Origin of the sequence: Candidatus Hydrogenedens sp. (genome assembly GCA_035361075.1) — a bacterium.
Lineage (GTDB): Bacteria > Hydrogenedentota > Hydrogenedentia > Hydrogenedentales > Hydrogenedentaceae > Hydrogenedens.
The window spans coordinates 1-57,671 of the sequence record DAOSBX010000008.1 but is presented as its reverse complement, the minus strand read 5'-3'; the positions used below and the strand labels follow the sequence as shown (position 1 = coordinate 57,671).

The 57,671-nt window shown below is 35.9% G+C and carries 49 protein-coding genes (1 of these 49 running past the window's edge); 18 read left to right on the top strand and 31 right to left on the bottom strand.

The features are described 5' to 3' along the window. From PLJ10_04065 to PLJ10_04055, 3 genes are all read right to left on the bottom strand, one after another. Positions 1–36, bottom strand: the 5' portion of a protein-coding gene (locus PLJ10_04065) for a haloacid dehalogenase-like hydrolase (protein HOK08820.1). The gene continues 921 nt to the left of window position 1, outside the view; the window shows 36 of its 957 coding nt (coding positions 1–36); it begins with the start codon at positions 34–36; its stop codon lies off the left edge, out of view. Positions 37–52: 16 nt separating this feature from the next. Continuing rightward, on the bottom strand, positions 53–2,626 hold the full coding sequence (locus tag PLJ10_04060; GenBank protein ID HOK08819.1) for a beta-galactosidase: 2,574 nt from the start codon (positions 2,624–2,626) through the stop codon (positions 53–55). 100 nt (positions 2,627–2,726) lie between these two features. Beyond that, positions 2,727–3,020: a hypothetical protein gene (locus PLJ10_04055; protein HOK08818.1), complete on the bottom strand. Its 294-nt coding sequence runs from the start codon at positions 3,018–3,020 to the stop codon at positions 2,727–2,729. Positions 3,021–3,231: 211 nt separating this feature from the next. On the opposite strand from PLJ10_04055, the gene PLJ10_04050 reads away from it, so the two are divergent. The 7 genes from PLJ10_04050 (at position 3,232) to PLJ10_04020 (ending at position 11,674) form a co-directional block, all read left to right on the top strand. After that, positions 3,232–3,636, top strand: a complete 405-nt coding sequence (locus PLJ10_04050) for a hypothetical protein (GenBank protein ID HOK08817.1) — start codon at positions 3,232–3,234, stop codon at positions 3,634–3,636. 69 nt (positions 3,637–3,705) lie between these two features. Continuing rightward, positions 3,706–4,701: an FxLYD domain-containing protein gene (locus PLJ10_04045; protein ID HOK08816.1), complete on the top strand. Its 996-nt coding sequence runs from the start codon at positions 3,706–3,708 to the stop codon at positions 4,699–4,701. A 1-nt stretch (position 4,702) separates the two neighbouring features. Beyond that, entirely contained in the window at positions 4,703–5,863 is a 1,161-nt protein-coding gene (locus PLJ10_04040) for a hypothetical protein (GenBank protein ID HOK08815.1), read from the top strand. Continuing rightward, a complete protein-coding gene (locus PLJ10_04035) occupies positions 5,860–7,056 on the top strand; it encodes a type II and III secretion system protein (GenBank protein HOK08814.1) in 1,197 nt (398 codons plus the stop codon). The genes PLJ10_04040 and PLJ10_04035 overlap by 4 nt, the downstream gene beginning before the upstream one ends. An 87-nt stretch (positions 7,057–7,143) precedes the next feature. Next, the gene (gene lnt, locus PLJ10_04030; GenBank protein HOK08813.1) at positions 7,144–8,742 is read left to right on the top strand and encodes an apolipoprotein N-acyltransferase; all 1,599 of its coding nucleotides are present in this window, start codon (positions 7,144–7,146) and stop codon (positions 8,740–8,742) included. Beyond that, entirely contained in the window at positions 8,732–10,321 is a 1,590-nt protein-coding gene (gene murJ, locus PLJ10_04025; protein HOK08812.1) for a murein biosynthesis integral membrane protein MurJ, read from the top strand. Before lnt ends, murJ begins: the two co-directional genes overlap by 11 nt. Before the next feature lie 90 nt (positions 10,322–10,411). Next, positions 10,412–11,674 carry a citrate synthase gene (locus PLJ10_04020; GenBank protein ID HOK08811.1) on the top strand — a complete coding sequence of 421 codons (1,263 nt, stop codon included), beginning with the start codon at positions 10,412–10,414 and terminating at the stop codon, positions 11,672–11,674. Positions 11,675–11,688: 14 nt separating this feature from the next. On the opposite strand, the gene PLJ10_04015 is transcribed toward PLJ10_04020, so the two are convergent. From PLJ10_04015 to PLJ10_04000, 4 genes are all read right to left on the bottom strand, one after another. Next, positions 11,689–13,677, bottom strand: a complete 1,989-nt coding sequence (locus tag PLJ10_04015) for a hypothetical protein (protein ID HOK08810.1) — start codon at positions 13,675–13,677, stop codon at positions 11,689–11,691. Continuing rightward, positions 13,652–14,293 carry a sigma-70 family RNA polymerase sigma factor gene (locus PLJ10_04010; GenBank protein HOK08809.1) on the bottom strand — a complete coding sequence of 214 codons (642 nt, stop codon included), beginning with the start codon at positions 14,291–14,293 and terminating at the stop codon, positions 13,652–13,654. Before PLJ10_04010 ends, PLJ10_04015 begins: the two co-directional genes overlap by 26 nt. Before the next feature lie 76 nt (positions 14,294–14,369). Further along, a complete protein-coding gene (locus PLJ10_04005) occupies positions 14,370–14,921 on the bottom strand; it encodes a hypothetical protein (protein ID HOK08808.1) in 552 nt (183 codons plus the stop codon). A gap of 1 nt (position 14,922) precedes the next feature. After that, positions 14,923–15,744 carry a SprT-like domain-containing protein gene (locus tag PLJ10_04000; protein HOK08807.1) on the bottom strand — a complete coding sequence of 274 codons (822 nt, stop codon included), beginning with the start codon at positions 15,742–15,744 and terminating at the stop codon, positions 14,923–14,925. 54 nt (positions 15,745–15,798) lie between these two features. On the opposite strand from PLJ10_04000, the gene tadA reads away from it, so the two are divergent. Together tadA and PLJ10_03990 are read left to right on the top strand one after the other, a co-directional pair. Next, on the top strand, positions 15,799–16,275 hold the full coding sequence (gene tadA, locus PLJ10_03995) for a tRNA adenosine(34) deaminase TadA (GenBank protein ID HOK08806.1): 477 nt from the start codon (positions 15,799–15,801) through the stop codon (positions 16,273–16,275). Between the two features lie 105 nt (positions 16,276–16,380). Then, positions 16,381–16,881: a bifunctional nuclease family protein gene (locus PLJ10_03990; protein HOK08805.1), complete on the top strand. Its 501-nt coding sequence runs from the start codon at positions 16,381–16,383 to the stop codon at positions 16,879–16,881. Between the two features lie 136 nt (positions 16,882–17,017). On the opposite strand, the gene gdhA is transcribed toward PLJ10_03990, so the two are convergent. After that, complete coding sequence (gene gdhA, locus PLJ10_03985; protein HOK08804.1) at positions 17,018–18,361, bottom strand: NADP-specific glutamate dehydrogenase; 1,344 nt, start codon at positions 18,359–18,361, stop codon at positions 17,018–17,020. 201 nt (positions 18,362–18,562) lie between these two features. On the opposite strand from gdhA, the gene PLJ10_03980 reads away from it, so the two are divergent. Further along, entirely contained in the window at positions 18,563–19,585 is a 1,023-nt protein-coding gene (locus PLJ10_03980; GenBank protein ID HOK08803.1) for an NrpR regulatory domain-containing protein, read from the top strand. A gap of 28 nt (positions 19,586–19,613) precedes the next feature. On the opposite strand, the gene PLJ10_03975 is transcribed toward PLJ10_03980, so the two are convergent. Further along, entirely contained in the window at positions 19,614–21,896 is a 2,283-nt protein-coding gene (locus PLJ10_03975; protein HOK08802.1) for a hypothetical protein, read from the bottom strand. A gap of 91 nt (positions 21,897–21,987) precedes the next feature. On the opposite strand from PLJ10_03975, the gene PLJ10_03970 reads away from it, so the two are divergent. The 3 genes from PLJ10_03970 to PLJ10_03960 all read left to right on the top strand — a co-directional run bounded on the left by PLJ10_03970 (position 21,988) and on the right by PLJ10_03960 (position 25,684). Beyond that, positions 21,988–22,932, top strand: coding sequence for a prolyl oligopeptidase family serine peptidase (locus tag PLJ10_03970; GenBank protein HOK08801.1), 945 nt, complete (start codon positions 21,988–21,990; stop codon positions 22,930–22,932). Between the two features lie 140 nt (positions 22,933–23,072). Further along, a complete protein-coding gene (locus tag PLJ10_03965) occupies positions 23,073–24,008 on the top strand; it encodes a DUF362 domain-containing protein (protein ID HOK08800.1) in 936 nt (311 codons plus the stop codon). 5 nt (positions 24,009–24,013) lie between these two features. Beyond that, a complete protein-coding gene (locus PLJ10_03960; GenBank protein ID HOK08799.1) occupies positions 24,014–25,684 on the top strand; it encodes a 4Fe-4S binding protein in 1,671 nt (556 codons plus the stop codon). 31 nt (positions 25,685–25,715) lie between these two features. Here the strand turns inward: PLJ10_03960 and PLJ10_03955 are convergent, their stop codons facing one another. The 14 genes from PLJ10_03955 to PLJ10_03890 form a co-directional block, all read right to left on the bottom strand. Continuing rightward, on the bottom strand, positions 25,716–26,414 hold the full coding sequence (locus tag PLJ10_03955; GenBank protein ID HOK08798.1) for a 6-carboxytetrahydropterin synthase: 699 nt from the start codon (positions 26,412–26,414) through the stop codon (positions 25,716–25,718). Positions 26,415–26,431: 17 nt separating this feature from the next. Continuing rightward, a complete protein-coding gene (queA, locus tag PLJ10_03950) occupies positions 26,432–27,457 on the bottom strand; it encodes a tRNA preQ1(34) S-adenosylmethionine ribosyltransferase-isomerase QueA (GenBank protein HOK08797.1) in 1,026 nt (341 codons plus the stop codon). Positions 27,458–27,486: 29 nt separating this feature from the next. Continuing rightward, entirely contained in the window at positions 27,487–28,623 is a 1,137-nt protein-coding gene (locus PLJ10_03945; GenBank protein HOK08796.1) for an FtsW/RodA/SpoVE family cell cycle protein, read from the bottom strand. A 6-nt stretch (positions 28,624–28,629) separates the two neighbouring features. Then, positions 28,630–29,994, bottom strand: coding sequence for a UDP-N-acetylmuramoyl-L-alanine--D-glutamate ligase (gene murD / locus PLJ10_03940; protein HOK08795.1), 1,365 nt, complete (start codon positions 29,992–29,994; stop codon positions 28,630–28,632). Continuing rightward, on the bottom strand, positions 29,991–31,472 hold the full coding sequence (mraY, locus tag PLJ10_03935; GenBank protein ID HOK08794.1) for a phospho-N-acetylmuramoyl-pentapeptide-transferase: 1,482 nt from the start codon (positions 31,470–31,472) through the stop codon (positions 29,991–29,993). The genes murD and mraY overlap by 4 nt, the downstream gene beginning before the upstream one ends. 68 nt (positions 31,473–31,540) lie before the next feature. Continuing rightward, positions 31,541–32,896 (bottom strand): UDP-N-acetylmuramoyl-tripeptide--D-alanyl-D-alanine ligase, encoded by a 1,356-nt coding sequence (gene murF, locus PLJ10_03930; protein HOK08793.1) that lies wholly within the window; start codon positions 32,894–32,896, stop codon positions 31,541–31,543. Then, the gene (locus PLJ10_03925) at positions 32,897–34,381 is read right to left on the bottom strand and encodes a UDP-N-acetylmuramoyl-L-alanyl-D-glutamate--2,6-diaminopimelate ligase (protein HOK08792.1); all 1,485 of its coding nucleotides are present in this window, start codon (positions 34,379–34,381) and stop codon (positions 32,897–32,899) included. A 2-nt stretch (positions 34,382–34,383) separates the two neighbouring features. Continuing rightward, positions 34,384–36,780, bottom strand: coding sequence for a penicillin-binding transpeptidase domain-containing protein (locus tag PLJ10_03920; protein HOK08791.1), 2,397 nt, complete (start codon positions 36,778–36,780; stop codon positions 34,384–34,386). Between the two features lie 3 nt (positions 36,781–36,783). Then, positions 36,784–37,638, bottom strand: coding sequence for a hypothetical protein (locus PLJ10_03915; GenBank protein ID HOK08790.1), 855 nt, complete (start codon positions 37,636–37,638; stop codon positions 36,784–36,786). Then, positions 37,638–38,612 carry a 16S rRNA (cytosine(1402)-N(4))-methyltransferase RsmH gene (rsmH, locus tag PLJ10_03910; protein HOK08789.1) on the bottom strand — a complete coding sequence of 325 codons (975 nt, stop codon included), beginning with the start codon at positions 38,610–38,612 and terminating at the stop codon, positions 37,638–37,640. Before rsmH ends, PLJ10_03915 begins: the two co-directional genes overlap by 1 nt. A 63-nt stretch (positions 38,613–38,675) precedes the next feature. Continuing rightward, positions 38,676–39,020 (bottom strand): anti-sigma factor antagonist, encoded by a 345-nt coding sequence (locus PLJ10_03905; GenBank protein ID HOK08788.1) that lies wholly within the window; start codon positions 39,018–39,020, stop codon positions 38,676–38,678. 13 nt (positions 39,021–39,033) lie between these two features. After that, a complete protein-coding gene (locus PLJ10_03900; protein HOK08787.1) occupies positions 39,034–39,507 on the bottom strand; it encodes a hypothetical protein in 474 nt (157 codons plus the stop codon). Positions 39,508–39,842: 335 nt separating this feature from the next. Beyond that, complete coding sequence (locus tag PLJ10_03895) at positions 39,843–41,054, bottom strand: Gfo/Idh/MocA family oxidoreductase (protein ID HOK08786.1); 1,212 nt, start codon at positions 41,052–41,054, stop codon at positions 39,843–39,845. Positions 41,055–41,084: 30 nt separating this feature from the next. Continuing rightward, positions 41,085–41,948 (bottom strand): sugar phosphate isomerase/epimerase family protein, encoded by an 864-nt coding sequence (locus tag PLJ10_03890; protein ID HOK08785.1) that lies wholly within the window; start codon positions 41,946–41,948, stop codon positions 41,085–41,087. Between the two features lie 128 nt (positions 41,949–42,076). On the opposite strand from PLJ10_03890, the gene PLJ10_03885 reads away from it, so the two are divergent. Then, the gene (locus tag PLJ10_03885; protein ID HOK08784.1) at positions 42,077–42,868 is read left to right on the top strand and encodes a fumarylacetoacetate hydrolase family protein; all 792 of its coding nucleotides are present in this window, start codon (positions 42,077–42,079) and stop codon (positions 42,866–42,868) included. Positions 42,869–42,939: 71 nt separating this feature from the next. On the opposite strand, the gene PLJ10_03880 is transcribed toward PLJ10_03885, so the two are convergent. Beyond that, positions 42,940–43,893: a DUF1559 domain-containing protein gene (locus PLJ10_03880; GenBank protein ID HOK08783.1), complete on the bottom strand. Its 954-nt coding sequence runs from the start codon at positions 43,891–43,893 to the stop codon at positions 42,940–42,942. Positions 43,894–44,002: 109 nt separating this feature from the next. Here PLJ10_03880 and PLJ10_03875 point away from each other — a divergent pair, with 109 nt between their 5' ends. Together PLJ10_03875 and PLJ10_03870 are read left to right on the top strand one after the other, a co-directional pair. Continuing rightward, positions 44,003–44,737 carry a GntR family transcriptional regulator gene (locus PLJ10_03875; GenBank protein HOK08782.1) on the top strand — a complete coding sequence of 245 codons (735 nt, stop codon included), beginning with the start codon at positions 44,003–44,005 and terminating at the stop codon, positions 44,735–44,737. Between the two features lie 33 nt (positions 44,738–44,770). Next, the gene (locus tag PLJ10_03870; GenBank protein ID HOK08781.1) at positions 44,771–47,269 is read left to right on the top strand and encodes a glycoside hydrolase family 38 C-terminal domain-containing protein; all 2,499 of its coding nucleotides are present in this window, start codon (positions 44,771–44,773) and stop codon (positions 47,267–47,269) included. 8 nt (positions 47,270–47,277) lie between these two features. Here PLJ10_03870 and PLJ10_03865 read toward each other — a convergent pair whose 3' ends face one another. Further along, a complete protein-coding gene (locus PLJ10_03865; protein HOK08780.1) occupies positions 47,278–47,814 on the bottom strand; it encodes a nitroreductase family protein in 537 nt (178 codons plus the stop codon). A 106-nt stretch (positions 47,815–47,920) separates the two neighbouring features. Between PLJ10_03865 and PLJ10_03860 the strand changes: the two genes are divergently transcribed. Beyond that, positions 47,921–49,006 (top strand): sialidase family protein, encoded by a 1,086-nt coding sequence (locus PLJ10_03860; protein HOK08779.1) that lies wholly within the window; start codon positions 47,921–47,923, stop codon positions 49,004–49,006. Between the two features lie 69 nt (positions 49,007–49,075). Here PLJ10_03860 and PLJ10_03855 read toward each other — a convergent pair whose 3' ends face one another. The 5 genes from PLJ10_03855 to PLJ10_03835 form a co-directional block, all read right to left on the bottom strand. Then, positions 49,076–49,474, bottom strand: a complete 399-nt coding sequence (locus tag PLJ10_03855; GenBank protein HOK08778.1) for a YraN family protein — start codon at positions 49,472–49,474, stop codon at positions 49,076–49,078. Then, positions 49,467–50,246 (bottom strand): segregation/condensation protein A, encoded by a 780-nt coding sequence (locus PLJ10_03850; protein HOK08777.1) that lies wholly within the window; start codon positions 50,244–50,246, stop codon positions 49,467–49,469. The genes PLJ10_03855 and PLJ10_03850 overlap by 8 nt, the downstream gene beginning before the upstream one ends. A gap of 122 nt (positions 50,247–50,368) precedes the next feature. After that, complete coding sequence (locus PLJ10_03845) at positions 50,369–51,274, bottom strand: hypothetical protein (GenBank protein ID HOK08776.1); 906 nt, start codon at positions 51,272–51,274, stop codon at positions 50,369–50,371. A 38-nt stretch (positions 51,275–51,312) separates the two neighbouring features. After that, complete coding sequence (locus PLJ10_03840) at positions 51,313–53,034, bottom strand: ATPase, T2SS/T4P/T4SS family (protein ID HOK08775.1); 1,722 nt, start codon at positions 53,032–53,034, stop codon at positions 51,313–51,315. Between the two features lie 72 nt (positions 53,035–53,106). Continuing rightward, positions 53,107–55,848 (bottom strand): DnaA/Hda family protein, encoded by a 2,742-nt coding sequence (locus PLJ10_03835; GenBank protein HOK08774.1) that lies wholly within the window; start codon positions 55,846–55,848, stop codon positions 53,107–53,109. 168 nt (positions 55,849–56,016) lie between these two features. On the opposite strand from PLJ10_03835, the gene PLJ10_03830 reads away from it, so the two are divergent. After that, positions 56,017–57,141 (top strand): glycosyltransferase family 1 protein, encoded by a 1,125-nt coding sequence (locus PLJ10_03830; protein ID HOK08773.1) that lies wholly within the window; start codon positions 56,017–56,019, stop codon positions 57,139–57,141. 35 nt (positions 57,142–57,176) lie between these two features. Here PLJ10_03830 and PLJ10_03825 read toward each other — a convergent pair. Beyond that, the coding region (locus PLJ10_03825; protein ID HOK08772.1) for a hypothetical protein at positions 57,177–57,671 on the bottom strand (495 nt) is incomplete at its 5' end.

Genomic DNA, 57,671 nt, shown 5'->3' with positions numbered 1-57,671 from the left:
ATTTTGAGAAAAAGGCAATGATTTTCCACTATCCATTATTGTCAATCTATCCTCACCTTGACTTTTTATCTTTCTTATCTGATTTCGCCTCAGGTACCGGATTCGGTTCCACCACTTTCTCATAATCAGGTGGAATTAATTTCACAAACAACAATTCCAACGGTTGAAGCATTTTTGGAAATTCAACACTTTCATTATGAACTAAATCCACACCCTTTTGAAGATATCCTGTAAGCCGACATAAAACCACTTCCTTCCTCAAATTTAATAGATACAAATAACCACCACCATCAGACGAGTCGATGAACCGCGATTTTACCCCTTCCAAAGGATATCCCACCTTATTCACAGGTCTCGGTATCGGCGGTAATGCCTTATTGGAAATTACAGCATCCATCCCATGCAAATACTCTGTCGGCAAATTCATCCCACGCACCAAAACAGTATTACTCGTAGGTTGCACAACATCACGACGTGATTTACCTTTAGGGTCATACGGAATTTGAGTACCTACTCGTATAATATAATTTCCAGAACGAATATAATCAGTAATCATATTAAATACATCATCTTCTATCGCCAATGTCTGTGGCATAATCAATACCTTTGTATCCTGCAACACACCCGCCTCTATTTCACGCTCCGTTGCAAAACAGACATCATAACCTGCAAAAGAACTCCCCTCAAAAGCAAGCCGTGCCGATTTCAAATGGGGCACACCACCATCAAGAATCTTTGATGAGTCACTAAACAAAATACGTACCAACGGTTTTGAAATCTGCAACCCTCGCAATACTTCCCCATATCGCTTAAATAATCTGTTCGAATCAGCAATCGCCTTCCAAATAGGAACCTCATCTCTGAGATTCCCACCCAAATTTAACGCTATTACCTGTGCTCCAGAAACTACCATATCCCAAAGAAAACCCTGAGTATAATTATATTTCTCAGCACTTGTCATACCTTCCCGATATTGCAAATCAGCACGAGCGATAACCAGCGGTTTCCCTTGAGATACCGAGCGAAGCCATACCAAATCCACCGCCGGATCAGGATACCCCTGAGCATAAATACCATCCTCAGACTTAAAACATGCATTTAATGAAATAAAATCAAGATTTGGAATGACTCGTTCCCTATCAGGTGTAAACTTCGTCTCATCTAATTCAAATACACTCGCAGGAAAAGAAACAGAAAGAGGACATGGATGATCATGATATGAACGAATCCGCTCAAACACCATTTTAAGCATATTTGAAATCATATCCCGATGAAAATTCTGCCAATCATATTGATATGCCCGCTTATTTTGATAACTCCAGGATGGAGCCACCTCATCCCAAATAGTTATCTCATCATAGGTCGTCAAATGTGCATGCCAGATCTGATTTAATGTCTGTCTATCAGGATAATTAACCTTTGTCCATTCTATAAAAGACTGGCGGACAACATCTCCATTAAACTTAAACCGTGGATTAACTAACAAACTCATTCCTAAATAAAATGCATTGCTCCCATATCGGTCTACAATCTTTTTATATCCCTTTTCCAAAATTCCCTGAACTGCAGGAACAGCCAAATTTATAAAACCATCTTGAACACTATCAGGATATTTATCATAAAACCAAGCAGGCATTTGTTCTTGAATAAGCTGAATTAATATATAAACCTTATTTTCTATCAAGGTATCTATCAGCACATAAATCTCTTCAGGTATTTCTAACGTTTCCGTTTCCAATGGAACTAATTTATCTAAAGATATAGGAAAGACAACCAAAGGAATCGAACTATCAATAACCATTTTCACCTTATCAAGACTCGGGTCATCTAAATAAACACCCACAACACTTACAGGCTTATTATTCGCAAAAACACCCTCTGAATTAAGTGTTAACGATTCAAAGGTGTCCCCTTCGACACTACTCTCTACATCCCTTAAAAAAGATACCCTCAATGAAGATATTTGCTCCTCAAGAGTATTCAACGTGTCTGATAAATGCTCCCATTCCTTCTCTGAAAATTCCTTCTGTGCTTGCTCCATCAACTTCTTTGCCAAACTCGGCTCAACAGAAGTAATTTGATGTTCTGACGTCGTTAAATCAGATACATTTGCTAATTCCTTTTCAATCTCTTGTAATTTCATTTCCAGACCATGTGATGATATTTTCTCCATAACAAAATCAACAATTGCAGGTTTCTCCTCCTTTGTATATTTAACTTGGATTTTCCCCTCATACTCTCCATCTTGAAACCCTTCTAATGGAAGCGAAAACGAGCACTTATTAAATCCTTTAACTAATGCGATTTCCTGACTTGAACTTATAGCCAACTTCGAATCTTTTTCAGATAAATTGTAAACATCAAGGCTGACTAATACATAAGAATAATCATGTTTAGCATCCATATCACAAAGAATAGGAACAAATTTCTCTACCTCTTTTTCCAACAAACCACCAATACTAATATCTGCTATAACATTTTTACCTGCAATAGAATTTTTATGCATTATCCGTATTGCGGAGTATTCACTCTCTCCCACCCCAAAAGCATCAAAGATAAAAAAAACAATAACAAATAAAAAACAAATCAATAACCATTGCCTAAAAATAGCATTCCTTCGATACATCGTATAGTCCTTTTAATTTTAATTAAATTTCCATCATTCTACATCAAAACACAATCATTAAACGAATAAACCTAAATGATATTATACAAATTTACAATGTTTAAAGTAATCCCTCTTCACCCCGTCCACCTCGACCGACTTGTCCGCCCCGCCCTCCCCGTCCGACTTGTCCACCCCGCCCTCCCCGTCCGACTTGTCCACCCCGTCCGACTCGTCCGACTCGTCCGATTTGTCCGCCTCGTCCGACTTGTCCGACCCGTCCGCCCCGCCCGACCCGTCCACCTCGACCGCCTTGTCCGCCCCGTCCGCCTCGTCCGACTTGTCCGACCCGTCCACCTCGCCCACCCCATCCGCCTCGTCCGACCCGTCCGACTCGTCCGACTTGTCCGACCAAAAAACATTGACACCCTCTCCCCAAAATGATATATACTACTTATATGCCAATTTTTAACCTACACACAACATATTGTATTTTTCAAAAAAAATTTTAAAAAATATGAAACTTTTTCATACTCTCATAAGATTAATAAAGTATAGATTGTAAAGGCAAAAAATTGATTACGAAACAACAAACTAAAAATAGCACAAAAGGTAAGGAGCACTATATGCGAGCAAGTAAAATATTAATAACTCTCGCCTTTCTGTGCAGTAACCTATGGGCACTGGCAGACCCACTCTCTCTTGCACCAGATAAAGTTGATGAACAAAAAATATTCTGGGGCACAGCGAGCAAGTTCAATAAACCAGGGTTAGTTCGCTTTGAAGAAATCATTCAAGCGACCCCTGAATTTTCAGGAATTAAAACGCGAAAGATAGAAGCCGGAACTGCCAAATACTGGATTATGCTAAGTAAAGCCAGTGAGCGGGCAGTTCGTGTTATCCAAGAAGTTGCACAAGAAAGTCAATTTGACCTTGTAGCTGAATTTAATTACTGGCAAACTGCAGGAGACCAAATACCAGCAGAGGATATTACTGAAAAAGTTCTCGAAAGACTTGCAAAGAATAAATAAACAATACCTACTAATTGTTATTCACTCTTTTAATTTCCTATACTAAAAATAAAAAAGAAAAGGTCGTTCATGAAACATATATGGCGAAAAAACACTGGAATAGCAATACTCTTCTGTCTATTCTGTTTTTCCTGCCTACAGACATGTCAACATGCAAATCCAAAAACACATGATAAACATCCCCTTAATCTACAACACCGAAATATTTACAAAACAAATCCGACATCTTCAGATATTAAGTTAGCTCAACAGCTGATTGAACAAGGTCAGTTCTCACAAGCACTTCCAAAACTACTCTCTGTTTTAGAAAGTGGAGACAATACCAACTCAGCAAATTATTATTTAGGTATCGTCTATCAAGGGTTAGGAAGTCCTCAAAACGCATTGACCCATTACATTAAATACTTGCAAAATGAACCAAAAGGAATATATGCGGAACACGCAAGAAAACAAATAGGTGAGTTATTAGGTACCACCATAAACCATATTGAAAAAATTGATACTATTGAAAACCATATCAAAAACCTTGAAGCAAAACTACAACAGGATAAAGAGAACCCAGAATTAATGTTACAATTAGCAAACTGGTATTGGATAAATCAAGATTATTCAAAAGCGGGCACTTTATACAAAACCCTCGTTACGATGAAACCTGAACTATGGAATGACCCAACCATTACAAGCCGAATTGAAAAAACACCCACTAGCGAAATAGTTGTGTTAACACCAGAAGAAGCACTAAAAAGAGAAGCAGAACGGAATCCCATCGTTTTCTTCAATGTTACCTCATTCCGCAGTGGTCGTCAAAGCGGTTGGTCAAACGATTTTAAACACCATATTTATAATGTTTCTGGACAAATACGAAACCGAAGCACACGAACTATAAAAAATGTTAATATTCAACTGACTATATATGGCTTCAGCGGAATGGTATACGACACCAAAAACATATTTATCGGAAATCTAAATCCAGGGCAACATAAACCTTTCAGTGCACAGTTTGTAAATTTTGATAATATTGAAAACATAGACCATTATGATTATACTGCATACTATGATGAATAAATTGAAAATAAAAAAAGATAGTATTAAAAAGTACAAAATTCCAACACTAATAAGTGTCTTAATTTCAATACTGTCTTTTACCTCACTAACAACCGTAGCCCAGCAACCTGCACCTCAACAGGTAAGTGTTTCAGTTAAAATTATAGAATTTCAAACACACATTGGAAGCGAAACGGGGCTTTCAGGTTATTTCCGCCAAAAAACAGACCCACGCCCTTATGGAAGAGTATCAACAGGGAATCCTGCAATCACTACTGGTGATTTAACCTTTCCCACAACACAATCTTCTGCCATCACGGTATTTTTAGACCGAATGACAAGTAAATGGGGCGATTTTGAAGCAGTCCTACAAGCATTAGTAAACCAAAACCGTGCATTCATATTATCTCGACCCAAAGCATTAGTACCCGTAGGAGCATCTGCTCCTACCGTGATACAAACAGTACAAGAAATACCCTACGAAAACACTATCGTCGTCGGCGTCGTGACTCAACAAGTAACCGAATTTAAACCTACTGGGGTTAACTTAAGTGTCCAGGCAAACCAGGTGATTGATGATGATGGCGACCCAAGAACCACTGAAGATATCTATATCCAGCTTACACTAACAGCAGCCATCACTGAAGAAGGACAACGACTAAGCGTAGCCATAGCTGGCAACACAGCAAATACAATCAGCGTACCTGAATTTATTTCACGTAGTATAACAACTACAATTTGGGTTAGACATGGCCAGGTTCTAATATTAGGCGGGTTATATAGAAATACACGAACAAGAACTTCATCCTCAGTTCCATGGCTAATACAGGGAGAAGAATTAGCCAACGGATTAATACAAAGAGTAACTCCATTCAAAGCACCAGAAATACCCCTAACTCAAGGCCTTGGAAACAAGAAAAAGGAAGAAGGACGACGAGAACTTGTATTCCTATTAAAAGCAGAATTATGGCGTCCCTCCTATACCGTTGCAGACCAATACGGATTCACAACCGAAGAAGAAAAGAAACCAACAAAAGTATCTCCCACTGAAATTATTACTAATGTTTTAGGTGGTCTCAAAGAAATTCCCGAAGGCATCGCCGAAGGCATTACAGGCGTTGAAATCAATAAAAATGAAAATGGGGTTAGTTCTGAGTTAGGTACGGGAGATAAGAAAAAATGACACAACTTTTGATACCATCCTTAAAAAATATAAAAATCAACATCGTGCTAACGATAGTAATCTCTTTATTACTTTTCTTAACTTCTCCTACCTACACTCAGAATGCACAACCTGCACCACCACCTCCCCCTCCAGCCGAACAACAACCACCTCCCCCTCCTCCTCCAGCCGAACAACAACCACCTCCTCCTCCCACTCCACCGCCACCAGTTGACATACGACAGGTTCAAGTTCAGGTCTGGATAAGTGAAACAAACGAAAATGGCTTAAGAAAATTAGGAACAAACTTAAACTTTGTGCGATTTTACCGAGAAGAAGAACATGAACACCTTAAAATACCTCAAATAACAACCAATACAACAGATGTCTCTCAAGACTTCTCATCTGTAACCCTACCCGCCCCATCACCTAATCCTAAACAACCACCTTTCAACGTTCCCTACAAAAATCCAGACTTTGAAAAACCACCTCTACGTAACGACCCAGACACTGCCACTGCTGGAATCCAGACCCCACAAGGGGGTGGTTTAACGTTCAGCATACTTACATGGGATTATGGAACATTGGATGGGGTATTTCGTGCCCTTGAAACAAAGTCTGACGTCGACCTCATTTCAAAACCCGAAATCTTGGTTATGAACGGAACACCAGCAACTATCAAGGCAGGTGGACAGGTGCCATACCAATCTGTAACAAAGGGTGCATCCGTTCCTAACCTAAGCGTTGCATGGAAAGATATCGGAGTTAACCTTGAATTAATCCCGACCATCTTGCCAAACAATATGGTGCAACTTGAAATCAAACAATTAGACGTAACAGATATTACCCGAATAGACCGACTAAGAGGCATTGACCTACCCGTATTCTCAAAGCGGTCTCAAACGGGGTTCGTTATGGTTCCGAACGGTCAAACATTAGTCATAGGTGGATTATCCAGTCGCAATATTCGGAAATCTGAAAATCGAGTACCAGGTATCGGAAAAGTACCTTTACTCGGAATTCCATTCCGTTCAAGACGGTCTCAAGCAGACATTACCCACCTCTTAATATTTGTTCAGCCCACAGTCGTTGACCTTCGCTCTATGTCAGAAGAGGGGTCGAGTGCTTTACGTTTCTGGGAAAAACGCGGGGATAAATGGGAAAATAAGGAACGCATAGAAGAAGAAATCAAAGCTATGCAAGATGATTTATAACACCTCCCGACTGAAAATGTCCAATCCTTTTTGATAATATAGTGATATGTAAGTAACGTTTAAAATTAAAACAGGCAAAACGACTTTATGAATATTAACTTAATAAAAACGTGGGTAAAAAATCCTTTATTTCTTTCAATTTTAACGGGTATACTTGCGTTCCTATCCTTCCCTAACTTTCATTTCTATATTCTAATCTGGGTAGCATTTGTACCTCTATTTATAACCTTCTTTTTAGAAACAAAACCTAAAAAAGTAGCATTGTATTTTTTTATAAGTGGTTGGGTTTTTCACTCACTCACTTTAAACTGGCTCATTGTCAATATGTTCTGGGTAGGTGGACCAGCGTTCATCGGTTACCAATTACTCTCAATGGGACTTTCTGCATTCTGGGCAATTATAGGTTTTTTAGTGAGTAAACATTTTTCCCATCAAAATTCTATTTTCCGTAACTATGTTTTCGGTGCCCTCTGGGTAGGGATGGAATGGGTGCAAGCCCATGCTTTAACGGGGTTTGGCTGGTGTAATTTAGGGTATAGTCAAGGTCCGAATTTGCTTTTTTCTCAGTTAACCTCTTTAGGTAGTGTCCCTTTATTATCCTTTTTCATTATATTAGCAAATATATTTATAGCAGAGGCGATTATCCAAAAAACTCATCGGTTAAAATCCATAATTCATGTTGTATGTGTCATTTTAGTTGTTCATTTTATAGGCTGGCTATTATTACTCAATACATCCATTAAAGAAGGGACTACCCGAGTAGCAATTATTCAGCCTAATTTTCCGCAAGAGATGAAATTTGACCCGATATGGTATCGGGATATGGTGGAATGGGCAGTACAATATTCAAACACATTATTAAAGAATCAGAAGGTAGATATTGTTTTTTGGCCTGAGGCATTAGTAATGACGGACTATTCTACACCTGGGATATTAGATCTATTACAGGACTTTGCACAAAAGCAGTCCGTTCATCTAATAACTGGAACAACACGTTTGGATGAAGAAGGTGGTGATTATAACTCGTGTGTGTGGATAAATCCAGAGGGGAATGTCATGGATTATTATGATAAGGTTCACTTAGCACCTTTTGGTGAGTATTTACCTCTTGCTCAGTTTTTGCCTTTTTTACGAAATATTTTGCCTTATGATGTAAGTTCGGGAAAGGAACAAAAAATATTCTCAATCAATGAGCATAATAAAATTGGGCCTTTGATATGTTTCGAGGTCCTTTTTTCAAATATGGCACATCACTTACGAAAAAATGGGGCAACTGCCTTAGTCGTTTTAACCAATCTATCATGGTTTGGCGGGACAAATGCTTTACCGCAGGAGTTAGAAATATGCCGTATGCGTGCCATCGAAACCCGTCTACCTGTGATTCACTGTACCAACACGGGTATCTCAGGTATATTTGACCCACATGGCAAATTTTATGTGGCTCATATTCTCATCGGTAGGGATAAAACCTATTTATTCGAACCTATATTAAACAACCCAGGAATTAGTGTAAGAGCCCGGTTAGGCGGTATTTTTACACTTCCCTGTCCCTCTGAAAGAATATCTTCATTTTTAAATCCTGATTATGTTTCTATGATGGTTGGAATCTTAGGGATACTCTTTTTGCTCATTGATACATTTATTCGTAATAGGAATAAAGGGGGAACCACAACTTATGTCTCCTGAAACTCATGAAAAAGCGACTATCTCACGGTGGAAATATGCTCTTATTTTCGCAGTAGGGACGCTATTCAGTCGCTTATTGGGGCTTGTTCGGGATATATTAATGGGGTGGTATGTGCCTGATTTTTCCCGTGATACTTTCCTATTTGCTTTTCGGCTACCAAATACCTTTAGGGATCTCCTTGGTGAGGGTGCGGTTAATGCTTCATTTGTTCCTGTTCTTTCTGAGTATAAAGAAAAAGGCGGGATAGAAGAGATGCGGAAATTGACGAACTCTCTTTTTTCGACTATGTTTGTGATATTAATTGTTGTATCAGTTTTTGGTGTTCTGTTTATGCCATTCATTCCTAATATAATAGACACGCTTCATACTATTACTAAAGAAACTCCGAAAACAGAGGAACAACTAAATCTTGCAGTATTAATACTTCAGTGGTGCTTTCCATATTTGTTCTGGATAGGAATTGCGGTGTTTATGATGGCACCATTGTTTATATTGGGGGATTATAAGACACCAGGGATGGCACCCGCTTTACTTAATATTTCACTTATTATTTGTATCTTTATCCCTTATTTTTTACAAATTGATATTATCTGGTCGTTAGTTATAGGTCTTTGGTTAGGAGGTATTTTACAGGCAGTTGTTTTATTTTTAGCGGTATGGAAAAGGTTAAGAGCCCCTACTTTTACAAAAAACTGGTATAATGAAGGAGTTCGAAAGGCATTTTTATTATTACTCCCTGTTATTTTTGGTCAGGCGGCTGGAGAAATAAATAAACTTGTAGATAGTTTTTTTTCTTATTCCCTTCCTGAAGGAACGGTATCTGCTTTGTTTTATGCAAATCGACTTATTCAATTGCCACTTGCAATATTTGGCACAGCCATATCTGTATCCATATTGCCTGAATTATCCAAGTATTTTGCTAACAAAGAGATATATAAGATAAAACAGGCGTTAAGGGAGGGGACATTACAAACCTTATTTATGATATTACCTACTATGGTAATTTTGATATTACTAAGTAAACCAACTGTAAAACTGCTATTTGAAAGGGGTCATTTTGGTGCAGAATTAACAGAGAAAACAGCACATGCTATTATAATTTATTCTATTGGCGTGATTGGGTTTTCAGGGGTAAAGGTTTTAATTCAGGGGTTTTATGCTATGAATAATACAAGTATACCTGTTATTATCTCATCAATAAGTATGATTTTAAACATCATTTTAAATATTATTCTTGTAGGACCATTAGGCTATATAGGATTGGTTTTATCAACCGCTATTTCATTCTGGGTTAATTTTTTATCACTCTTTGTAATTCTCAGTTTTAGGTTGGGTAATTTAGTTAACAAAGAATATTTATTGAATATCATGAAATATGTGATTTCCATTTTTTTTATTATAGGTATATTTTTTATAATAAACATGCTTGTGAATCTAAATAGTATAAGTGGGACTCTAAAACTTGGGCTATATGTTTTTTTTATGGGTTCTACTTGTTTCACATTGTATCTTTTTATTGCATGGTTATTAGGTATCAAGGAAATAAACCAAGTTTTATATCTCGTCCTTAAAAAATAATTTGGTTTGGACAGCATTTAATTATTAAATTTTGATATAATTTTCTGCTAATTTTTAGTAACCTTGAAATAAAAAAAGAAAGGTATAGATATGACAGAAACATGCAAATTAATTTTAAGAGGTAATGAATATGAATTACCAGTATTTGAAGGAACTGAAAAAGAAATCGGCATTGATATTCGAAAGCTTCGTGAAACGACTGGTGCATTAACTTATGACCCAGGATATGGCAATACGGGTTCATGCAAAAGTGGGATAACATATATTGATGGAGAAAAAGGTATATTGCGGTATCGTGGTTATCCCATTGAATCATTAGCGGGAAAATTCCCTTTTTCTCAGATTGCATACTTATTGATATATGGAGAATTGCCGACACCAGCACAGGCAAAAGAATGGAGAAGACAACTCACGCTGAATAGTTTTATACATCAAGGGATGGTAAACTTTTTCTCTTTTTTTCCTGATAATGCACATCCGATGAGTATTTTAAGTTCTATGGTAGCGGCAATGCCTTCATTTTATCCTAATTATGAAAAAGAGGATATAAATAATATCATTGTCCGAATTATTGGTCAGGCAAAAACAATAGCGGCATTTTCATATAAAAAATCTGTTGGCGAGCCGTATATATATCCACGAACAGACCATTCTTATTGTGCGAATTTTTTGCGAATGATGTTTGCGTCTCCTGCGGAAGATTATGTTGTACCCAAGGTGTTTGAGAAGGCACTCGATTTGTTGTTAATTTTGCATGTTGACCATGAACAAAATTGTAGTACATCAACAGTAAGGATGGTAGGAAGTTCGATGGCGAATCTATATGTAAGTGTTTCGGCTGGAATTAGTGCGTTATGGGGACGTTTACATGGGGGTGCTAATGAAGCGGTATTGAATATGTTACAGATGATTTATAATGATGGAGCCAACTATAAAAAATATGTGGAATTAGCCAAAAAGAAGAACTCAGACTTCCGTTTAATGGGATTTGGGCATCGTGTTTACAAAAATTATGACCCACGTGCAAAACTGCTAAAAGGTGCGGTTGATTCTATTTTTTCAGAAATGGGGATTAATGATCCATTATTAGAGATTGCTAAGAATTTAGAAGACGTTGCTTTAAATGATGCCTATTTTATTGAGAAAAAGTTGTATCCAAATATTGACTTTTACAGTGGTATTCTCTATCGTGCGATGGGTATCCCGACACAAATGTTTACTGTATTGTTTTCATTAGGAAGGATTCCAGGCTGGATTGCCCATTGGTTAGAGATGAGGAATGACCCAGATACACGGATTCATCGTCCAAGGCAGATATACACAGGACCTAATGAACGGCAACCGAATGTATGATGTAGGTTATTATTCTATTGTTGATTTGTCGATTTTATCGTTACATTGCCGTTAGTGAGGTATGTATTTAAAACATCAAGAATTAGTGCTGGGTTATCGGTATCGAATAATTTATAGAAATTATTCAGAGCAAGGTTGTAATTGGTCATCATTTCGTTCAGTGTCTGGGTAAAATCGATAAGGGATTGGGTATCGGATAAGGTATTTGTCGAACTAAGTATCCGCAACATAGCATTTACTGCTTTCTGAGCATATTCAAGTCCAGCTATTCTTTCTTGAATTAGTGTGGAGCTTGTATCTATTTTTACACCGAGATTTTTCAATGCTTCGTAGATTAACAAAGCGGTTTCGTAATCTCCTATATCCTCATAGTATTTACCGTAATCTAAGAGGGTTTGAACCATGTTTTCTAAATCTTGACTTTCTCGCAAACCCAACGATGCGGAAGCGAGCAGTTTTGCCATTTCTGGGTCTACTCCTTTTGCTAATAGTGCTTCCATGTATGCTTTGGCTGTAATAGTGGAGTAAGAATTATAATTTGTGGCACTGTTGGCATCTGTAATGCAATTTATTGCTTTGTCGGGCAGTCCATTTTTCATATAAAGTTCTGCTTCTATAAAATGAGGAAGGGCATTTGATGGGTCTAATTGACTCCACTCTGTTAAATGATTGTAAATATCATCGTTGGATACATTATCAAGTTTCATCAGTGTTTGAACCATAGCGTAGCGGAGATATGCATCATTTGGGTTATTGTCTATTGCTGCTTGAAGGACGACACGTGCTTCATCTGGAGGTAGGAATTGAACCGCACCTAAAACTGCTTCTGGTGAAAGGCCTGATTGTTGGAGTAATTCTCTTGCTTCTTCTGGGGAAAGGGTTGCCCAGACCCCCATTCGCATTAGTTTCCCAGCGTTGGCTAATGCATTTTCTTTTAGTTGATTTGTCCAAACAGAAAGTGCACCTTCAACATAATTTTTCCTATGGGTAGACTTGCCATTGTCCATCTTAATGGCTATTTGTTTATTCTGGGAATTTGATTCGGAGTCTATCTGATAGAATGGCTGGGTTGTTTTATAAGTATCATTACGTATTGTGTTATTTTCTTTAATATTTGAATTTGTAGCGGTGTCTATCTGACGATTTGTTAAATCTTGATTTAAGGAAAAGTTTATAAAGACACCGAGTAATGTAAGTACGAGGACGGCGGCTATTGCCAAAGGAATAACATAGTTATACGATGCATGTTTTGTGGCTATTTTGTCTTTTGATTTTTCGTTTCTATTAGATGTGATGTTGGATTTTAGTTTGAATATTTTTGGTTTTTCTTTGTTTTTTGTTAAGTAGTCTTTTCCTTTAATTTTTTTTGCTACTTGAGCAGAGATATCAACGTCATTCAGTGCTGGTGTAATGGCTGAGGAAAGTTCAAAGAGTTCTTCTTCTAATTTTTCTATCGACTTTATTTTCTCTTCTTGCTTTTCTTTATAATGATTAATTTTTTCTAAAATAGACGGTAATAGGTCTGTATCTAATACTGGTGCTTCCCATGTGCTTCCTATGTTATTTAAAGATTGGTGGATTTGGCATATTTGTTCAATTTCATCTCTTAATAGTAAGGAATGTTCTAATTTTAGTTCACACCTATACCGTGAGACATCATTGACTTCTTCTTCGATGTATAAATTCCATTCTACAAATTCTGGAATTACGTCTTCTTTGTCAATAGCATTGCGAATAACTTGTTCCCCATTTTTAACTTTAGATATTTCTGTAAATATTGTTTCTTTAATATCTATTTTTGGTAAGGTTTTTTGTAAATTTTCACCTATGGTTATCAAATTATTTTGCATTTCTTTTATTTTTTCGACGAAATTTTTGCATTCGGCACACTTATCGATATGCTCAGAATAAAATATCTCATTTATCTCTTCTGATATTATTCCGTAGTATAATTGTTCTCTATATTTTTCACAATCGTTATTCATCGAAATCTTTCCGCTCATCTAACCTATCTTTTAAGTATTTCAATATTCTGTGAAGTTTTGTTCGAACGGCACCTTCGGTAGTATCAAGGATTTCGGCAATATCTCTCGCATGCATTTTTTCAAAATAGCGAAGTACGATAACTTCACGAGCATCTTCAGGTAGTTTGTTTAATTCATCCCAAAGTATTTTTTGGCGTTCTTCTATGACAAGTTTTTCAAAGGGTGTAAGGGATTTTTGGTTTTCGAAGCCTTGCTTCGTTGGTTCACTTTGCTCATAATTTTGGTTTTCGATATAACTATCGAATGTTTCAAAATGTATTAACTTTTGTCTTTTTAATTCGTTCAGGCATAGGTTTCGGGCGATACATAATAACCATGGTTTAAGTCTTTTTTCGGAGTTGTATCGGTCACGTGCGATATAAAGACGAAGGAAAACTTCTTGCACGGCGTCTTTTGCCATTTCTATATCTCTCAAATAATGGTAACAAAAACGAAATACTTCATTTTGGTATCTTTGAACTAATTCAATGAGTGCGGTTTCTTCTCCATGAGCAAGTAGGGTCATTAATGCTTCATCTGAGTAAGAAGAACGTGGTGTTTTATCACCATCCATAAATTGTAGTGAGTTGTTCATACTATTCCCTATTAAATTTCACTTTTATTGGTAATTATATATACATTTAAGTTTCACTTTTGTTACTATAAATTCTTTACAAAACTTTTTCGAATTCAAGTATGGTCTTTTCGACGGGGATAATACTTTTTATATTTTTGTTTTCAACCAGTTCATCAATATCTTTTAGGTATTGATAGAAATCTTGATAAATGGCTTTTTTAAGGGCATTGTCGTTGGGAAACTGGAGCATGTTTTGTATGCGTTCACAGAGATGTATAAATTTTTTGTATAGATTGTTTATCTGTGGGGGGGCATTTTTGTACGTTTTTATTTTTTGAAGCACATTTTCTCTAATTTTATAGATTAGGGGGGAAAAAGTGTTATTTATCCATGCTTGTTGTATTTCGAAGGGAGTATTCTCTTTGTCTTCTGTTTTTATGTGGTACTCTAATAGTAATTTTGAAAGTATCAAGGTTGAAACCCAAACTTCTCTTATTGCATTTAGGTCTTTTTCAGGGATTGTCAAATGAGGCACATATGTTGTGATGAGGAAGTAAGTGGCTCTATAACCGACGAAAAGACTTATAACAAGGGATAATAAGGTAATGATTATAATTAGTAATAAACGTTTGTTAAGATTTATCATTTTAATTTGAGAGCCTCTTTTTTTTGGTCTGTATAACCTTTTTCATTAGTGTTTCGAATTCTTTCGTATTTATGAATTTCTCTATTATTTTTGCTTTCGGATGTCTGTAATAATATTTTTTAAATTCTAATCCGTGAGGTTTTTCATAAATTGATTGTTGGGTAAATATAAATGCATGAACTAATTCATGATAAATAATAACTTCGAGAACTTCCTCAGGAATTAAATTACTATCCAGTAGTTGACTTATATATACAGTTAAAGAATTCCAATTAAAATATCCTAAAAGATATCCACGGGCTCGTTTTTTGAATTTACTTTTAGACCAGAAAATATTGTTTGTTAGATGATTTTCAAAATATTCATGATTGAGTTTATTAAAGAAATATTTGAGGTCATAGAATTCACCTTGATGGGTTTTGTGTCCTCGATAAATTGGGTTTTTATAAATTTGATATTTTTTAAGGATGGGTAGCACTAATTCTCTTGAAGCGAATTTACCAATAAAAACATTTTTTATTATTTTCCATTCGTTTATAGATGCATCAAAGATAGATGGAAGAGCATAATATATTCTTTGTACTCGTTTTTTAGTTTTTACGTTGATTATAATTTTAACCTTATTTTGTTCATTGTGTATTGCGATATTATTTATAAGTGAATCTGATTTAAGGTAAGATAGGAATTTTTCTGGCTGTTTAATGAACTGATTGGTATTATTGTTCTGATGTTTGATGTGACTTGATGTTTCTATTGCATTTATATCAATATCACGTTTTTCAATGGAATCAAAATCAAATTCTAATTGTAATATATCTCTCATATATGCTATTTCTGATACAATCTTTTAAGATGAGTAAGGAGTATTTTTACGTTTATGTTGAATATATCACATGAATATTATATGAGACAGGCACTCATTGAAGCACAAAAAGCCTATGACCAAGGAGAGGTACCCGTAGGTTGCGTTATTGTGCATAACAATACTATTATTGCACGGGGTTATAATCAACGGGAGCAATTACAAGACCCGACAGCCCATGCGGAAATAATTGCTATCACTTCTGCGTCTTCTGCGTTGAAGAGCTGGCGTCTTGATGGAACAAGGATGTATGTAACGTTGGAACCATGTCCGATGTGTGCTGGTGCTATTATTTTATCGCGGATTCCAGAAGTATATTTTGGTGCTTTTGACCCTAAAGCGGGATGTTGTGGCACATTAATGAATCTTCTTGCAGACTCACGGTTTAACCACAGACCTTTGGTTGTTTCTGGAATTTGTGCTAATGAGTGTGGTTCTTTATTGACCAATTTTTTTCAAGGAATCCGTCAGAAAACGAAAGACACTTTTTAAGATAAATACAGTATAAAAAATTGAATAATCGAATTTTACAACCATATATTATTAATCCATGTTATAATGGATAGATATTAGTTTATTTTTGAAGAGGAACCATATATGATAGAAGTTCGATTACTTGCAGTGACAAAAACTCCGAATAATAGTGGTGGTGCTTTGGTTTTGCTTGAATCAGAAGGGAAAATTTTGCCAATCCTTGTTGGTATACCTGAAGCGGTTTCAATTCAGATGGCACAGATGGGTGAAAAGCCTATACGTCCTTTGACGCATGACCTGATTTGTAATTTACTTGCGGGACTCAGAGCACGATTGGAATCTGTTACAATCTATAAACTTGAAAATGATACTTTTTTTGCCCATATGAATATTGAGCAGAAGAATGCAGAGGGGCAAATTGAGCAGATATTAAAAATAGATGCACGTCCGAGTGATAGTATTGCGGTGGCAATATGTTTGGGCTGTCCAATATTTGTAGCGGAAGAGGTAATGGATATTGCGGGTAGAGAAATTGAACTTCAGGTTGATGAGGAGGAACATGATGATGAGGAGGGTGAAGAACCTCATGAGCATGAATCTGATGAAAATGACCCATTTGGCTAATATTTGTTGTGTTTTTTACAAAAGATAATTCGTCGTTAGATTACAGTATTAAATATCTTTAAAAACCTTAAAGATAAATGGGCTCTATTGAAGAATAGAGCCCATTGTTTATTTTTAATTGCACAGTTTATGTTTTTTATACAACACCTTGGTCTAACATTGCAGTGGCAACTTTCATGAAGCCAGCAATATTAGCACCCACAACATAATTTCCAGGGTAGCCATATTCATCGGCTGTTTCATAGGATTGCTTATGGATAGCAAACATAATTTCTTGGAGTCGTCTATCCACTTCTTCACGTGTCCAATTTGTATGTTGTGCATTTTGTGCCATTTCAAGTCCAGACACAGCAACACCACCAGCATTTGCTGCTTTTCCGGGACCGAACAGGACGCCATTTTGATGGAAAATATCTACTGCCTCTGGTGTTGATGGCATATTTGCACCTTCTGCAACGAGGAAACATCCATTTTTAACCAGAACTTGTGCATCTTCTGCATTTATTTCGTTTTGAGTAGCACATGGGAATGCACAATCACATTTGGCAACTCCCCATGGCTTTTTCCCTTGGAAATACTGGACACCTTTGAATTTTTCGGCATATTCTTTGATTCTTCCGCGACGGACATTTTTCAATTCTAAAACGAAGGCCAATTTTTCTTGGTCAATTCCAGCGGGGTCATAAATTGTTCCATCAGAATCAGAAAGCGTTACTGCTTTGGCTCCAAGCTGGTTTAACTTTTCAATGGTGTATTGAGCAACGTTTCCAGAACCTGAAACTAAACATACTTTACCATCTAATGAATCACCCCTTGTTTTTAACATATTTTGAGCGAAGTAAATCAATCCGTAACCAGTTGCTTCTGGACGAATTAAGGAGCCACCCCAGCTTAATGCTTTTCCAGTGAGTACACCTGTAAACTCATTTTTTATTTTTTTGTATTGTCCAAATAAGTAGCCGATTTCTCTACCACCGACGCCGATATCGCCTGCTGGAACGTCGGTATCTGGGCCGATATGACGGAACAATTCGTTCATAAAAGATTGGCAAAATCGCATCACTTCATTATCTGATTTCCCTTTAGGGTCAAAATCAGAACCACCCTTTCCACCTCCCATAGGTAAGGTGGTTAAAGCATTTTTAAATATTTGTTCGAATGCCAAAAACTTCAATATTCCGAGATATACTGTCGGGTGGAATCGTAATCCGCCTTTATAGGGTCCGATGGCACTGTTGAATTGGATGCGGAAACCACGGTTAACTTGTATATTTCCTTTATCATCTATCCATGGTACACGGAACATAATTACACGTTCTGGTTCAACTAATCTTTCTAATATTCTATTTTCTTTAAATTCTGGATGTCTGTCGACCGCAGGTTTGATAGACTCTAATACTTCTCTAACTGCTTGGTGAAACTCGGGTTCTGCTGGGTTTTTTTTCAAGACGAGTTCAATTACATCTTCAATGTATGGCATAAAATATACTCCTTGTATAAATTAGTTTTGTTTTTAAATTAATTAACGGAAGTAGACTTCCGATATATTATATTAAACAAATATATAAAATCAAGTTTTAAGTTTAATTTATATTAGAATACTGTTATTTACATTTTGTTTTTATATTTTATTATAATATGTCGATCGGAAATATTTCCGTTATTATGTGAAAGGGTATTTATGAAAAGTTTTCAAGAGATAAAGGTTCGTAGACAATTACAAGCGATACTTCAGGTATTAGCCAATCATGAAAGCCCGATTGGCAGTGAACGTATTTCTGAAATATTGAGGATTTCTGGCATTGAACTTACTGATAGAGCCATACGAGATTATCTCATTCTTACGGATCAGTTAGGTTGGACTGTAAACTATGGTCGGAAAGGCAGGAAAATTACTGAGAAGGGAATACGTGAACTTGAGACTGAATTAGTTGTTGACAAGGTAGGATTTGTGTCCTCTAAAGTTGAGGAATTAGCATATCGAATGGATTTTGACATAAAAAAGGGACAAGGAACGATTATTTTAAATATAAGTTATTTTGGGAAGGAGTATTTGAAAAAATTTATAAAGAAGATATGTATGGTTTATGAAAACAATTTAGGGATGGGAAAATTACTTACGATTGCAGATGAAAAGACGCGTTTAGGTTCATTCAGGGTACCTGAAAAACATGTGGCAATTGGGACTATATGTAGTGTGAGTTTAAATGGTATCTTTCTGCGAAACAGTATTCCTATGACCTCACGATTTGGCACTCTTGTGGAATTGAGTGATAGTAAACCGAAACGATTTACTCAGATTATTAGCTACGAAGGGACAACTATTGACCCACTGGAAATATTTATTCGAGGGAAGATGACCAGTGTCTGGGAAGCGACACAAACGGGTAACGGTGTTATTGGTGTTAGTTTTAGGGAAATACCTTCGGTATCTTTAACGAAGGCAAAAGAATTATCGCGGGAAGTGGAGGAGTGTATGTTAGGTGGAATATTGGCGATTGGTTCGCCTAATCAGCCTTTGCTGGATATGCCTGTATCGCAGGGTAGAACAGGTTTACTTGTACTTGCTGGGTTAAATCCGATTGCGGTTCTTGCTGAACACGGAATTGAGGTTATTTCCAAAGCAATGAGCACTTTGTTTGATTATAATTCATTAATTGAGTATACAGAGATAGAGAAATATGTTAGGAATCATTTTTGGTGATTAATAGGAATTACATTATTTGATATTACTATTGATTGGTTGAAAAGTATGGAGAGGTTAGGGTTGAACTTATTTTTTTAATTTCAAGGATTGGGGGTTCTATATTTATGATTCGCCATTGGTTTTCATAAACAGACCAGGTAATAGTTGTTTCACCTCCATTCTCGGAATATATTTCGATAGGAATGTCTCCTTTAATACCTAATGAGTCAGAGAGAGCATAGCCTTTTACTTTTAGGAACAGTGAGACCTTTATCAGGGTCTGATTTTCGGGGGAAGTTTCGAATAACCATTGTCTAACCTGCCATATCATTTTAGGATATGGACAATGCATAAAGAACCATTCGAAGCCTGCTCGCAGATAATCGGCACCTCGTCCAGCAGAATCTTTATAATTTGGAGCAAAAAGATTGATGAGAGAATCTATATTTTTGGAAATAATAGCGGATTCGAACAAAGCCAAATTTTTCAATATTACTTCTGCTTGTTCTTTCTGGGTCAGTTCTAATCCTTCCATCGGGTCTTTGCAATCTGCGAATTCTTCTGGGGAGAGGGCAGTTGAGAGTATTGGTACACTTTCAGAAGTGAACGTTTCAGGTGATAAAACTACTTCTTCTACTATTTTACTCTCTACCGTGCTAAACATAAGATAATCCCCTAAACTTACTGTTCCTGAAATAGGTTCCTGCTCAGAAGTTAGGGCGGTAATGGAATAAGCAATGGTTTGTTGAGGAGAAATGCTTGTATCTTTCCATTCACGGGCATCAATTCCTTTTGCCAGTAAGTGAAATGAGGTATCTGGTGGGAAACGTCGATAAATCTGATAGGAAATGTCACCTTCTCTAAACGGCCATTTTAATACAATACCATCCTGTACACGGTTTGCGGTAAATTTTCGAACAGGTGCAGGCATATTCATTATTTGATATGTCTGAGGTGTATTACTGTAGATATTAGAGTTAAAAATAAAGACCCATTTACCTGCAGAAGTTATAAATGCATTTCCTTCACCTACTGGTTTTGAACTGGTTGATAAAACCTGTGTCCATGTCCATTCGGGATGGGAAGGCCGATAACCTACAATTTCTTCAAAAACATGTGTTTGTTCTGCTGACAAGAAAGATGAAAGAATTGGGATTATATAGGCGTTCCCATTTTCTGGAATTATCAGTGGTAACTTTCCTGAGGATGGGTCACCATAAATTGTTTGAACTATTTTTCCTTCGTTCATTTGTGGGTTTAATTCTTTTAGGTTTTTGTGAAATTCTAATGGGTTTGAAGAAGGATATAGTTGAAAGGCAGATTTTACTTGTTGTAACAGCATATTTCTTTGAGGGATTGGATTTGATGAAATAATATCTTTCAATGTTGGATTAATGGTTCTTTTCCAATGGCTATTTTCTTTACCCAACCAAAGTGCATCTTCATTTTCGAATGCGAATACTGTTGCACCTGCAAGTACACCATTCAATATCATAAGTCGATAGAATGAATTTGGGATACTAATGGTACCTTCAGGGGCTTTTCCAAATAAGCATGGTTTTACAATAAAATCTTTATGATACCACTCTGAACTGCATATAATACCCCAACAAGAAACCGAATTGGTAAGATACAATCCTAACATTTCACCTATTCCAATTGGGGCGGTATCTCCATTATGTCGATAGGCTGGTATAACATACTCGGGGTAGCTTTTCATGATGTTAAATAACGTTTCGCTTTCTGGATGGGAGAGATAACGTGCCCATTCTATAGAATCCATAGACCAATATAGAAATCTACCATAAGAAGCGAGAACTTGTATCATTTTGGAAAGCCATAAGACATGCGAATAATCCAATCCAAAATCATGGCTATAGGAAGGGTATAGGTTCATCGTAAAGTCATGAATAGATATGCCTATTATGTTAGGGAAACGGGCAAAGAGTGCTTCTAACTCTCGATGTTCTGGGCAAACTTCTTGTTTCATAATGGTTGGTATTTTTAGAACAACTGGGCATTTAAATTCCTGGAAGATAGTATTTAATACATCTTCTAATTTTCCTGGGTCACGAATGAGCTCTGGGTAGAAATCAAGCCATAGTGCGGAAAAAGGCTTTAGTTCATCATCTAAATTATTCCATACATTTTTGATCTTTTCATTGGCAGTTCCGAGTTCAATTTCTTTTATGGAACATGTAAAAAGGAAGAGCGGATGGTCTGCTGTAATTTCAGCGACCAGTGGTGGAGATGATATATTTTCTATAGGCTGATCTTGACCTAAACAAATAGCCAGAAAGCAAATTGAAAATGATAGGATATTACACATTATTATTAAAATTCCGTTATAGTAGTTGGAGTATTTTAAAATACTTTACCTATGTTGAACAAACAGTATACTAAATTATAAATGGATAGATATGAAAGAAGAACCAAAAAAGACGCATGTGTATTTAAGGCCTGTGCAGGAATTATATAATCCAGCAAGTAAACTAACTATACGACCTAAGACAAAAGGGCTATTTGTGCATGAACCTCATTGTATATATGCAGAGGCTTATGGTATTGCTCTTACGATGGATATATTTAAGCCTATTGGGAAAAGTAATGGGATAGGTATTATTGATGTTGTTTCTAATGGATGGTTCTCAGATAGACACCAATTAATACAACATATTGGATTGGGGCTTTATGATGTGCTTTGTGGTCAAGGATATTGTGTATTTGCTTTATCTCCTGGTTCTATCCAAATATTTAATGGTATACAAATGATTCATAATGTTCAGGCAGGGATTCAATTCATCATAAGAAATGCAGACAGATTTGATATAGATAAAAATCGACTGGGGATTATGGGAATATCTGCTGGTGGACATCTTGCGATGAATGCTCTTTTAAGGGAACCTAAGTTTATTGGAAGTGCAACCGATGGCATAAAATTTCTATATGAATATATAAAAACGATTGCTTTATTTTGCTCTCCAGTTGATTTATTATCATTTTATTCTATGACAACGTCATCCTGGGAAATTCAAACTATCCTTTTACGTCTTATACGGAAAAAATCTTTTCTTGAAGATGAGATAGAACCACCTGCTGAGGAAATCGAACCTCGTTTGAAAGACTTATCACCATTTTTTTTCCCATTTGAAGATATAACGTCGCCTCCTTCTGTATTTTTATTTCATGGGACAAAAGATTCTCTTGTGCCCTTTTCGCAATCGGAACATTTTTATAAAAAGTTAAAAAGTTATCAATGGAATTGTAATTTAATAACCAAAGAGAATGTAGAACATATATGGAAAGATATGTCTAGGGACTTTGATTATTTAGGCAAACAGTTTTCTATGCAACTAACCAAGTAACATATTTTCATCCTGAAATAATTAAAGAAACTGTTGGTATCTAATTTTTGTCTAATAAAGTGAGTAAAATTGCGTTGTTTTGTTGTATAATAAATAAACACTGCTAAATAAATTTTGAATAATAAATAGGAGCAACGCTTATGAACAAGAGAACAAGACGGCAATTCTTCATTGAGACAGGTTGTTTTGCAGGCGCATTAGCCTTACAACCTTTAATGGCGAAGGCTCAGGACACATCGGCACCGCTTGATATGGTTGTCTGTAAATGGAAAGGAGAACCTATTGTAGAAGAACCGACACGTGAGATAGCAGAAAAGTTAACCAAGAAGGCTATTGAATCACTTGGAGGTATGGGACGGTTTATTAAGAAAGGTGATGTAGTTTGGATTAAGCCAAATATGGCGTGGGATAGGACGCCAGAACAAGCGGCAAATACGAACCCAGATTTATTAAGGACAGTTATTGAACTTTGTTTTAATGCGGGTGCCAAAACAGTGAAGATTGGTGACAATACAGTTAACGATGCAACAAAATCCTATGTAACCAGTGGGATTGCTAATGTGGCTAAGGAAACAGGTGCTGAACTTATATATATTGACCGTAGCCGTTTTAAGGAGACTGATATTGGTGGTGAACGGGTGAAAAAGATACCGTTATACCCAGAAATAATAGAATCGGATATTGTAATTGATATACCTGTTGCAAAGCATCATGCTTCGACTACAGTAACGTTAGCAATGAAAAATTATATGGGCGTGATAGAAAATCGTCGGATGTTCCATCAAGATTTGCCAACATGTATTAAAGATATTACTGCATATATGAAACCAAAAATCAGTATACTTGATGCTATACGTGTGTTGACTGCTAACGGTCCAACGGGAGGTGACCTGAAGGATGTAAAGAGGCTAAATATTGTTGCGGTATCGACTGACATTGTTGCTCTGGATGCTTTTGGCAGTGAGATATTAGGATATGAACCTCAAAAAATTGGGACCGTGATGAAAGGCTTTGAAGCGGGTTTAGGTCAAATAGATTATAAAAATAAATTAAAGTTTCAAGAAATCATAGTATAATCACCATGAAGTTTAAGAAACCTCGTTCATGGACGCAGTGGATACGGCGTCTATCGCAGTTGATTTTTTTTGTTTTGTTTCTGGTACTTGCGTGGCAATTACATTTTCTCGAACCAGGCAATAATGCTGAACCCTACAAAATCTTTTTTCATCTTGACCCATTAATCTTCTTGTTAACTCTCTTATCAACCTTGAGTTTTATCACTTTATCATTGCTGTGCCTAATAACTGTAGTAGTAACCTTAATTTTAGGTAGGGTATTTTGTGGTTGGTTTTGTCCATTTGGAGCGTATCATACGTTTTTTTCATGGTTAGCCCAAAGAGGTAAAAAAAGGAAAGAATATCAAAGTCGGACTTCTGCCCATCGTGTCAAATATTTCATTCTATTTGCTATGTTGGGCATGAGTCTTTTTGGAGGGCATTGGTTTGGCATCTTTGATCCATTTTCATTTTTCTATCGGGCACTTTCAACGGGAGTATTCCCTGCGATCCATATAGGTGTTGAAGAGGCAAGCACAGCTATTTATAGGGAAGACCCAAAAATATTGGGATTACGTATTACCAAAATAACAGAACCTATCTATCAGAAACTTAGAACTGATATTTTTAGAATGACACAAAAAACCTTCTACACGGAAGGGACAATTATTTTTTTCATGCTTATTTTTGTAACAGGACTTAACTTTGTTCGTCCACGTTTTTGGTGTCGTTATATATGTCCCCTTGGTGGTCTTTTAGGTATTATTTCTCAGAAGCCGTTGTTAAGATTGTTCAATGATGAAAATACATGTATTAATTGTCGTCAATGTAGTAAAGCATGTCCAGCAGGAGCACAACCTGACCAGCGTGGTAATTGGCTACCTACGGAGTGTTTTGTTTGTTGGAATTGTGTTGCTTCCTGCAAATCCGACTCTATTTCATTTCAATTCCAACGTTTAGGAAAGCCTAAAATTAAAACCGGACAACTCGACTATCCAAGAAGGACGATTCTTACGGCTATGGCAACTGGTACTGTTGGGATGCTTGGTTTTCGTGTAGTTCCGCAGGCAAAGCAAGGACAGCCTTTTCCTGATATGCTTATTCGTCCACCAGGTGCAAGAATGGAACGAGAGTTTCTCCAACGGTGTATACAATGTGGTGCATGTATGCGAGTGTGTCCGACAAATGCTATTCAACCGACAGGAATTGAGGCTGGTTGGGAGGCACTTTGGACTCCAAAATTAGTCCCCAAAATTGGTTATTGTCTATATAGTTGTAACATGTGTGGTCAGGTTTGTCCAACTCAGGCTATTCAACCATTGACATTAGCAGAAAAACAAAAGACAAAGATTGGACTTGCCACCTTTGACAAAGGTAGATGTATTCCCTACTCTTATGGTCGGGAATGTGCTGTTTGTGAAGAGCATTGTCCTTTATCACCTAAGGCTATATATCTTGTTGAGCGGGAAGTTATCACGAGAGATGGGAACGTAGTAAAAATTAAACAGCCTGAGGTTGACCCTAACTTATGTATTGGTTGTGGAATTTGTGAATGGTCTTGTGTATTTCAAGACAGGGCAGCTATTCGTGTAACCTGTGCTAATGAGTCCCGAAACTCTAAGAATCAGCCGATTTTGACTTTTGATACTTCCTACCCGAGTGAAGTTGATAGCGGTTCTCAAAATAGTCCTTATTAATAAGTTTGCTAACTAATGTTGTTTATAATGTCTATTTTATTTCGTCTTTCCATAGACAAAAGGAGGATGGGGTTTCTTGAACAATCACTGTATCTGGTTTATGACCTAAATATCTTAATTTTTCAACGATCCAAAGGGTTAATATTTCACTTGTAGCCTGTTCTAATCCTTCTATCTCGTTTAACCAGCGATGGTCAAGTATGTCATATATTTCTTTTAATGCTTTGGGTAGCGACTCCATTTGGTCTGAATGCACTTTTACAAAGTAACTATGTCCATGGAGACGGTGGCAAGGATGTTCTAACGGAAGTTTAGGTAATGATTGTGCAGATTCAAAAGAAAAACACCATAGTTCTGGAAGAGAATGTATTGGGGGGCATAAATGTGGTGCGAAACTAAGGTCACCAACAATTCCAATTTGTATATCTTTGAACCACCATGGTTTTTCAGTGAGTTGCTGAATAATCCAATGTTTTATATAGGGAAGTGTTGCGTTATCTTTCAATTCTGGAATTTCATTCAAATAGGAATGGTCAAGGATAGAGATGATAGGTGCTAAATATTTTTTAATCTCACTAAAATCGACAATCCAACCGTATCGCTCATCAATTTCTCCGTGGGCGATAACCTCGATAAAAAATGTATGCCCATGAAGGCTTGCATATTTGCCTCCTTTATGTTCATTTTTATGGGCAGAATCAAAATACATACATTTTGAAATTTGTAGCATAACCACATCTCTTTTTATTATAAAATTAACATTGTATCACCATACGAATAAAAACGGAAATTATGTTCAATTGCATATTGATACGCCTGCATTATTAGTTCTTTACCAGCGAAAGCAAACACTAACGCGAGAAGAGACGATTTGGGTAAATGAAAGTTTGTTTGCAAAATATCTATGGCTTTAAATGTATAAGGTGGATAGATATATTTATTTGTATATCCTGAGCCACTAAAAAATTGTCCGTTTTTATATTGAGTTTCAAGTACTCGTGTAACCGTTGTTCCGACAGCAACAATTCTATTTCCCTTTTTCCTTTTTTCATTTAGTAACATTGCGGTTTGCTCACTAAAAAAGTATTCTTCTTGGTCAAGAATATGTTGTTCAAGTTTTTCAGAGGTGATTGGCTTGAATGTTCCATATCCTACATGTAGTGTTACAAAACAAATGTCAATTCCTTTCTGTTGTAATTTTTTAAACACTCGGTTTGTGTAATGTAATCCTGCTGTTGGAGCGGCAACGGAGCCTGACTTTTGGGCGAATATAGTTTGGTACCTAAGAATATCTTTGGGGTCTGGTTTGTCTCTATGAATATAATGGGGTAAGGGTACTAATCCAACTTTTTTTATCAAAGACATAATATTAGATTTTGGGAATCGAACCAATCTTTTTCCTTCTCCGAGGAAGTCTAATACTTCGCATGTCAGTTCTGGATGGAATACAACTTTTGTTGACTTTGCTACTTTTGCGGAGGGTCGAACCAATGCAATCCAATCGTAATCATCAATTTGTTTTAACAGGAAAACTTCTACTTTTCCGCCTGTTTTCTCTTTATATCCCATTAAACGTGCTGGTATTACCTTTGTGTTGTTAAGGACAATAACATCTCCAGGTAATAAATAATTTGGCAGGTTACGAAAGATATCTTCTTTAATCTTTTTTGTCTCTCGGGAGACAACAAGCAGGCGAGACGAGTCACGTGGTCTCACAGGTTGTTGTGCAATTAAATGTTCAGGGAGATAATAATTTAGTTCTTCAGTGAGCATAATAGAAACTTATAGGTATTTTATTTGCTTTATTGAAAAATATTTGCTGTAGGAAGGAAAATAGGTATTTTTTTAGCGAATGCAGGTTCCTTTCTTTCCTCCTGAATTCCGATATTTACAAGAGAACCAATCATCATCATTGTTGCCAAAAAAGAAGAGCCACCACTACTAACTAATGGTAAACACATTCCCTTAATTGGTAGTAGACCCATATTTACAAAAATCATTACTATTGCCTGAATCCCAACCATACATGTGACACCGACAGCAAGTAAAGAACCTTCAATATCGGGGGCTTTCCGTGCAATTTCAAAACCGTAGTAGATAAATAGGAAGAATAATAAAACAAGGAGTAAGGCAGTTAACATACCCATTTCTTCAGTAATAAGCGAAAATGGAAAATCTTTATTTGCTTCAGGTAAATAATTTAATTTCTGTTCACCAGCACCAATTCCAACACCAAATAAACCTCCGCGATAAAATGAGACTAATGATTGTATGATATGCCATCCTTTTCCAGAGGGATCCCATTCTGGGAACCATGTATATATAATACGGTATATACGGTGAGGTTTCATGAAAATAGCAATACCAAATACAACACTTAGGGCAGTAGCACTAACTATCATTTGCCTAATCCGAATCCCCGCTACGAACATCATACACAGTACTGTTACCATTATCACTGTAGGTATTCCCTGGTCGTTCTCCAAGAAGATTAACCCTGCATAAAATCCACTGATTATCAGTGGCAAGAAAAGACCGAACAATACTTTTTTAAGTTTTGAATAACATTCACTTAAATAGCATGTTATAGATAGTATGACAAGAAACTTTGTAATTTCAGATGGTTGAAAGGTGAAATTCATAGGGAGCAGAATCCAACGTTTGGCACCATGAGACTTATCGCCAACAACAAGGACAAGGATTAAAAGTATAATACATACTGCTGAAAATACGGATAAAAATAGAGGTTTTAGTAATGAATGATAATCGTAAAATAACATAAACAGAAATGCAACAAATCCGATCAACAGTATTATTATTTGTTTTGTTAAAAATTGTTGAAGGTTTTTCTCAATACCTTCAACGCTGTAATTAACAAAAATACCAACGATTATTAATATTGTTGTAATGATGAGGATTGCTGATGCATCTTTATGCATAATATATCACTCCTTTCTTAAGAGTTGCTGAACACATTTTCGGAAATGTTCTCCACGAAATTCATAATTTGGATACATATCAAAACTGGCACAAGCTGGTGATAACAAAACTACTGCATTAGGGAATGCGTTCTCCCATGCTGTTTGAACTGCTTCCTCCATCGAATTAACACGGGTTGTTTTTACCAAATCTGAAAATGCTTCTTCTATATTATGGGCGTCTTCTCCTAATGTAATTAGAAAACAAACCTTTTCCTGAATTAGTGGACGTAATGGTTGATAGCTTGCACCCTTTCCCTGACCACCTGCGATAAGAATGATTGGCTGGTTAAAACTTTCTAAAGCCACTTTTAAACTTTCTACATTTGTAGACTTTGAGTCGTTATAAAACTCTACACCATCTTTTTGGGCAATAAATTCGATTCTATGGGGTACTCCTTTGAAGGAACACATTGCTTTAAATACCTTTTCTGGTGATTCTATTATGGGACATAATGCACACAGAACCGCTAAGGCATTTGCAAGGTTATGTTTCCCTTTTAAGGGGATTTGTTGTATATGTCCGAGATATGTTTCATTAAAATGAATATTTTCATTTTCAATCCATGCACCAGTGGGAACTTTCATTTCTAATGAGAATCTGTATTGACTAACATCTGTGGGTATTTTCATCTGTCGAACCCAATCATCATCCTCATTGATTATTGCGATATCCTCTCTTTGTTGATTTTTAAATATCTTTGATTTTACATCAGCGTATTCTTTGAGCGTCGAATGGCGTGAAATGTGGTCAGGAGTTACATTTAATACACCTGCTATTTGGGGATGGAAATCATAGCAATATTCAAGTTGATAACTGCTAACCTCTGCAACAATCCAATCATAGGACTTGGCTAATAGAACGATATCTGAAAGCGGAGTATCGTTGTTTCCCCCTAAGGCGGTGTTTATTCCTAATTCTCTTAATGTGTAATAAATCCAAGTAGTTACTGTGGTTTTACCATTTGTTCCTGTGATAGCAATTATTGGTTTGTTAATAAAATAAGAAGCATATTCAAGTTCACCGATAATGGGATAGCCTTTCACCATCGCTGTTTTTATTATATTTATATTGGGTGAAATTCCAGGGCTTACGATAACAACATCTGTAGAAGATAAAAGACTTAAGGGGTGTTCTCCAAATATAAATGGAATCTCCAGTTGTTCAAGTTGTCTGACAGTATCAGGCAGTTCTTTTATTTCTTTTTGGTCGTTAACAATGACTATCTTGTTTTGCTGTTTTAAAAGTTTCGCTACTGCAAGACCTGATTTTCCTGCCCCGAGAACCAGGAATCTACGCGAGGTCATTATTTTTTCTTTTGTTTTGTTCATCGTAATTTGAGTGTTCCTAAACTAAGTAATGCAAATAACAGTGCTATTATCCAAAAGCGGAGAGTTACTTTTGTTTCTGTCCAACCTAATAATTCAAAGTGATGGTGAAGTGGAGACATACGGAAAATTCTTTTTCCTGTAAGTTTGAAGGAGGCTACCTGTAATAAAACACTTCCTGCTTCAAGCACAAAAATACCTGCAACAATGGGTAGCAAAAGTTCTTGCTTTGTTAAGACAGCTAACGTGGCTAAAGCACCACCTAATGACAAGGAGCCTGTATCCCCCATAAACACTTCTGCTGGATGCCCGTTATACCATAAGAAACCTAAACCTGCCCCTAACAATGTAGAGCCGAAAACAAAGAGTTCACTTGCTTCTGGGACATACGTGAGGAACAAATACCTACTCCAATCGGCACGGCTTACAATATACGCAATTGCGGCATAAGCCATGATTGAGATAATAGAGCACCCTATAGCCAAACCGTCTAAGCCATCGGTTAAATTTACTGCATTTGAAACACTTACCACTATAAAAGCAACAAATAAAATATATAAGATGCCAAGTGGAATAAATAGATTTTTAAACCCTGGCACACCGACTTTTGTATGTAGAGAGGAAGGGGAAGGATAAAAGGCATCCTTAAATACATGCTCTAAAATTAATCTACTTAATCGCTGTTTTTGATAAGGAATTAATTGTTTATTGCTTAATAAATATGACATGGCTTCTTGACCTATATCTTCATTTTTCCACATTGGGTTTTGATGCCAGGTTCCATTATCAATAATCTGATTTAAGACGCGAATAATAAGGAGTTGTTCTTCAATTTCAAGTTCCTTTTCTAAATTTAATTGAAGGAGATGTTCTTTTAATATGGGAGGTATTTGAGAACAGATGATTGAATGAGGTGTTTCATTGTGTTGTTTTAATGCTTCACTCAATTGATTGCATAATAAAGCCCAATTTTTAACATCTGAATGCACTATGTAAATTGGGCCTGGTGTAATTGGATTAAAATAGAGATAGATACCGAATATTACACCTATTAATATCTGACCAAGAAGTTTATCTCTTGCCCGAAGTCCGTCGTTATGTTTTCGTTTTAATTTAATATAGTCGTCCACAAAACCTAAAATTCCCAGTGCTACGAATATTATTAGGGCAAGCCACAAACATCTATTGGTAAGTCGCCCCCAAATAAGAAGGGAAATACATGTTGAAATGAGGATTAAAATTCCTCCCATAGTAGGTGTTCCAGCTTTCCCTTTATGAAGCTGATGCAGGTCTTCTACATATTCTTTTTTTATATATTGACCTATTTTCATCTCTCTCAATTTATGGATAACGGAAGGACCAATAAACAGGGTCAAAAGAAATGATGTGAATACCGCACCACCTGCCCGAACAGTATGGTAGGTTAAAACATTCATTAAATCGATATATGGAATTAGCAATATTGCTATGTAATAAAGCATTCTATACCCTTATCATAAATAAATTGATATTTATAAGATTAAATAGAGTTATTATAGTAATATGTTTATTATTCATTTATTAATCCTATTTTTCTCTTTAAAGTTTCTATAACTTTTTCCATAGTCATTCCACGGGAACCTTTGACTAAAACAAAGCTTTGAGGCTGAATAATATTCAATAATTTGTCTGCAATATCTTCATGAGTAGAACCTATATATATTTTTGGTACTCCTCCTAACTTTGCTCCTTTGGCTATCTCATTGGCGTAATTTCCATATAGAAATAGATTATCAACACCGTAATTGGCTATTTCTTTTCCTAACGAAAAATGATATTGTCCACTTGCTTCACCTAATTCAAGCATATCGCCAAGTACAGCACATCGATACCCTTGTGGAGCTATCAGAGATAAATACTCTAATGCGGAATTCATACTTGCGGGGTTTGCATTGTATGAATCGTCAATAATAAATAACTCTCCAATTTTATATATTCTTATTCTGCCTGCCCGTTCATAAGCGTCACACAGACTTTTTTCATCTGCAGGAATTTGATGTTTAAATGATACTGCAATTGCAAATAAAAAGTTTGAAAGATAGGCTCGGGAACATAATGGCAAATTGAAGACACCTACGGGTTCCACTTCAACTTTCAATTTGCTATCTGAGACCCTCTGGATGGATTTTATGGATATGTCTCCATTTTGCCCGAAGTAAATTTTTGGTACTAAAATTCGGTTGGCTATAGAAACACAATAGGGGTCATCTTTGTTAACATAGAAACTTCCCCATGGAGGGAGGCACTTGGCGATGTTTGCTTTTTCTTTTGCCACACCATCAATACTGCCCAATCGTTCCAGATGAGCAGGGGCTATCGTTGTAATCCCAGATTCTTCAGGGTATGCAATTGCACATAATTCTGCAATATCGCCAGGTTTTCCTGCCCCCATTTCAATAATACCCCATTCTGTTTCTTCATCCATCTGTAAAAGGGAAAGAGGGCAACCTAATTCGTTGTTATAATTGCCTTTTGATGCTACGACCTTATATTTTTTATTTAACACAGAATAAACTAATTCTTTTGTTGTAGTTTTACCACAGGAACCAGTAATAGCAAATATGTTTGCTTTTAAATTTGTTCTGTGCCATCTTGCAAATTGCTGTAATGCATATAATGTATTCGGGACATAAATAGACGATTCATTGGTCTCTTTTGAAACAATAACAGCAATGGCACCTTTGTTAATAGCTTCCTGGACAAATTGATGTCCATCAACTTTATTTCCGGGCAAAGCGAAAAAAATATTACCAGGTTTAATTGTTCGGGTATCGGTAGAAACACCGGAGAATACTGCATGTTTGTTTCCATTTAACTTCCCATGGACAACTTTTGTTAATTCTCCCAATGTATATTCCCAAGCCATCTATTTTCCTTTCAAAAGTTTACGCGCCACTTCACGGTCATCAAATGGGAATCTCTGGGTACCGATAATCTGATAGGGTTCATGCCCTTTCCCAGCAATAATAACGATGTCATTAGGCTTTGCTTTGCTCAAAGCAAATTCTATAGCCTCTTCCCTATTTTCTATAACAAAATAATTATCGCCTTTGTCTTTACCCATCTTCTGAACACCAACTTCAATATCTAATAAAATTCTCTTCGGGTCTTCGGTTCTGGGATTATCAGAGGTAAGAATGACGATGTCAGCCCATTTTGCGGAAACCGCCCCCATCTTAGGTCTTTTGGTTTTATCTCGGTCACCACCACATCCAAAAACAACAATTAGTTTTCCTTTGGTTAAATTTCTCGCTGTTTGTAGGACGTGATTTAAGCCATCTTCCGTGTGGGCATAATCGACAACAACAGTAAAATCTTGTCCTTCATCAATTATTTCAAACCTTCCAGGGACACATTTTAAGTTTTTAATACCTCTTTGTATATCCTTTAATGGAATGCCTATTTCTCCTGCAACTGCGGTAGCACAAAGTGCATTAAAAACGTTATGTCTACCGATAAGATTAAGTTTTACATCTATCTCCCCGAAAGGAGTACGAAGAAGAAACTTTGTTTCTTTCATACTACCTTCTATATCTTTTGCAACATAGTCGCCTTTTAAGCCATATGTAACACATTTGGCATTCGTTGCTTTTATAAAATAATCGGCATACGAATCTGAGGCATTTACGACACCGATGCCTCCATCAGAAGGTAATATTTCAAAGAGTCGGAGTTTTGCTTTTAGGTAATCTTCCATCGTTTTATGAAAGTCCAGATGGTCTTGCGTCAAATTTGTAAAAGCACCAATTGTAAAATGGATTCCAGAAACTCGGTCTTGTGCAAGTGCATGACTGCTAACCTCCATCACCACATGGGTAATACCCTGCTGTTTTGCTCTGGAGAAGAGTGCAACTAAATCTTCATTAAAAGGTGTGGTATGAATTGCATCTATCTGTTGGTCTCCAAAATTGTAGCCAAGGGTTCCAAAACGGGCTACAGAGATGCCTGCCTCCTTTAAGATGCTTTCGATTAAAAAGGTCGTGCTTGTTTTTCCATTTGTTCCAGTAATACCAATAACAACCATTGATTTTGTCGGGTCACCTGCAATGAAATGAGCGATTTCACCTAAGAGCTGTCGTGGAGTTTCATGAATGAAATAGGGTATTTGTCTCTGTGCTAATAAAAAAGCCCACTCTTCGGGAGGTGTGGCAGAACTGATAACGGCGATTGCTCCTTTTTCTATAACTTCAGGGATGTAAATACTACCATCAGAATGTTCCCCACGAATAGCAACAAAAATACATCCTTCCTGTACTTTTTTTGAATTCTCGGTTATTCCTCTTACCTCTTTTTCTGGAATGGGTAGTGAGGAATTTAGTTTCCAACGCTGAACAATATCCCGAAGATTCATCTCTATTCCTTTGCGGTTACTGATGTCTTTTTCATTTCATCTTCTACGACACCAGAAAAATTTAGTTGACACACATCAACATTTTCTAAAGGTGCTCCTGGGAATGGAATCTGGGAAATAACTCTTCCATAGCCATTACATTCATATTCAATCTTTAATGCGGTCAATACATTCAACGCTTGATGTTTAGTTAATCCTAAAAGATTCGGCAATGTTTCAGATTCTTTAGCCATTTTTATGAGTTCTTCTTCAGATAATGGATTTACAGGGATTGAAGGTTTTACTTTTTCCTCTGCCTTTTTATTAGGGGATTTTTTTCCCGTGTCTGCAAACAAGGAGTCAGTGGCTTTTTCATTTACTGGCATAGAAGGTTCATCTGTTAAGATTTCATTAATCCATTGTGGTTCAATACTTTCAAAATATAAGGCGTCGTTATCTTTTTCAACGCTATTTTCTGCTATAAAACCATCTTGTTTGAGTAATTCAAGAGGTACAGGGTCTGGGGGAACTTTTAGCCGTGTTAGAGTGTAATAAACTACATTTTTAAATACAGGACCGCAAACATATCCACCGTACTTAATTTTTGACATTGGATAACGTATAACAATGACTGCTACAATTTTGGGATTTGTTACTGGAGCAAAACCAGAAAAGACCGAAATAATTTTATTGGGGTCGTAACCGCCTCCTTCGCTTCTCGGTCGTGCGGTGTGAGCGGTACCTGTTTTTCCCCCGACTTTATATTGAGGGATATTTGCAGATTTCCCTGTTCCTTTAAGAACAACCTGATGGCATAATGTTCTTATAGTTTCCGCAGTTTCTGGTTGAATAACTCTTGTAAAAGACTCCGCTTTATGTTCATATATCACTTCACCCGAAGGGAGAACTGCCTTTTCAACAAGATAAGGATCCACTAAATAACCACCATTTGCTATCACAGCATAAGCTCGTGCTAATTGAATAGGTGTGACATTAACAGCATAACCAATAGACATTGAACTCAATGTTGTTTCAGCTCTGTTGGTTGAGATTGCTCCTATTCGTTCGGTAGATATGTCACTAAGTGCTTTTGTACCAAAACCAAATTTTTTAACATATTCTCTTAGAGTGTCTAAACCGACTTTCTGTCCCACTTTAACAAAACCGACGTTACTGGATTGTTCAAAGCACTTCCAGAAAGGAACTGCCCCCATACCGTGGACGTCGCGGATTACTTTATTCCCAACTCGATAACTTCCACCTTCGCAGTTAATAATAGTATCTTTTGTAAAACCACCTTTTTCTAAACCTGCACTTGCAGTAATTACTTTAAATGTAGAACCAGGCTCTATCAATTCGTAAAGCACCTTATTTTTAAGTGCATCACCCTGTCTTGTTTCTGGGAGATTTGGGTCGTACGAAGGTCGAGAAGCCATAGCTAATATTGCTCCTGTGTATGGATTCATAATAATTCCCATCCCATCAGAAGCATTGCACTCGATAATCCTTTTATCTAATTCTTTTTCTAAAACATGTTGAATTTCTAAATCTATTGTAAGTTCTAAATTAGCCCCTGGACATTGTCCTTGTTGTTCTTGAGATGTTGATGGAAGAATAAATCCATTACCTGTCTTTCTACCTGTTATTTCAGTTGGGTCTGCGTATAAATAGCGGTCCCAATCTCGTTCTATTCCATCCATGCCAGCAATCCGTCCCCCATCCTTACTATCATTTCTTGCCACAAATCCAATAATATTTCCGCCTACATCTTGATGTGGGTATTGACGAAGCCATTCATATTTTATAAAAAGGGGTTTGCCTCTTTTTTGCATAATTGGGTCTTCATCTGGCTTGTCCCTTAAATAAAATAGAATCTCCTGCCATAGTGTTAACTTGTTTTCGTCTTTCTTTTGCGACTCTTTATATTTCTTATCATGCCATTTATTAAGTTTACTAATAAAATCTTCCAATTCTGCTTTTGAAAGATTCTCAACGGCTCGTTGAATAAGCACGTACCGCAATTTATTTCCAGCCTTATCCGTTTGAATCATCTTTTGTCGGACTAATTCATAATCCAAACCTAATTTTTTTGAAACCATTTCTGCCATTTCATCGGGATACAGGATATCTGCAGGTGAACAAAATAAAGAAGGGGTATAAACAGAATAGGCAAGTAAATTTTGGGCTCTATCATATATTGAACCCCGTGGATTCTCACGCACTATTTTCCCAGAATGAGAGAGAGCAGATTTTTTAACAATTGTTTTTGGGAAAAAACACACAATAACAAGCCGAACAATAATAATACAAAACATCATCCATAAAATTAGTTGCAGGTAAGCAATTCTATCAATTGATATTATTCGTGGACTATCATCTTCAATATCGAATGGTGATTTTTTAATTAACCTCCCAAACATATGCTACATCTCCTCAAGTAAAAATTCAGTTGAAAAGTCAATATTGTTTACACTTTTATCGTTCTTTTTTTCCTCAGTGGTTTTTTCAACAACTTCTCCTTTAACAGGGTTCCCATCGATTTTTTTAGGTTCTGCTATTGCTGGTGAAGACTTTAATCCCTCTTTAAGTATTTTTTGTCTTATTGATGACACGCTCTGGTCAATATAATCATAAATTTTATCTAATACACTTTTGTTTTCTTTTATTTCCTCATTCGCCACGAATATCATTTCGGTTTTTTTCGGTTTTTCAGGGAATAACATATCAGACGAGGCATATTGAACTAATCGTTCTCTTTCTTGTTTACTATATGGGATACGAACAATTTGCTCGGGACTTGGCGTAAATAAGCCGAGTTGATAGCCTAAACGGGTCATATTTTGAAGGTTTTCTAATCTTGATTTTTCGGCTTTCAATGACTCTATCTCTGACATTAGAGCCCTTAGACCAAACTCTATATTTTCATCATCTACTTCCTGTTGTTTTTTCTTAAATCTAAACATATTGATTAATTGGGATAAATAATTTACAAAGGTTCGTTCTTCTGATTCCCCTGTAGAAGGGGTTGAATTTAAATTATTTTTATTGATTGCTGGTGTATCATGTTTGTCTTCTTTTACTTCTCCTTCGTTTATTTTGTAGCCAATCCATTTTCTTATATCTCGTTTTGCATCAATTTTAAGATAATCCCACTTTTGTTTTTGAACATTGATGTACAAGTCTACCGCTAATACGCCTGCAACGATTAGGATAGGTATCAAATATAATGTTCCGACAAATAAGGTTTCTTTTCTTATTTGGACATACTTATTACTCATTAGTTCATCATTCCCCTTGAACAAAATATTTCAAAATAGTTATTTGACATTTTTTGTATTGACCTCATCTTTGCACTTTTTGACCTTGGATTATTTTGTATCTCTTCTTTTGAAGGTATCAGAGGTTTCGGAGTTAAATTTTGGGCTATTGGTGGTATTTCTCGTTTTAGAAACCCATCAGATGAGTATTCTTTTAAAGGATGTGTAATAAGTCGAAACACTGATTTTACAATTCTATCTTCACCTGAATGAAAACTTATTACAACAAAAATACCACCTTCTGATAATATTTTTAATCCTGCCCATAAACCTTTATTTAAGTGGAATAGCTCCTTATTTACTGCAATTCTTAATGCTTGAAATATTTGTCTTACTTCATCGGGTAATTTATTTTTTGCAGGAAATATTTTTAATATTACATTTACTAAATCTGAAACTTTTTTTAATCTACCTTTTTTATGCTCATCAATAATAACTTTTGCAACACGCAAATGTTTTGGAACATCTCCGTATTCTTTTAAGATTTTTGAGAGAGCTTGAATTTCTATTTTTGCCAACAAATAACTTAATGGTTCGTCATCATTTGGATTCATTCGCATATCTAAAGGGCCATCTATCTGGAATGAAAGTCCACGTGAAGAGTCTTCTAATGCAAAGCTTGATATACCTGCATCAATTAATATTGCGTCGACATTTTCTAATCCAATTTCTTTAATTATTGTTTCCATATCTGAATAGTTTGCATGAAAAAGTTTTACTCTTGTTTCGTTTTTAAAACGTTCTCTACAGAGTTGGATAGATTTAGGATCACGGTCAATACCTATTACCATTTGGGGTGATAATTCTTCAAGAAAAATAGAGGTGTGACCTCCAGCACCGATTGTAGCATCAACAAAAATCCCTCTCTCCTTACCTCTTAGAAGTTTTACAACTTCCTTTGCCATAACTGGTATATGATAAGGTTTGCTAATCATAAATTATTGACATAAAAAGTCAAAAGATTTCCTCCAGTTTATCTGTTGGAAATGGTTAAATGTTTATGCTACAAGTTTAAATGCGTCGATAGCGTTCTTTTCGTTTGGATATATCTCAAAATAATGCCAAATTCCGAGAAAACGGAAGAGCTGTTCGACAAAAATTGCAGGAGATACTAACTTTAAATCGCCTCCTTTTCTCCTTGCCATCTGTAAACATTCTAATAGATAACCAGATGCTTCCATATCCATCATCTCGACATCATGCATGTTAACCACAACATGATTTCTCTTGTGGCGGATGTAATCGGCAATAATCAGCCGTAACTCACACATATTTTTCTCATCAAGCTCACCTGAAGCCCGAATGAGAATGACATGCCCATAATCCACTTTTTCAATTTCCATAACCAACCTCCTATCAGGATAAGTTTTGATTTATATTTGTAAGAGGAAATAACTCCTCCATAAAATTTTTCATCTCTATTTGCATATTATCCGTTTGGAAAAATTCATCCCATAAACTCTCGTTCCATATTTCAAGATATGACCCACATCCAGCTATCACCGCATTATCTAAAATCTCTGCCCATTTTCGAAATGGAGCAGGTAAGGTTATTCGATACTGACCATCTGGACGGACTTGCACTGACCCACCGACAAAACGACGACGTAAAAATTGAGCTTTGGGATTTAAAGTTGGAAGTTGCTCTAACGTATCCGTAATTTTTTTCCAAAGTTCAGAAGGGAAAAGTAATAGATTTTTATCAAAGCCTCGTGTTAAATACCAAACAGTATGATTGTAATCTTTCATCACTGTTTTTAATGCATTAGGAATTAGAATTCTACTTTTACTGTCAAGAGTCACATGGTATTCGGATTGGTATATAATCACTATTTATCTCCACCAAATTACTATTATTTTACTATTATATTTACATATAATAACACTTAAAATACATATTGTCAAGTTAAATATTGATAATTTTATTAAAAATAATATAAAAATTTAAAATAAAAACATTTATTTTATATAAATAAAATGGATGGGGAGATGTAAAAATTTACAAAGTAATATGTTTTACTTACTAAGATATGTTTGCTGTATTCATACCATTTGCGATTAAAAAATGATTAAAAAACTGATGATATTGAAGAGTCAAATATAAAATCCCCCTGAAGAATTTTTCAGGGGGATTTTAAAAGGTTTTAATTTACCAGTAGAACTTTTTATGAATTAATAATTTCTTCTGAAATTTCGAGTTGAGTTTCTAATTTTTCATTTGAGTTAATCATTTCCTCCCAGGTAACGGTTCTGTTTTGATATGCGGACATTCTTCCTAAAATGCTTGTCAAATTACTATATGCAGATTCTTCGAGATTATTCAGGTATTTTCCACTCTTGATAGCCTCATAAAAATCTTTTATATTATTCACAGCACCTTTTTCATAGATATCAGAACTTTTTCCTCCTTCCCAACTTTCCGATTTTCCTTCGATGGTAACGATACCGCCATAATGAGTATCTGCAGTTCCTAAAGAGCCGTATAATCTCATACATAAATCGTCATAACCATAAGTGAATTGCCCACTGCTAAAATCAACAATGACATCGTTTGGATATGTAAATTGGACACAGAAATGGTCCCAGCAATCGCCGACATCTGTACGTGCTTTTCTACCACCCGTTCCGAATGCTTTTAGTGGATGTGATTTTAGATACCAATTTGCCATGTCAATTACATGTATATTTTGTTCAACGATAATATCACCAGAAAGGATTTTGTCGAAAGCCCAATTTTTTAATCGTTCACCTGGGGTACCGGGTTCTGCCTGTTTTCCTAAACGACTGCAGTAGTAATAACACTGTCCAATAACAGGTTCTCCAATCATACCTGAATGAATTTTTTGAACACACTCTTTGAATAGGTCATAATTACGTGTTTGGAAATCTACGAGCAAACATAGTTTGTTATTATATTTTTTTGATATATCGATTAATGATAAACAGCCATTTACATCAACAGCAATGGGTTTTGCTAAATACACATGTTTTCCTTTTGCAACTGCGGAAAGTACTTGTTCGGGGTGAAAATAAGGTGGACTTTCGATGGCGACTGCTTCGACATCTGCTTCGAGAAGGTCTTTATATCCATTTAATCCTACAAATATTTTTGAGTCGGGGACATTGCATTCTTCTGCGACACGCTTTGCTCTTTTTCGAAACACGTCGTGAACTGCAGTTATTTCAAATGGTGCATTCTTTTCGAATAGATGAGCTATCCAACGTCCTCTACCACCACATCCAATCAATCCTAACTTGACTTTTTCATTTGCTTCACTACCAAACACAATTCGGGATGGTAAAATGTTTATAGCACTCGCCATTACTACTGTTGACTTAATAAAGTCGCGTCTTGTTTTGCCTTCTTTGTTATGCATATCTTTTTCCTTTCTTGTTATCATTATGACCTAACTGAATATTTCACATAGATATTTATAATTTTTTTGGAAATCATTAACCTTATCCATTTTGGGAAGTCCTGTTTCAAGTACTAACCAGCCTTGATATTGAATTTCCTTAATTGCTTCTACAATTGGTTCCATTTTTACTTTTCCTTTGCCGAGATAAAAGGCTCCATCTTTGAAATGAATTTGGCATATTTTATCCTTTAGCATACGAATTTCGGCTGGGACATCATATCCACTATACGTTGAATTTCCTACATCGTAATATATTTTGCATGCCTCATGACCTATTTTATCAAGAATATCCATATTTTGCTGAGCAGTTAGTGTGTTTTCAATACCTAAAATAATTCCTGATTCTTTTGCTTTTGGAGCTACTTCTTTAAGCCGATTAACCATCTCTGCAATATCGTCATTCTTTAATCCTTGTTTATCTTTCAAATCACCTTTACCAAAGAATGCTAATAGAATAACCTTTGCTCCTAAATCTTTTGCAGAATCAATGGTATCTATCAGCCAGTTTACAGCACGTGGGTCATTTGCAAAAGGAGCATCATTAAGTAATCCCATTGCGATTGATGGTATCTGTATACCTGTTTCTTTCATCTTTGTTTTATACTGCTCACGTAAATCTACATTTGCGATGGCGATTTTATCCTCAGGCTTACCAGCCGATATTTCGACGCCATTTAACCCTATTTGTTTTGCAAGGTCCAATGCGGATGGACCTTCAGTCCACATAGACCAATCACAAGCAGCGATTGAGTATTTACATTTTTGTTCCTGTGCTAAAAGATTTGCAGTTAAACTTAAACATGGCATCAACATAGATGTTGTTTTAAGAAAGCTTCGACGTGATAATTGCATTGTTATACTCCTATCTAATGTTTCTATTTCAAAAATGTTTTGTATAACTTTTATAATTCTATATCAATTCCTATATTAAAAAAAATTGGATTAGTAACAATATACATAGAAACAGAAAGGATATTTTTATGAAATGGGCACGAGTAATAACAAATGATAATTTAAGGAAATATATCACCTTAGGAGAAGATGAAAATTATTACGAATTAGAGGGAAATCCGTTTACAAAATTTAATATTACAAATAAAAAGATATATCCACAAAAATGGCTTCCGCCTATTGATGCACCTGCAGTATTATGTATTGGATTGAATTATCGTGGACATGCAAAAGAAACAAACAAACCTATCCCTGAATATCCTGTGGTATTTATGAAAAATCCATCAGCTTTAACGGGACATCTTGAACCTATTATTCTGCCCCGGGTATGTAGAGATGAGGTCGATTATGAAGGAGAGTTAGTTATTATCATTGGAAAAGATGCATTAGATGTAGAACCTGATGAGGCTTGCCAATACATTGCAGGGTTTACAATAGGTAATGATGTATCAGCAAGAAGGTGGCAGATGGAATTAGGTGGAGGACAATGGGTTCGGGGAAAAAGTTTTGATACCTTCGCTCCGCTTGGACCGTTTGTACTTCCTATTGAAGATTGGGATAAAAATACTTCTTTCGAAATTACCACTAAAGTAAACAATCAAGTTATGCAATCGGGAAATAGTTCTGACATGATTTTTAATGTTTTTCAACTTGTATCTTTTTTAAGCCAGGATACAACCTTAAAACAGGGAACTCTTATTTTTACAGGGACACCTGCTGGTGTAGGTTGGGCTCGCTCTCCTAAAGTCACCTTATCCAAAGGTGATATTGTAGAAATAGAAATAAAGCGGATTGGAATTTTGAGGAATGAGGTGAAATAACTTAAGTGGATAAAAAAATAGCACGCAGATAAATTTGGTTTGTTTTAAAATATCTGCGTGCTATGTATTAACTATTCAGCTATATCAAACACACGCATAATAGCCGCTAATTCTTTAACCATTGGTGGTTCGCCTGGGAAACGAACAAATGCAACATGGCCATCCATATACAGAATATTACTTCCGCCTGGGATATGATTAAATTTTGCAACCTGGTCTGAAACATTATCCCACATAATAAAGATGGAGCTTTGTGCCTTTGCACTTGCAGATGGATTGTTAATATCTGTAATTAAGAATCGTTCAATTCCTTCTCTTAACCTGTATACAATACTCCCCCCACCATTACCAAGCCCATCAGAAACTTTTCTGTCATTATCTGCTTCCTTTCTAAATCCACTGGCATCACCAGAAAGGAAGTAGGGTCTTAATTTGTCAATCATATCTTCTATTACTTCGATAAATTGTGCCGCACCTTCTGTGACGGTAGGGTCTAAGGGGTTCCCTAAAAGGTTTGCTAATGCTTGAAGAGCGGTAACATCTTTTGTTGGGTATTCACTACCGCAACGGTCAAATACGAAAGCGGAATAGGTATAACTTGCGTCAATACCTTCTACACCTTGTTGACGGTTACCATCTACTTTCTGCAACATGGTAAATTCTTTTGTTTGAGGGTCGATAAAATTATCTAATTTGTCCTTAGCATCGGAGGGACAGAAAATAATTGCGGGGTCTGTTAAATATTCAGGATAGATAACACCTATTAACGGACCAAACGCCATACAAGGACGTATACCACAACCTAATTCCAATTCGCTGGGCGGGAATTTTTCGCCTGGAGATTCATTGGCATACATTTTAAAAACCAGTCCCCATTGTTTTAAATTATTAGCACAAGAAGACCGACGTGCAGCTTCCCTTGCACGGGCTAATGCTGGCAACAATATAGCAGCGAGGATACCAATAATGGCGATAACAACTAACAATTCGATGAGTGTAAAACCAGAACGTTTCATAACTTTCATTCCTCCATAAAGGTTACAGTTTAATTATTAAATTGGTTCAACCAATTTATATAATATAACATATATTTAACTGGATTTCAAATATAATTACAACATTGGTGGGACAAATATGAAAAATAAAGAGAGTAAGAAGAAAATTTTATCGACGAGGTCAAAAATAATTGCTGATGAATTATCCAGAAGAATTGTAAATAAAGTTTATCTTCCTGGTGAGAAATTACCCACAGAACGGGAACTTGCGGAAGAATTTCAAGCAACGAGGCATAGTATTCGTGAAGCACTTAAACGGCTTGAAGCGTTGGGGTTGGTTAAAATACGACAAGGTTCTGGAATCATTGCTCAAGATATAGACCTCATCGGAGGCTTGGAGTTATTTGATACTCTTATTAAGGATGAACAAGGAAATATCAATTTATCGTTGTTAAAAGATATTCTTGAGTTTCGAGACCACATGGTTCGACAAGTGGTACGACTTGCGGCAGAGAGACATACTCAAGAGGAGCTGGATGAGTTGCGATATCTTTTCCAAAAACGGAAGTCTTTCATTCATAATCAAGATGAGTTGCAAAAGATTAATGAACGTTTTTTTAAGCTTTTTGCACAGGCTACCCGCAATCAAATTTATGAATTGCTTTACAATACAATGTGGCAAGCATTTTTAAAAATAAATGAGATGGTTGATATTCTTCTGATTGGGAAACAAAAATTAGACCGTTTAGCAGAACGAATATTAGAAGCGTTTGAGTCCCGTGATGGTGAATTAGCCGAATTGATTTTGTCACGCCACTTAGAGTTTGTGCAACAGCAATTTGAAATTTCACTTAAAACCGTTGAAAAGAAATAACTCTTCAACAGATACAAAGTAAAGGGATTTGATATGCCAAAAAGAAGGATTCATTTATTGTGTAATGCTCATTTAGACCCTTGTTGGTTATGGGAATGGGAAGAAGGAGCAGGAGAAGCCTTATCTACTTTTCGTACTGCGGTAGAATTATGTGAGCAATTTGAGGAGTTTATTTTTAATCATAATGAAGTTATCTTATATAAATGGGTTGAACAATTTGACCCTGAATTATTTGAGAGGATACGGGTTCAGGTGCAAAAAAAGAAATGGAATATTATGGGGGGATGGTTTTTACAACCAGATTGCAATATGCCATCTGGAGAATCTTTTGTGCGTCATATTCTCATTGGTAAGAATTATTTCAAGGATAAATTTGGGGTAGACCCAAAAACGGCTATTAACTTTGACCCTTTTGGTCATTCTCGTGGTTTGGTTCAAATTCTTGCCAAATCTGGGTACAAATATTATCTATTTGGTAGACCTCATGCGGAAATATTTTCATTACCAGAAAAAGGTTTTATATGGCAAGGTTATGACGGTTCAGAAATATTAGCATATAGGTTTATAGGTTGGTATAATGCCCCGTTAGGCAAAGCACGAGAAAAAGTTGAACAATGGATACAAGACCATCCAGAACATACCACAGGTCTTGTATTATGGGGTGTTGGAAATCATGGTGGAGGACCTTCATTCAAAGATTGTCAGGACTTAAGAGACATTATACATCACGAGAAGGAGGACGACATTTTTCATTCAACACCTGACCTATTCTTTGAGGAATTACAACAAGAACAAATTTCTTTTCCTATGGTCATGAGGGATTTAAATCCATGGGCACCGGGTTGTTATACCTCACAAATTCGAATTAAACAGAAGCATCGCCAATTGGAAAATGAATTATATATGACTGAAAAGATGGCGAGTATTTGTGCTATTCATGGATTAATGGAATATCCATCTCAAGAATTTAAGGATGCCCTTGAAAACTTATTACTTGCAGAATTTCATGACATTTTACCTGGTTCATCTATTCCGCCAGTAGAAGAAAAAGGGATACAAATATTAGACTATGGGTTAAATATTGTATCCCGCATCAAAGCACGGTGTTTTTTTTCATTGTGTAGAACAGAAGAAATAATTTCTAAACAAATAGTACCTATTTTTGGTTTTAATCCTCATCCTTTCCCGATAACTCAAATTTTTGATGTTGAATTTTGCTTACCTGATTTTAATTTTGAGGATACTTTTGTTTATCCACAAATGTTTATAGATGGTAATAAAATTCCTTCTCAAGTAGAGAAAGAACATGGTAATGTTGCGGTGGATTGGCGGAAACGAATGGTGTTTAAGGCAACATTGGCACCAGCCCAGATAACTCGTATTAACTGCTCTACGGAACTGGTTTTACCTGAAAAACCACAACCTAAATCTCAAATTACTGACGGGGTCATTGAAGTTAGAGGAGAACATATTCACGCTGGGGTTAATGTTCAAACAGGATTAATGGATTTTTATCGTGTTGATGGTGTTGATTATTTGAATACCTCTGCTTTTTTGCCGATTGTAATTCAAGATAACGAAGACCCATGGGGAAGTGAAGTAACATGTTATCACAATATTAAGGGGCACTTTTCAATAATCGATAAGGAAGAGGTCCCAGAGATATGTGGCATAAAAAGTGATACACTGGCACCAGTTCATGTTATTGAAGATGGGGAGGTTAGAACTGTCGTTGAAGCCATATTTAAATACAACCATTCTTACATAATTATGCAATATAAGATTCCTAAAATAGTTGCGGAGATTGAAGTAGATGTTCGTGTCTTTTGGTTTGAAAAGGACTGCATGCTAAAACTGTGCATTCCAGTCCCATGGGAGGACACGGAGTATGTGGGTCAAGTGGTGTTTGGTAAGGATCAATTACTGGGTGAAGAGTATGAAGTTGTAGCACAGAAATGGGTAGCAGGATATTCGCCTATTAACAAGTGTGCTTTAACAATTATTAATGATGGTATCTATGGTTCCGATTTTATTAATAATACCATTCGACTTACATTACTCCATTCACCTGCTTATTCATCGTTGCCCTTCAAAAATAGACCATTAGTACCCCAAGATAGATTTACTCCACGAATGGAACAAGGAGAGCGAATTTTCCGATTTTGGTTGCAAGGAGGAAATTCTTCTGTGAGGTTTCGTACTATTGATAACGAGGCTCTTGCTCATAATGAGAAACCCATGTTTTTATCTTTTTACCCAACGAAGAAAGGACAACCTTTTACATCAGGTATCATTGTTGACAATAATTCTATTGTACTGTCTGCATTTAAGAAAGCTGAGACCAAGGAAGGATTCATTATACGACTTTATGAACCTACCGGGAATGTTCAGCAAAGCAACGTAATTATTCCACCTCTTAATACTCAATTTACAGTACAATTACAGCCTTTCGAAATTAAAACCTATTATGTAGATACACACCAAAAAAAGGTTCATGAATGTGATTTACTTGAAAATATTCTGTCATCCTGATAACAATATCACATATATTTAACGAAATCTTTTAGTTCCTTTCGCGGTGGTGGAGAGGGTGTATCGGCGGGAAAACCAAGGGGCATTAATGATACTAATTCAACATCGTCTGAAAGTCCTAATATCTCTTTTGCCTTGTTGTGGTCTAACAAACTCACGATTACTGTTCCCAATCCCAAACTATAAGCAGTCAAGGCGATATTCTGTGCAAATATTCCTAAATCGAATAACATCCAGTCACCAAAGTGTGTACATACTTGCCCTTTATAATATCCAGAGAGATTTTTCTTCCCACACAGACATAACACCACAGGGGCGTCCATAATTGCCTGATAAGAAGGATTCCCTTTAGGAAGTGTTTCTTGAAGTGACTTTTTTATCTTTTCATCTTTCACTACAATAACCTGCCAACATTGGGTATTTGCCCAAGACTGAGCCCAGCGTCCAGCTTCTAACACTGTATTTAGCAATTCTTCTGACAAAGGCTTTGGCAGGTATTTACGTATTGTCCGTCGTTCTTTAATAATTTTAATCATATCGCTCATCTTTTTTTCTCCTTTATCATTATTTAATAATATTAACGTTAGTTAATTTAATCATACAAATTATTGCTATTTTATTTAAAATTAATTCAACATAAGGAGATTCGGAATGAAGGTATTAAATTTTTCAACATCTCTGGTTATGATAAGCCTTCTGATAAACAGCATATCGTTTGCTGATGAACCTAATACGTCTTTACAAGAGGGTAAGGATTTCCTCGTAATCTGTAGAGATGGTGGGGCAGGTGGGTATGAAGCATTTCCAGATGTGTGTCGTCTCCCTGATGGAAGGCTTTTTTGTGTATTCTATGATGGATACGCACATGTAGCCTTACCCAATGAAAATCACCCAAAAGGTGGTAGAATCTCAGGAATATTTTCTTCCGATGAGGGGAAAACATGGAGTGTTCCTTTTGTTGTATATGATAGTCCTTATGATGACCGTGACCCTTCTATAGCCGTTATCGATGGTAAAAAACTAATTTGTAATTTTTTCTCGTTGAAACCCGTAGAAAATCAAAATAAACGATATGAAGGTTTAGGAACATGGGTTATCGTATCGGAAGATATGGGGAAAAAGTGGTCGGAACCTAAACAACTTTTTCCTGATTATTATTGCAGTTCCCCTATACGAGCTCTCCCAAACGGAAATTTGATAATCCCTTTATATACAGATAAACGGAAAAATGGGTGTGGTGCGGTATCTATTTCTACAGACAAGGGGGTTAGCTGGTGTAAACCAATAGATATTGATTATGGAGATTTAAAACTTGATGCAGAACCTGATATATGCGTATTAAAAAATCAAAATTTATTCATTGCTCAACGGGGTCACAGTGATTTAACAATGGGTTATTCACTATCTACAGATGGCGGTAATACATGGAGTAAGAGTGAAGCACTCCCTTTTTCAGGACATTGCCCATATTTACATCGCACTCCAACGGGCGTCTTAGTTATGGGTATTCGATACCCACATAAAGGAACTTACATAACTATTAGCATAGATGAGGCTAAAACATGGAGTAATCCTATCCTGGTTGACTCTTGTATTGGGGCATACCCTTCTATGGTAACATTAAAAGACAACAGCATCCTTATTGTCTATTATGAAGAAGGGGAGGGGTCTAATTTGCGGGCAAGGAAATTTAATGTCAATCCTTCGGGCGAAGTACAGTGGCTATCGTGGAAATAACAAAAGCGATTTGCAATCAAATTTAAAATTTTAAATAAATGTAATCTATAAGAACTGTATCTTTATAAACTAAAAGGCATTTTTTATCCAGTGTATTGATTTCTCTGGTTCCCATGTAATTGCAATAATATCAAACCGATAATATTTTTTTCTCACATTATATTTTTTTATGTAGCGATGTGCTGTCTTTCTAATATTCTCCTTTTTTTTATAATCTACTTTGTTTTCTGGATATGTCCAATTTTCGTTCCTACATGTTTTAACTTCAACAAAAACTATTTCGTCGTTTTCTTCAGCGACAATATCAATTTCTTTTCTGCCTATCTTTATATTTTTACCTAAAATTTTTAATCCTTTTTTCTTTAGATATTTTATAGCCTCTTCTTCTCCTGCTTTTCCTAACTCAAAAGGAAGTAATTCTGATGCTTCTCGCCTTAATGGTAATATTTTTAAAAGCCACTTAATCACTTGTGTTAATCAGTTGCTTTTGATAATTTTTATTCAAATACAAATAAAATGGGCCGTATGGATGTTGTTGATGAATTAGGATTTTGCATTGTCTACATAACTCTAAAATAGCAAGGACAATGCAAACTTTTTCAATTGTAGTTTCACATTTTTTAAATAATTCTGATGATATAACACTTCCTTGATTTGTTATCTTATCCCAAATTTCTACTATTTTATCTTCAACGGTATACTTCTCAAGTTCAATCGCCTGTATTGTCGGCTCCAGTAAGTAGTGTAGTACCCGTTTAATGGATTTCATTAAATCTGCTAATGTAACCTCAACCCATTCCTCTTGAACTAACGGCTCTAAATAAGATGGAAATTTTCGAGGGAGATAGTTATATTGTTGTTCTTCTAAATCTCCCAATCTCTTACCTAATTCCTTAAATTTTCGATATTCAAGTAAATGTTCTACTAATTCCAATCGTGGGTCTTCTTCCTCTACCTCTTCCATCTCTTCAATATCTGGTAATAACATCCGTGACTTAATGTGAATTAATGTCGCCGCCATAACAAGGAAATCGCCAGCAATTTCCAATCGTTGCTCTTTCATTAAATCAAGAATTTCAAGGTATTGTTCTGTTATTTGAACAATAGGTATATCAAAGATATCAATTTCTTGTTCTTTTATAAGATAAAGTAATATCTCAAAAGGTCCCTCGAATTGTTCCAATTTTAATCGTAGGGAGTCTTTAGAAATAAGCCCTGATATTTTTTCTTGTATATCCATTGAAATGTTATAAAAACCTTTTATTAAGATTAAAATAAGTTATATTTTATAGCACATTATATTGAAGCAAATGATAACATATTTTCTGGATTATATATAAGTTTTTAGTCGTTTATCTTCAATCATTTTTTATTTTCTTTCGTTTTATCTTCCTCTTTGTTTTTGTCTATGGTCTCATTTGGAATGGATGAACTATCAGATATTTTTTCTTCCTGTTGAGGTGTTTTTACTGAGAAAAGGTAACTATCATTAATTCTTGGGAAAGGAACCTCAAAAGCTCGCCAATTAATACAATAAACACCTGTTTTCAAATCGTCTACTGGTTTTACTACAAATAAACTGGTGTCCAACTCAGATAAAAACTCTGTTGAAACTAAAATAGGTTCATCAGGTATCCATATATACCTTTCTTCTTCTGAGACATTTTCATTTGAACTTTTCTTTTCTTTTTCTTCTGTTTTGTTTTTCTTCACTTCTTCTTTGTCTTGTATATACTTTTTCATTTTATATAGCGACAGTTCATACTGAGGCATACGAAAAACAAAAACTCGAGGTTTCGTTGTCTCTATTGTAATTGGCATATTCATCTTTATGGCTGGTATTGAATTATTTGTATCTATCTGTATCCTTTCTATTTTGTTTTTAAATAATGGGATATACCTATTATTTCTTTCATCAAAGAAGTAAACACCCGAAATAGAAGGCTTTGATGTCAGAACAATATTTGGTAATGTGATTTTTTTCTCTTGCCATGAATCAACTGTGATTTGCATAGGCAAATAATCAGACTTTATAAATTCTATCTTACTAATAGGTTTTTGCAATCGATAAACAAATTCTCCCTTTGTATTTGTTATTGTGTAATCAAGGGTTTCTGGGCTTGATATAGATACACCAGGCAATGGTTCTCCATTTGTTGCAAATACTTTTCCACTAATTACATACCTACCTTCACAAGATACGATACCTATGCATAAAACTATTAAAAGGGCATACCTTTTAATTAAATAAAAAAGCCTACATTCCATTGATGACGACCTTTCCCCTATCGCGATAGTAGTAATTATCAATCAGCGATTGTGTGTTCAAGGACTTGTTCAATCGTCGTGAAACCACGTGCAGCAAGGGCAAGTGCATTTTGTCGTAATGTTTTCATGCCACAGGCAACAGCTTGTTTTTTAATCTCATATGCAGATGCACGATTCAAAACAAGCTGATGAAGTTCAGGCCAATTTAGCATTGCTTCAAGGCAGGCAATTCGTCCTTTATAACCTGAATCCTTGCATTTAGGACAACCATGCCCTCTTACAAATTGAGGATTTGGTATATGTGAAAAACCACGATATTGTATGCGTTCTAATACTTCATTTGGAACAATTATATTTTCTTTACATTCTTTACAAACCCGTTTAAGTAATCGTTGTGCAGCTGCTAATGCTACGGAGGATTGAACCAAGAAAGGCTCTATTCCCATATCAATCAATCGGGGGAACACGCCTGCCGCATCATTTGTGTGTAATGTACTCAAAACAAGGTGCCCCGTTAGAGCTGCTTTTACCGCTATGTCTGCTGTTTCACCATCACGAATTTCACCGACCATAACGATATTGGGGTCTTGACGGAGAATTTGTCTTAATGCTTCGGCAAATGTAAATCCAATACGTGCTTGAACCTGCACCTGATTAATACCGAAGAGTTCATATTCGATAGGATCTTCAACGGTGACAATATTAGTTTCAATTGTATTTAGACGTGTTAAACAACTGTAAAGTGTTGTTGTTTTACCACTTCCTGTAGGTCCTGTTAAAAGAATCATACCATGAGGAAGTTTTAATGCATGGTTTAAGGCTTCTAATGGTTGAGGTTCAAACCCCATAGCCTCGAGGTCGAGCATTAGATTACTTTTATCTAAAACACGTAATACGATTTTCTCGCCATATTTACAGGGCAAAAATGCTACACGAAAGTCAATCTCTCTTCCACGGAAACGAATACGAAAACGACCGTCTTGAGGTAGTCGATGTTCATCAATTCGGCACCCTGAAAGAATTTTAAATCGGGCAATAAGGTTGGACTGTATTGATTTGGGAGGTGATTTTGCCTCTTCAAGGACACCATCAACACGATAACGAACACGAATTATTTTTTCAAATGGTTCTATATGAATATCGGATGCACCTCTTTCTAAAGCATCTAATACAATTAGTCGAGCCATTTTCTTTACGGGCTCATCTTCTTCAACAGACTCAACTTTGCTAACGTCTTCGACTTCTTCTGTTACTGTTTTCACTTCTTCCAATTCTTCTTGTTGGGCATGCTCGGCTAACAAGGATGCAAACAGTTCTGAAGCTCTATCGCCACTATAATTTCTTTCGATGACTTCGCGTAATTCAGAAGGCATTGCAATAACAGGTTCAATCTCCTTGCCTGTAATCATACGGATGTCGTCTAATGCAAGGATATTTAATGGGTTTGACATTGCTAACGTAAGAATATCTCCTGTAACAGATATAGGGAGAACTTGGTATTGTTTAGCTAAACTTTCTGGGACTTCCGCAAGAACTTCCTTTGGAATCGAATAATTAGATACTCGGATATGCGGTATTTGTAGTTGTTCACTTAAAGTTTCGACTAAAACTTCCTCTGTTATATACTTTTTTTCGAGGAGTATATCTTGGAGATTCTTACCAGTTTGTTGTTGTATTTTAATACATTCGTTAAGTTTTTCTTTTGTTATTACTCCAAGTTCTAATAACATTTCTGGTAATTTTTTCTTTGCAATTCTCACTGTTCAATCTCCTAATTTATAGTATTTTTCAACACATAAACGGTTTTAAATATTTTCTGTTTTACATATGTATTAAGCAGCGGCAATTCCTAAATGACTTAATATTTCGTCTGCCATTTCACAGGTAATGTTTTGGCCTACCAGTTTAGCAAAGGCAATAATTTTCTTTAGTGAACCCATCATTTTCCTAATATCGTTGGGAACACGCATCGCTATTAAACTTAGCACTTCTTCTGGCACTTTAACATCTGCCATTTTAACTTGATTATGTAGGATTTGCATCCGTGTTTCCCATTCTGGGGATTTTAATTCCGCAACAATTCCACTTGCAAAACGGGAAACTAATCTTTGCTCAAGCAAACCTAATCGGTCAGGTGCTTTATCGCTTGCAATTATTATCTGTCTTTTGCTTTGATGTAGCACGTTAAAAACGTGGAAAAATTCTTCCTGTGCTTCAACTTTACCACCCATAAACTGAATATCATCAAGAATTAGCACATCCCAATGACAATAATTTTCGCGAAATAGATCCAGAGCACCTTCTTTAAGTGCTTCGGCAAGTCTTCTGGAGAAATGACTTGCTGAAACGTAACCTACTCTCATTTTGGGATGTTTCTTTAATATCTCGTTACCAATAGCACTAATAAGGTGTGTTTTGCCTATGCCGACATTACCGTAGAGGAAAAATGGATTATATTCTGTTCCTGGATTTTCTGCTACTGCTTTACTTAATTTAAATGTGAAAGCGTTTACAGTACCGGGGAAGAAATTATCAAATGTAAGGGTCTCTAACGGCTGTTCAGATTCTAATGCCTTCCATACCTCTTTGTCGGACTCTTCAATTTCTGGTGGAGGTGTTGACGAACCTTTGCCAAACGGAGCAACAGATGCTAATCGTTGTTTCTTTTCTTCTAATGTTTCTACCCTTTTTCCTTCCATAATACTTAATGTTTCTACTAATTGGGCAGTTTGTTGAACTGATTCTAATGTTGTTTCTGTTAATCGGGCTATTTTTTGTGTTTGCTCATTGTGCATTTCTTGAGTTTTCTGAACCGATTCTTTGACTTGTTGAACCACTTCTTTTAGCTCTGGAATGAGCGGTTCAATAATTGATTTTTCCCTCGCTAAATCGCTGTTTTCACTCTCCCGTTCCTTTTTTATTTCGTTTATTGTTTGTGTAGTTGTTTCGCTTACGGAACGAAGTATGGACTCTGTTATTTGTGCCATTTTTTGAGTTTGCAATTCTTGCTGTTTTTGGTTTTCAATAATGGCATGGTCTAATTTTTGGATTGCTTCTGTGAGACTAAGTAGAACAGGGTCGGGTTCTTCTGCTTCTGGAGTTTCTTTTAATTCCTGAATAAGTTTTGTTATTGCATCTTCAAGAGTATTTTGAATACCGCTAACAATAGATTCTTTTACTGTTACTAATACTTCCTGCATTTTTTCAGGTGTGAATGCTTCTTTAGGTTCTTTTTGATCCGTTTGGTCTATCTTTTGGACGACTTCACCAATGCTCTTAGTTACCTCTATTGACATCTGACTCATTACTTGTGCTGAATTTCGTATCTCTTCTGAAATCGTATTTAACAGTTGTTGAGATATTTCTCCAATTCCTTCACGCATCGTCTCCGCTATTTGCTCTATGTTTATTTTATTTTCTTTCTCTATTGACGATAGTTCTAACTTCAAGTTATCAAGCATAGCTGTGACTGCATTACTTATAACATGGCTCACACCTTCTTGTATCATTGTTGCTACTTGATTTTGCCCCTGTATCATTTCTTCTCTTAAACGTGCGTGTATTTCATGGGCAAATTGCGATATTGATTCTCGAAATGTATTTTTCATCTCTCCAATAAATTCAGCAAAATGTTCAGGAGTGATTGAAGGTGGCGGAGGAATTACTGTCGGTGAAGGAATATTTATATTTACTTGAGTTAATGAATCTCGGATTGAATCAGCAAGCATTTTTGGAAGGTCTTGAATTGCTTGAACTAATGATGTGTCTATTATAACTTGTGTCGGTGTTGGAATAGGTTCAGAAATTACCGCCACCTGTGATTGTTCCGTTTCATAGTCCGTTACCTTCTCAGGTATTTCTTCTTCATATTCCTTCTCTATTTCTTCTAATACCGCTTCATTAACATCAGTAGAAAGTGGTGGATTTTCTTCCTTTATTTCAACTGAATCTACTACTTCCTGCTCTTTTTTTTCTGGTTCTGTTGTTTTGTAACCAAGTGTGGATAATATGTCTGTACTAATTCGATTTTTACGAAATGCTTTTTCAAATGCTTTTTCTAAATCCTCCCAACTACATAGGATTGGCTTTATCCTCAAATCTGGACAGTGACTTTTTACTTCTTCTAATGCCTCTGTATCCAAGGGGTCAACCATAGCAACTGTCACTATTCTTCCTAATTTATCGATGGGTAATAAGTATCTTTTCCTACAAACTTCTTCTGGAATTAATTTAACGACATCAGAATTGATATCATACTCAACAAGTTTAATATGCGGTATTCGACATTGTTTTGATAGGCAGTTTGCTAATACATCCCTATCTATAAATCCTTTTTCTATTAATATCTTTCCTAAAAATCTTCCTGTTTTAGATTGAATTTCTAATGCTTGATTAAGTTGTTCTTTTGTAATTAATCTTTCTTCGAGAAGCAGTTCTCCTAATCTTTTATGAGCATTGTCTACATGTGAATCACGGGTTCCGTATTTTGTCTTTTGTGGTTCTGTATCTTTTCCAGAAGAAGTTTTTTGTCGTTGTTTCTTTTCTGATTCACTATCTCGGTTCCAGGTTAACATGAGCTATTCCTTAGTGCGTTTACCAATGATACAATGATATAATAACGTTCATTGTAACAATTATTCTTAATACCTTTTATAAATTTAATTCTCCTAAAAAGCAAATAATCAATCTATTTAATTTTACCATGTTTTTTATAACGAATAAAATATTTTTAAGGTAAAAAAATGATAATTGGTTTTGATGGAAGATTAGCAAATGATGTTCATAAAGTAGGAAGTGGTCAATTTTGTTATGAACTACTTAAATCTATGAGCCTTTTATTAAAAAATGAATCTCTTAGAATCTATCTTGATAAAGAACCTCAATCTTTTTTCCCAGTTCAAAAAAATGAAACCATTGAGTTCAGAGTATTAAGAAAAAGAAAGTTCTGGACACAAACCGCACTTGCAAACGAATTAAGGAAGAATCCACCAGACATTTTCTTCTCACCTTCATTACAAACGCCATTTTACGGTAATTGTCCTAAATCATGTACTATTTTTGATATTGCTTACTACGACTTCCCTCAAGAATTTACATGGACTGCTCGAGCGAAAGCAAAATTACAATTAAACATGGCGATATATACTAATCAATTATTCTTTACAATAAGTGATTCTTCAAAACAAACTATTCTTGACAGATTCCCAAAAATTGAAAACCGTCTATTTAGGGTGTATTTGGGTGTAAGTAAAGAAATATCTAAAGTTTCGGAACAAGAACAAATGTCTGTTCGGGAAAAATATTCTATTCATAAGCCTTTTATTCTTTATCTGGGGAGAATTCAGCCTCGCAAAAATATCATAAGACTTATTGAAGCATACGAAAAACTTGTGGATAACTATCCACAAATACCACATCAACTTGTTATTGTTGGTAGTCTTGGCTGGTTGTATGAACCGATATTGAAAAAAATGAAAGAAAGTAAATATGCAGATAGAATACATTATTTAGGCTATCTTGAAAATGAAAATGAGAAAGTAGCATTAATTAGCTCGGCTGATGTCCTTGTGCTTATCTCGTTATGGGAAGGATTTGGTTTGCCTGTTATTGAAGCGATGAATTGTGAAACACCCGTACTCGCTTCTAATTGCTCTTCTATACCAGAAATTGTTGGCGATTGTGGTATACTGGTTAATCCTTATGATATAGAGGAAATAACTGCTCAACTTTATATAATACTAACAAATAATAAGTTGCGGGAAGAACTTGTAAAGAAATCAAAGGAAAGAGCAAAACATTTTAGTTGGGAAAACACCGCCCAAGAAATTCTTGACATATTGGTAAATTATGCAAAAATGACAAAATAATAGCAGTTTGTGTTGTATAATTCGTTCTTATGATGTTAACTTTTCATTGGAGGTTTTACTGATTTTCTGATAGAAAATATACATAATAAAATGATAAGTGAAAGGGAGACCAAACCTTTCTTATCTATTAAGATAAGGGCTTCTTGAGGAGATTGTGTTCCATCTAAATCAGGATTTAATACTACCGTTACATAATCATTTAAACCAAGTCCAAAACTGATACAATTATTATATTCTACTCTATTTATCCATCCATCTTTATCTGCATCTCCAAGAGCTGATAACAATTCATTCCACGTTTTCAAATTATCTGCTATGGTCTCGTATTCATTTTCTAAATTTATATTCGTTTTGATTGTATTACTCAATTCAGAACCTAAAGACAGTAATCCAGCTAATACATGTTCATAATCTTTTAACCAAAGTTGGTATTGTGGTTCGGTTTTTAATATTTCTAAATTTTCAAGGTAAACACAAGTCGCACTTAATCGCCAATATACTTTTGGTTCACACAAAACCTTTTTTAATAC

Bases quoted from the DNA above. Each gene is read 5' to 3' on its own strand.
- PLJ10_04060 (HOK08819.1), bottom strand. From the start codon at position 2,626: ATGTATCGAAGGAATGCTATTTTTAGGCAATGGTTATTGATTTGTTTT.
- PLJ10_04050 (HOK08817.1), top strand. From the start codon at position 3,232: ATGCGAGCAAGTAAAATATTAATAACTCTCGCCTTTCTGTGCAGTAAC.
- PLJ10_04045 (HOK08816.1), top strand. From the start codon at position 3,706: ATGAAACATATATGGCGAAAAAACACTGGAATAGCAATACTCTTCTGT.
- PLJ10_04035 (HOK08814.1), top strand. From the start codon at position 5,860: ATGACACAACTTTTGATACCATCCTTAAAAAATATAAAAATCAACATC.
- lnt (HOK08813.1), top strand. From the start codon at position 7,144: ATGAATATTAACTTAATAAAAACGTGGGTAAAAAATCCTTTATTTCTT.
- murJ (HOK08812.1), top strand. From the start codon at position 8,732: ATGTCTCCTGAAACTCATGAAAAAGCGACTATCTCACGGTGGAAATAT.
- PLJ10_04020 (HOK08811.1), top strand. From the start codon at position 10,412: ATGACAGAAACATGCAAATTAATTTTAAGAGGTAATGAATATGAATTA.
- PLJ10_04015 (HOK08810.1), bottom strand. From the start codon at position 13,677: ATGAGCGGAAAGATTTCGATGAATAACGATTGTGAAAAATATAGAGAA.
- PLJ10_04010 (HOK08809.1), bottom strand. From the start codon at position 14,293: ATGAACAACTCACTACAATTTATGGATGGTGATAAAACACCACGTTCT.
- PLJ10_04005 (HOK08808.1), bottom strand. From the start codon at position 14,921: ATGATAAATCTTAACAAACGTTTATTACTAATTATAATCATTACCTTA.
- PLJ10_04000 (HOK08807.1), bottom strand. From the start codon at position 15,744: ATGAGAGATATATTACAATTAGAATTTGATTTTGATTCCATTGAAAAA.
- tadA (HOK08806.1), top strand. From the start codon at position 15,799: ATGTTGAATATATCACATGAATATTATATGAGACAGGCACTCATTGAA.
- PLJ10_03990 (HOK08805.1), top strand. From the start codon at position 16,381: ATGATAGAAGTTCGATTACTTGCAGTGACAAAAACTCCGAATAATAGT.
- gdhA (HOK08804.1), bottom strand. From the start codon at position 18,361: ATGCCATACATTGAAGATGTAATTGAACTCGTCTTGAAAAAAAACCCA.
- PLJ10_03980 (HOK08803.1), top strand. From the start codon at position 18,563: ATGAAAAGTTTTCAAGAGATAAAGGTTCGTAGACAATTACAAGCGATA.
- PLJ10_03975 (HOK08802.1), bottom strand. From the start codon at position 21,896: ATGTGTAATATCCTATCATTTTCAATTTGCTTTCTGGCTATTTGTTTA.
- PLJ10_03970 (HOK08801.1), top strand. From the start codon at position 21,988: ATGAAAGAAGAACCAAAAAAGACGCATGTGTATTTAAGGCCTGTGCAG.
- PLJ10_03965 (HOK08800.1), top strand. From the start codon at position 23,073: ATGAACAAGAGAACAAGACGGCAATTCTTCATTGAGACAGGTTGTTTT.
- PLJ10_03960 (HOK08799.1), top strand. From the start codon at position 24,014: ATGAAGTTTAAGAAACCTCGTTCATGGACGCAGTGGATACGGCGTCTA.
- PLJ10_03955 (HOK08798.1), bottom strand. From the start codon at position 26,414: ATGCTACAAATTTCAAAATGTATGTATTTTGATTCTGCCCATAAAAAT.
- queA (HOK08797.1), bottom strand. From the start codon at position 27,457: ATGCTCACTGAAGAACTAAATTATTATCTCCCTGAACATTTAATTGCA.
- PLJ10_03945 (HOK08796.1), bottom strand. From the start codon at position 28,623: ATGCATAAAGATGCATCAGCAATCCTCATCATTACAACAATATTAATA.
- murD (HOK08795.1), bottom strand. From the start codon at position 29,994: ATGAACAAAACAAAAGAAAAAATAATGACCTCGCGTAGATTCCTGGTT.
- mraY (HOK08794.1), bottom strand. From the start codon at position 31,472: ATGCTTTATTACATAGCAATATTGCTAATTCCATATATCGATTTAATG.
- murF (HOK08793.1), bottom strand. From the start codon at position 32,896: ATGGCTTGGGAATATACATTGGGAGAATTAACAAAAGTTGTCCATGGG.
- PLJ10_03925 (HOK08792.1), bottom strand. From the start codon at position 34,381: ATGAATCTTCGGGATATTGTTCAGCGTTGGAAACTAAATTCCTCACTA.
- PLJ10_03920 (HOK08791.1), bottom strand. From the start codon at position 36,780: ATGTTTGGGAGGTTAATTAAAAAATCACCATTCGATATTGAAGATGAT.
- PLJ10_03915 (HOK08790.1), bottom strand. From the start codon at position 37,638: ATGAGTAATAAGTATGTCCAAATAAGAAAAGAAACCTTATTTGTCGGA.
- rsmH (HOK08789.1), bottom strand. From the start codon at position 38,612: ATGATTAGCAAACCTTATCATATACCAGTTATGGCAAAGGAAGTTGTA.
- PLJ10_03905 (HOK08788.1), bottom strand. From the start codon at position 39,020: ATGGAAATTGAAAAAGTGGATTATGGGCATGTCATTCTCATTCGGGCT.
- PLJ10_03895 (HOK08786.1), bottom strand. From the start codon at position 41,054: ATGCATAACAAAGAAGGCAAAACAAGACGCGACTTTATTAAGTCAACA.
- PLJ10_03890 (HOK08785.1), bottom strand. From the start codon at position 41,948: ATGCAATTATCACGTCGAAGCTTTCTTAAAACAACATCTATGTTGATG.
- PLJ10_03885 (HOK08784.1), top strand. From the start codon at position 42,077: ATGAAATGGGCACGAGTAATAACAAATGATAATTTAAGGAAATATATC.
- PLJ10_03880 (HOK08783.1), bottom strand. From the start codon at position 43,893: ATGAAAGTTATGAAACGTTCTGGTTTTACACTCATCGAATTGTTAGTT.
- PLJ10_03875 (HOK08782.1), top strand. From the start codon at position 44,003: ATGAAAAATAAAGAGAGTAAGAAGAAAATTTTATCGACGAGGTCAAAA.
- PLJ10_03870 (HOK08781.1), top strand. From the start codon at position 44,771: ATGCCAAAAAGAAGGATTCATTTATTGTGTAATGCTCATTTAGACCCT.
- PLJ10_03865 (HOK08780.1), bottom strand. From the start codon at position 47,814: ATGAGCGATATGATTAAAATTATTAAAGAACGACGGACAATACGTAAA.
- PLJ10_03860 (HOK08779.1), top strand. From the start codon at position 47,921: ATGAAGGTATTAAATTTTTCAACATCTCTGGTTATGATAAGCCTTCTG.
- PLJ10_03850 (HOK08777.1), bottom strand. From the start codon at position 50,246: ATGGATATACAAGAAAAAATATCAGGGCTTATTTCTAAAGACTCCCTA.
- PLJ10_03845 (HOK08776.1), bottom strand. From the start codon at position 51,274: ATGGAATGTAGGCTTTTTTATTTAATTAAAAGGTATGCCCTTTTAATA.
- PLJ10_03835 (HOK08774.1), bottom strand. From the start codon at position 55,848: ATGTTAACCTGGAACCGAGATAGTGAATCAGAAAAGAAACAACGACAA.
- PLJ10_03830 (HOK08773.1), top strand. From the start codon at position 56,017: ATGATAATTGGTTTTGATGGAAGATTAGCAAATGATGTTCATAAAGTA.